A 57,671-nucleotide genomic window follows, 5' to 3' on the forward strand; every position below is an offset into this window, starting at 1 on the left:
GTGGCGAGCCTGCTTTTCTCAGCCAGTTGGATTACCGACACAACTGGGCCGAAGGCGGGCCAACCCACCCGAAGAACCTGGTTTTCGCCTGTCGATCATGGTGGTGATGGTGCACAGAATTATGAACGCAAGGGCCCACCAACTACCTGCTCGCGAAGACTGTTCTTGTCCACCGGGAACTGTCTTATTTCCGTCTTCCCGTAGGGGACTATTTTTACTTTGGCTCAAAATGCACCAAAGGTATTATCTTCAACCGCCAAAATGTTACTTCCAGGTAAGAAATAGTCCCTATTTATAGATAGCTCCTGGCGGTTAATCCTGTCATCCTGGCTCTCGTCGAGCTGCAACTCTCGCATAGCGTGGTTGCTAAGGAGGTGTGCCCAATTGGATTACAAGTACCTACACACTTGATCGGTGCTGCACGTTTCAGGGTCCGGGTGTGCGGCGTCCTGTCTGAGGTCCGCGATAGTGTCGCGCAGCACGGAGAGCTGCGCGATCTGCTGCTCGATCTCAGCGAGGCGCACGTCAAGCAGGTCGCGCACGTGCTCGCAGGGCGCCTGGCCGCCGTCGCGGATGTCGAGGATCTGGCGGATCTGGGCGAGGGTCAGCCCGGCGGCCTGGCCCCGGTGGATGAACCCGACCCGACCCACGGCATCCTCGGCGTAGTCCCGATAGCCGGAGGCCAATCGCTCGGCCGGAGGGAGCAGCCCCGACTCCTCGTAGAACCGCAGGGTCTTGGTCGTGGTTCCGGTTGCTTCCGCAAGCTGTCCGATCCTCATGTTCGCCGATTCCCCTTCCAATGGCCACCACACTTGACCTTCCATTGTACTGGAAGGTTCACAATGGTTCCATAGGAACTTTTGAACCACAGGGAAGAGACATCTGGAATGACAAACGAAAAGTTCGATCTGGCGATTATTGGTTCCGGCGGCGGAGCGTTTGCGGCCGCGATCCGGGCCACCGGACTGGGCAAGCGCGTCGTGATGGTGGAGCGCGGCACCGTGGGCGGGACATGTGTGAACACGGGCTGCGTCCCGTCGAAGGCGCTCCTGGCTGCCGCGGAGGCCCGCCACGTGGCGTTGGATTCGGCCCGCTTCCCTGGGGTGGCGGCCTCGGCGGGCCCGGTGGACATGCCGGCCCTGATTCAGGGCAAGGCCGCGCTGGTTGAAAGCATGCGCACGGAGAAGTACGTCGATCTGGCCGCGGACTACGGGTGGACGATGATCTCGGGGGACGCGTCGTTCACCGGAACCCAGGACGCACCGCTGCTCCGGGTGATCTCCCCGGATGGTGCAGTGAGAACGATCGAGGCCGGGCACTACCTCGTGGCCACTGGCTCCGCACCCTACGTGCCGCCCGTTCCCGGACTGGCCGAGGCCGGGTACCTGACCTCGACGACGGCGATGGAACTGGACGAGGTGCCCGAATCAATGCTGATCCTGGGCGGAGGCTATGTTGCCCTGGAGATGGCACAGCTTTTCTCCCGGCTGGGCTCCCGGGTGACCATGCTGGTCCGTTCCCGGTTGGCCTCGCAGGAGGAACCGGAGGCATCCAAGGCGTTGGCGGGGGTGTTCGCCGACGAGGGGATCCGGGTGGTCCGGCGGGCCATGGCCGACTCCGTGGCCTCCGGCCCGGACGGGGTCTCGGTGACGGCAAACGTGGCCGGGGGCGAGGAGGTGTTCCGCGCTTCCCGCATCCTCGTGGCACTGGGCCGCCGCCCGGTGACCGAGGGACTGGACCTTGACGCCGTCGGGGTGAAGACCGGCGCATCCGGCGAGATCGTGGTCGATTCCCGCCTGGCCACGTCCAACCCGCGGGTTTGGGCCGCCGGGGACGCGACCGGCCATCGGGAGTTCGTTTACGTCGCAGCGGCCCACGGCGCCTTGGCCGTGGACAATGCGTTCACCGATGCCCTGGCCGAGGTCGACTACCGGCACCTGCCCCGGGTCACCTTCACCAGTCCCGCCATCGGGGCGGTCGGGATGACGGAAAAGGAAGCTGTCGCCGCCGGGATCAGCTGCGAGTGCCGGGTCCTCCCCCTGGAGTACGTGCCGCGAGCCGTGGTCAACCGCGACACCCGCGGCTTCATCAAGGTTGTCGCGGACCGCGACACCGGACGGATCCTGGGCCTCTCCGCGGTGGCCAAGGACGCCGGGGAAATCGCCGCCGCCGGCGTCTACATCCTCGAAGCGGGCATGACCACCGCGCAGGTCGCCGCCGCCTGGAGCCCCTACCTGACGATGACCGAGGGCATCAGGATCGCCGCCAAGGGCTTCACCACCGACGTCTCCGAGCTCTCCTGCTGCGCCTGAGCTCCAGCCCCCACTACCGAAGCAAAGGAATGCCCTGACCGCCACCGACCAGGCCCTCACCTATCTGTTGTCCCCGAGCACCACCGCACCGACCACGGCACCGCCTGAGTCCCCATCCCCATTCCTGGAAGGAACCACCAGACACCATGACATACCCGAGATCCCGCCGTTCTCTGTCCGTTCCCCGGCCCAGGCACCTCGCCTCCGCCCTGTTTCTGGCAGCGTCATGGCACTGACAACCGCCTGCGCCAGCTCACCGAGCGGCCCGTCGGCCGCGCCAGGCGGTTCGTCGCCCGACGCGGCCGGTGCCGTTGCTGTTACGGTCTCCGACATTGACGGCACTACCCGGACCATCCCGGACGGTAAGCCCGCAGCACTGTTCTTCTTCTCTGCCGGATGCGGTGAGTGTGCGGAAGGGGCCGATTCCCTGAACAAGGCCTCCACGGCCCTGGGAAGCTCGGCCGACTACCTCCTGGTGGACGTGGACCCCCGAGAACCGAAGGAGACCATCAACGGATTCCGCGATTACATCAAGGCCCCTGAGCTCCCTGCCGTCATCGACACCGAGGCCACACTGACCACCCAGTACAAGGTCACCTCCATAAGCACCCTGGTGGTGGTCGACGCGAAGGGCGACGTTACCTTCCGGGCCACCGACCCGTCTGCGGAAAAGATCCAAGAAGAACTCACCAAGGCCGGTGCCCAATGACAGCCCTGCTTGCCCTGGCCTTCGCCGCTGGAATGATTGCCCCGGTCAATCCCTGAGGTTTCGCCCTCCTGCCCGCCTGGATAGCCCAGACCATCGGGGACGCCCGGACGCGCCCGCTCGCGCTGCGTCTGGCCCACGGGCTCCGGGCCGGGCTCGCGCTCAGCCTCGGCTTCGCCGGGACCCTGGCAGCCTTCGGGCTGATCGTCAGCGCGGGCGCCAGGACCCTGATCAGCGCAGCGCCCTGGCTGGGAATGGCCACCGGGGTGATCCTTCTCCTGCTGGGCCTGGCCATGCTCACCGGACTCACACCACGGCTCCGTCTGCCGGCCTGGGCCAAGAAACCCCGCACACAAGAAGCCGCAGGGGCAGGTCACAAAACCGGGCGCATGGTGGCCTTCGGGATCGGATACGCCGCAGCATCCCTCGGCTGCACCCTCGGGGTGCTCCTGGCCGTGATCGCCCAAGCCCAGGCCGTCGCCAGCTACGCCGGGCTGCTCGCGGTCTTCGCCGCCTACGCCGCAGGCTCGGCCACTGTCCTGATGCTCGTTTCGGCAGGCACGGCCATCGCCGGGGCCGCCCTCGGGCGAAGAATCACCGGCCTGGCCAAGCACAGCAACCGCATCGCCGCCTTCATCCTCACCATAACCGGCGCCTACCTCAGCTGGTATTGGTATCCCGCCGCCACCGGCGGAACCGCACAGGCCAACAGCCTCGCCGTATGGTCAGCCGCCGCCAGCGCCTGGATCAGCGACAACAGCACCCTGATCGCAGCCCTCGCCGCAGCCGTGGTGCTCGCATCGGCATTGGCCGCCCTCAACCGGCGCAGGAGACTGCGCATCAGACAGGGAACGCCGCCCACAGGCGAGGGCCCCGGGCAAAGCGGGGAACCCGACTGCTGCACACCAACTCCGGACAACAACTCGACCGAGGACCGGCCAGGCACGATCCCGTAGCTGGCCGAGGACTCCCAAAAAGCAAGGGGGAGAGGGAACCTTGCCCATCTTCTGGCAAACGAGGCGCCCGCCTATCAGGACAGGTTGGTACAGCGGCATCAGGCCGGAAGTCAATTCGTGCGGCCCTGCTCGTCGTCTGAAACGACAATTCGGATCGCTAGCGGTCGGGCGATTGACGCTGCCTGAAGCTCAAGTGTGGGTCGTTGATGGAAGTTACTACCAGGAGGGGGAGAGTGAGGCGGTGGGTTAGATCTCTTTTAGGCGATTCCGCTTGGAGGCGAAGAGAACGCCTCCGCCGGTGATAATCGCAGCGGCAACAAGGTAATACGCCGGGGCGAGTTGGTTGTCGGTTTTGTCAATGAGCCAAGTGGCGATCATGGGCGCTGTGCCGCCGAAGACAGCGTTTGCCGTGTTGAAGGTGAGAGCAAAGCCGGAAAGGCGAACATGGGTGGGGAACTGTTCGGAGAGGAAGGAGGGGAGGACGCCGTCGTTAAGCGCAAGTACGCCGCCGAGGCACACCTGGATGATGATGACCAGGAGGATCCCAGCGCCGTCCAGGAGCATGAAGGCAGGAACAATGAAGAGTCCCATGAAAAGTGCAGCACACAGCATGGTCGTGCGGCGACCCAGGCGGTCCGATAGCAGGCCGGTGAGAAGTGCGAAGCCGACATAGAAAGCGGAAGCGACCGACGACGCAATGAAGGCAGGTGTCTCCGCCATGCCCAGCTCCTGGGAGAGATAGGTCGGCAGGTAAGTCAGGATGACATAGAAACCGATGGCGTTGAGAACTGCGCCCGAGAAGGCGATTGCCAGGGCCTTGGGGTATTTGATGACCTCGCGAAGAGGGGATTCTTCCGTGTCATCTTGATTCTCAAAGCGGGAAGACTCATCGGCGTTGCGGCGAATCCACAGGCCGTAAAGGCCCAGAGGTAGTGCGATGAGGAAGGGGACGCGCCAACCCCAAGAAATGAGAGCATCGTCGTCGAGTACGCCGGTGAGTAAAGCCGCAATGAGGGAGCCCAATAGCAGGCCGGATGCTGTGGCGGAAGGAACGATTGCGGCGTAAATGCCCCGCTTATGCGTCGGGGCGATTTCTGCGAGGTGCGTGGCTGCACCGGCATATTCGCCAGCCGCGGAGAAACCTTGGACCATGCGCGAAAGTAGAAGCAGCAGGGTGGCGGCGAATCCGATGGTTTCGTAGCTGGGGAGGAAGCCGATCACGGCTGTCGCTAGTGACATCATCGTGATCGATACCGTCAGGGTTTGAATTCGTCCGTGTTTGTCACCAAAGTGTCCCCACACTATTCCGCCGAGCGGGCGGACGAGGAAAGAAAGCGCAAAGAGTGCGAATGTCATGATGAGCGCGCGGCGCCCTTCCATCTCCGGGAAGAAGACTCGGGAGATAATGGCCGACATATAAATGTAGGCCGCATAGTCAAACCATTCGATGAAGGTTCCTATGAAGGACGCTTTGATAGCGCTGTGGTGTTGTGTGGAATCGGGGCCTGGTGGTGCTTGGGTTGACGTGGACATAGCTTCCACCGTACAGAAACTATGTGTGCTCCACGTCACTTAATTCCTAAACGTTCACGCTGTCCCGTTCGTTCTCATCAGCGTTCATGATGCCATTGACGCCACCCTCGGCAGCATCCCAGGTTGCTTGGTCTTGGATGCCGGCGCGCTTGGCTACGATCGTGGCACACAGTGCCTGACCGGTGACATTGACGGCGGTGCGGCCCATATCAATGATGGGCTCGATGGCGAGCAAGAGGCCGACGCCTGCCAGCGGGAGGCCCAGCGTGGAGAGCGTCAGTGTCAACATGACGGTGGCGCCTGTCGTGCCGGCAGTAGCTGCGGAGCCAATGACGGAAACGAAGATGATGAGAAGGTATTGGGTCGGAGAAAGGTCAATTCCGTAGAACTGAGCGATGAAGATGGCGGCGATAGCCGGGTAAACGGAGGCGCAGCCGTCCATCTTCGTGGTAGCGCCGAGCGGGATGGCGAAGGAGGCGTATTCGCGAGGCACACCCATGGCCCTCTCCGTAAAGCGCTGGGTAACCGGCATGACTCCCATGGAGGAACGGGTGACGAAGCCGAGGGAGAATACTGGCCATACGCGCTTGTAGAAGCCGATGATTGGAATGCGGTTGAAAGCAAGGACGGCAGGGTAGACCACAACAATGACAAGGGCGAGCCCGACATACATCGCGAGGACGAACTTGCCCAAGGAGCTCAGCGCATCCCAGCCATAGGTGGACACGGCTTTGCCGATGAGGGCGGCGGTGCCAATCGGGGCGAGGCGAATGATCCACCAGAGAACCACCTGGATGACCTTGAGGAAGGACTCGGTAAAGCGCAGGAAGGGATCGGCTGCCTTGCCAGCCTTGACCGCTGCGATGCCCAGAGCCAAAGAAATGACAAGGAGCTGAAGGGCGCCGAAGCTGAGGGAGACTTCGCCATCACTCAGGGAAGCCTTGAGTCCAAAGAAGTTGGCGGGGACGAGTTGCTGGAGGAAGGCGGTCCAGGACCCAACGTTGGAAGGATCGGCGGCGGTGGAGGCGTCGACAGTTGTGCCCACTCCGGGCTTCATCACGAGGGCAACGAGAATGCCAGCCAAGACGGAGAAGAAGGCCGTAATGGCGAACCATACGAGGGTGGAGATTGCCAGCGAGGCGGCGTTAGCCACCTTGCGCAGGTTGGCAACCGAGGTGACGACGGCCGCGAAGATGAGCGGCGGGACCATTACTTTGAGCAATTGGACGTACGCGCCGCCGACGCCGGACAAGGTATCGGAGAGCCACGAGGACTCCATGCCGGAGGCGATGAAGCCGAGAATGAGGCCGATAATGAGGCCGGCGATGACTTGGGCGCCAAAGCCGGTGGCCCACGAGGGCAGCGTGCGCGAGGATGCGCGGGAGGAAGTGTCGGACACGAGATTTTCCTTCTAGACAGTGTTGTATAGAAATGGACCATTTAGTTCGGTAAAGTTATACCGATCGGTTCACTAGAACGTGTAACACCGTACGCTGCCCAGAAATTCCCCTGCAAATTATGGGATGCGCTTGGTCCATTCATCGTTGAGGAACTTGGTGTCGACGAGGTGGCGGGCGGCGGCTAGGGAGTCGTCGGAAAGCTCGGCGTCGACGGCGCCGTAGCGGGTAGCGAACTCGCGTGCCATGGTCTCGATGATTTCCTCGCGGGGCACGCCGGTTTGGCGGCGCAGCGGGTCCACGCGCTTCTTTGCGCTGGCTAGACCCTTGGAAGACACCTTGACCTTGCCGATGCGCAAGACCTCCATCATCTTGTCCGCGTCGATGTCATAGCTCATCGTGGTGTGGTGGAGCACCGCGCCCTTCCGGCGCTTTTGGGCGGCACCGCCAATCTTTCCGCCGTCCGACGTGATGTCATTAATCGGCACGTACCAGGCATTGACGCCAAGCTTGCCAAGTGCCGCGAGTACCCATTGGTCCAGGTACTCGTAGCTAGCCTCGTAGGAATAACCGGCCACGAGCGAGTCTGGGGCGTACAGGGAATAAGTCACGCAATTGCCGCCCTCCATGAACATTGCGCCACCACCGGAGATTCGGCGTACTGGAATGATGCCGTGCTTGTCGACGCCCTCCTGGTCCAACTCATTGGCATAGGACTGGTAGGAACCGAACACGACGGCACGGTCTTCCCATTCCCAGAAGCGCAGAGTGGGGCCACGCTTTCCTTCAGCGACTTCGTTGAGGAGGACTTCGTCAAGGGCAACGTTGACTGGGGTGGGCAGAACCCCTGGGCGCAAGATTTCCCAGTTGTGATCCGTGAAGTCGGTACCGCCTGACAGCGCACGTTTGACCGTGACAGCTAGGTGATGGGTATCAAAGCCGTGGAGAGCTACGGGTGAATCGATTCGCGCAAGCGCGGCATCGAGGCGGGACTGGATGTCCTCGGTGCTTGTGGCAGTAGTGATGCCGACCAGCGCTGGGGCTAGTGCCTCGTAGGCCTCTTCCGGTTCGAGGAAGAAATCGCCAGAGACCTTGGCTGCGGTAACGGTGCTGTCGGCGTCAATATCGAGATCGACGACGAGTAGTTTGCCGCCGGGGACTTTGAGCTCGAAGTGTTCAGTTTGGTTCATGGTGTTCAGGGTACTCAGGTATGGCGGTGTGACGATTGGGGGAGTAGACCATTTAATGAATCCGAAAGTTGGGATGGGGGTAGCTAATGTTTGTTGGTTGTGTCTATGGAAGTAGTAAGGGGTCACGTAGAGGGTTGCTGTTGGGTGCTACGTTGCGGGCGCAAGTTAGTGCGTTAATGTTTCGTTCTAGAATATGGGGAGGAAATGTAGGGCTAGGCTGGCAGGCGTTTGAAGTGCTCAAAAAGGCTGTAATCTAATCGTTATAGCTAATATGACCTGCGGCTACGCGCGATTTTGACAAAAGAAGGGGATGCGGCGGTGGCGCATTGTTGTGTCGTCCGTATGGTGGGGGTCAACGCAAACGAAATAGCAAATCGTTCCCCAATCCCCTGGGATTTATGGGGGTAAAGATGAAAGCTATCGTTTGCTGTCGAGATATAGACCAAATGTAGAAAGGTTTAGAGAAACAATGGGTAAGAACATCAAGGATCTGTTTAACGCAACCGCATACGACAAGGCCGGCGAGAAGCTGGGCTCCGTCAAGGAGGTCTTCGTCGACGAGCAGTCCGGTCAGCCGACTTTCGTTGAGGTCAACCACGGTCTGTTCGGTATGAGCTCCAGCTTGGTTCCGCTCCGTGGTCACGATTTCACCGGTGATGAGCTCAAGCTGGCTTTCTCTAAGGACCGCATCGAGAACGCGCCGGATTTTGACTCCGATAAGCCGCTGACTCCTGAGGCGCAGGCGGACATCTTCAAGCACTACGACCTCGAGAACGCACAGGACGTAACCACCTACCGTGACGAGCGTGATGAGCGCGCTGGCGTTGCCGGTGCTGGCGTAGCTGGCGCTGGTGTTGCCGGTGCTGGTGCAGGTGCACACGCTAAGGATGAGACTGCTGCTACCAGCAGCAACCTCACCAACAATGAGGGCGAGGTTATCCGCTCCGAGGAGCGCTTGGACGTCAACAAGGAGCGCGTGGCCACCGGCGAGGCGCGCCTGCGCAAGTACGTCGTGACCGATACCGAGACTGTCGAGGTTCCGGTTGAGCGCGAAGAGGTTCGCGTCGAGCGCACCCCGATTTCCGAGGCTGACGCTGCCAACTACACCGGCACCATCGGTGATAACGGCGCGGAGGAAGCCTCCGTCACCCTGCACGAAGAGCGCGTGAATGTAGAGAAGAAGACCGTCCCGGTGGAGAAGGTTAACCTTTCCAAGGAGACCATCAAGGACACCGAGACCCACACCGAGGATCTGCGCAAGGAGCAAATCGATACCGACGGCATCACCGAGACCCGCAAGTAATCTCGGTTAAGGGCTAAGAGGCTGGAGCTGCAAAGCTCCAGCTTTTCGCGTTTTGGGTTTGTTCAGTATTTTCTGGTCTTGAACAGGGTGGAAAACGCAAGGCCAAGCCAGTAGGTTTGAATCATGTCACGTTTTAGCCCACTGAATTGGCCCGTTGTGCGCCAAATCCGGAACAAGGATGCCTTCGGCCGCGACGTGTCCACGCAGTCGGCTAAGAGTGAAGACCTGCGCGGACGCACCGTTGACGCGGACCGCGTCGTCCAGTCGGTCTGCCCCTACTGCGCAGTGGGTTGTTCTCAGCGCGTTTATGTCAAGGATGACCGCGTCATCCAAATCGAGGGCGACCCAGATTCCCCGATTTCCCGCGGCCGCCTGTGTCCCAAGGGCTCTGCTTCTGAGCAGCTTATTAATTCCTCGACACGCATCACCACGATCAAGTACCGAGCGCCCTATGCCACCGAATGGCAGGAGCTCGACGAAGAAACCGCGATGGATATGATCGCGGACCGTTTCGTGGAGGCGCGCGCGAGGCACTGGGAGGACGTCGATAAGCACGGGCGTCGTCTCAACCGCACCATGGGCATTGCGGGCCTGGGTGGTGCGACGCTAGATAATGAGGAGAACTACCTCATTAAGAAACTGTTTACCGCCACCGGCGCGATCCAGGTGGAAAACCAGGCGCGCATATGACACTCCGCCACTGTTCCTAGTCTAGGAACGTCGTTTGGCCGCGGCGGCGCAACCCAACCGCTGCAGGATATGGCGAATGCGGACTGCATCGTCATCGAGGGTTCTAATATGGCGGAATGCCACCCCGTGGGATTCCAATGGGTCGTGGAAGCCAAGAAGCGTGGTGCGCGCATTATCCACGTGGATCCGCGCTACACACGTACGTCTGCCTTTGCGAACCGCCACATCGGCATTCGCGGAGGCACGGACGTGGTGCTGCTCGGCGCGATTATCAAGTACGTGCTGGATAATGACCTGTATTTCCACGATTACGTGGTGAATTACACGAACGCGGCGTCGATCATCTCGCCGGATTTCCAGGACACCGAGGATTTGGAGGGCTTGTTCTCCGGGTACGACGCAGAGAAGGGCAAGTATGTCACGGACTCGTGGCAGTACGTGCGAAAGCCTGAGGGCTCCTCGTGGAACGTGGAGAAGGACATGACGCTGGAGGATCCGAATACGGTCTTCCAGATTCTCAAGCGCCACTACTCGCGCTACACCCCGGAGATGGTGGAAGAGACCTGTGGCATTTCGCCGGAGGACTTCTACTACTTGGCGGACTCGATTGCGCAGAACTCCACCCCGGAGCGCACTACGTGCTTCGCCTACGCGCTGGGCTTTACCCAGCACACCCTGGGTGCACAGTTCATCCGTACCGCGGCGATCCTGCAGCTGCTCATGGGCAACGTGGGCCGACCTGGCTCGGGGATCATGGCTTTGCGCGGGCACGCCTCGATTCAGGGATCGACCGATATTCCGACCCTCTTTAACTCGCTGCCGGGCTACCTGCCCATGCCGCACGCGGATCAGGAGACCTGGGAAGATTACCTGGATTCCTTCCGGCAGGAAGACCAGAAGGGTTTCTGGCAGCTGGGTGAGAACTACGCGGTCTCGCTCATGAAGTCCTACTGGGGCGACGCCGCAACCAAGGAAAATAACTGGGGTTTTGACCTCATGCCGCGCCTGTCCGGTGCGCACTCGACGTATGAGACCTTGTTGGCCATGCTGCGCAAGGAGGTGGAAGGCTACTTTGTCTTTGGCCAGAACCCTGCGGTGGCGCAGTCCAACGGCGGCATGCAGCGCCGCGGGCTCGCCTCGCTGAAGTGGCTGGTTGTCCGCGATTTCCAGGAGATTGAAACGGCAAGTTTCTGGAAGGATTCGCCGGAAGTCAAGAACGGCGAGCTCAAGACCGAGGAGATTGCCACCGAGGTCTTCCTCATGCCGGCGGCAACGCACGTGGAGAAGTCCGGAACCTTTACCCAGACTCAGCGCATGGTGCAGTGGCGCTTCCAGGCGACTCCGCCGCCGGGCCAGGCCCGCAGTGAGGCCTGGTTCTTCTACCAGCTGGGCAAGAAGATTCGGGCGCGCCTCGCGGATTCAACTGATCCGCGCGATCTGCCGATCAAGTCTGTCACCTGGGACTACACCGAGGATGAGCACGGCGATCCAAGCTCGGATGAGATTCTGCGTGAGATCAACGGCTACTACCTTGATGGGCCTAAGAAGGGCCAGCTTTTGCCGGCCTTTACGGAGATGCGGGCCGACGGTTCCACCTCCGGCGGCTGCTGGATCTACACCGGCGTGTACAAGGACGGTATCAACCATGCCGCGAAGAAGGTTCCGGGTTCGGAGCAGAATGAAGTAGCACTCGACTGGGGTTGGGTCTGGCCGGCCAACCGCCGCATTCTGTATAACCGCGCCTCCGCCAAGCCGGATGGCACTCCGTGGTCGGAGCGCAAGAAGTACATTTGGTGGGACGAGGACCAGGGCAAGTGGGTCGGCGATGATGTCCCGGACTTCCCGGTGACCAAGCGCCCGGACTACGTCGCGCCTGTCGACGCCGTCGGCCCCGACGCCCTGGACGGTGATGATCCCTTCATTATGCAGCCGGATGGCTTGGGTTGGCTGTTCGCGCCGAAGGGGCTGTCCGACGGACCGCTGCCGACTCACTACGAGCCGCAAGAATCACCGGTGCACAACGCGCTGTACAAGCAGCAGCAGTCACCGACGCGCCTGACTATCAAACGCGCGGACAACCTTTCCCGCCCCGAGCCAGGGGAGCGGGGCGAGGACGTGTTCCCGTTTGTCTTCTCCACCTACCGTCTGACGGAGATGTACACCTCGGGCGCGATGTCACGCCGCCTGCCTTACTTGGCGGAGTTGCAGCCGGGGCTCTTCTGCGAGGTGGACAAGGAACTGGCCGCCAAGCGTGGATTGGTCAACGGCGAGTGGGCCACCATCGTGTCCCCGCGCGGCGTCATCGAGGCTCAGGTTTTGGTGACGGACCGCATGGAGATGCTCACCATCAATGGTGAGGACTTCCACCAGATCGGCTTGCCGTATCACTACGGAGAATCGGAGACCACCGAGGTGGCCGGCGATGGCGCCAACGACTTGTTGGGCCTGACCCTAGAGCCGAACGTGTTCATCCAGAACTCCAAGGTGGGGGCATGCGATATCCAGCCGGGCCGCCGTCCGCGTGGCGAAGCACGCGTCAAGCTGTTGCGCGAATACCAAGAGCGGGCGCACCTCACTGTAGATTCGGGTAACCGGATCCTCGATGTCTCAGACGCTTTCAGCACGGAAGAGAACACTGCTTCTGCAGAAAACACTGGTGATGATTCCACAGCTGGCAACGAAGCAGACTATGAAGGCAAAGAAAGCTAAGGAGGACTAATGGCTAATCTTTTCACCGAAAAGGCTGATCGGCATGGCTATGGGTCCTATCAGCGCATGGCGTTCTTTACCGATACCTCGGTATGTATCGGCTGCAAGGCCTGCGAGGTGGCGTGCAAGGAATGGAATCGCAACCCGGTGGAGGGTTATGCGGTCACCGGTAATTCCTATGACAACACCGGTGGGCTAGGCGCGAATACGTGGCGCCACGTGGCTTTCATCGAGCAAAACAACGAGCGTATTGAGCAGGCACGCGAGGACGGGCGCAAACTTGTCTCGCTGGGCCTGCCCACGGTGTCCGCACCGAGCGTCACCCCAGATACCGATGATTTTCGCTGGCTCATGTCCTCCGACGTGTGCAAGCACTGCACCAATGCTGGATGCTTGGACGTGTGCCCGACGGGCGCGCTCTTTCGCTCCGAGTTCGGCACCGTCGTGGTGCAGGACGACGTGTGCAATGGCTGTGGTACGTGCGTGGCCGGTTGCCCCTTCGGCGTCATTGAGCGCCGCGATGACGGCGGCGTGACGCTGAAGGCGGACAAGACCGCCACCGTGGATTATGAGGTCCCTGACCACGCGGGTGTGAACGTGCTGGCAAAGCTGAAGCAGCTGAAACCCCAAGGGCCTGACCATATTCCGGGGCAGGCGATGCCGATCAAGAATTTGGGCGTGGCTCAGAAGTGCACCATGTGTTATGACCGCCTCAAGATCGGCGAGCAGCCCGCGTGCGCCAAGACGTGTCCGACGGATTCCATCCAGTTTGGCCCTTACGAGGAGATGCTCGCTGCCGCGAAGGAGCGCGTCCGCGTCCTCCACGAGCAGGGCCTGACGGAGGCTCGTCTCTATGGCGCTAATTCCCAGGATGGGGTCGGCGGAACCGGGTCCATCTTCCTGTTGCTCGATTCCCCAGAGGTCTACGGGCTGCCGCCGGATCCGCGCGTGCCCACGGCGGATTTGCCGCAGATGTACAAGACCGCAGCGAAAGCTATCGGAGGAATGGCGCTGGCCGTGGCCGGGGCATTCATGTTGGGAGGCCGCAAATGAGCGAATTTGATGAGTATCGCCCGCCCCAGGAGCCGCGGCGCCGGCGCGGCGGCAAGAAGCGCCGGCGTGGACGAGTCGGCGCTGGGGCACAGGATGGTTCCAAAGAAGAGCGTATGGCGGAGGACTTCGAGTTCTCCTCGTATTACGGCAAGCCCGTAGTCAAGGCCCCGCCGTGGGAGTGGCCCATCGGCGGCTATCTCTTCCTCGGCGGCGTGGCCGGCGGTTCTGCGATGTTGGCCGCCGGTGCCCAGGCCACGGGGAACGCACCGCTGAAACGCTCGACGCGGCTGACGGCTTTCTCCGCGGCGTCGGTAGGCTCGGTCTTTTTGGTGCTCGACCTCGGCCGCCCAGAGCGCCTGCTCAACATGTTCCGCGTCTTCAAGGTGACCTCGCCGATGTCCATCGGCTCGTGGATCCTGGGCAGCTTCGCTTCCGCCGCGGCCCTGCCGGCGGTCGTGGAAGCGGACGCACTGGTCGGCGGTGTGCTGCCGAAGCCGCTTCGCCGCCTCCTCGATAAGGCGGCGGGTCCAGCAGGCGCTGTCGCCGGCGTGCTTGGTGGCCCGCTGGCGGGCTACACGGCGGTGCTGTTGGCCAACACGTCAAACCCGACGTGGAATGACGCGAAGAAGCATCTGCCTTATGTGTTCGTGTCCTCGGCTTCGGCGGCGGCGTCGGGCGCCGCCATGGTCTTTACACCGGTGGAGAATGCTGGCGCGGCACGAGTACTCGGTATCACTGCCGCGGCGACCGATCTGGCCGCGACCCGTGTCATGGAAGCGAACATGGAGCCCGAGCCTCTGCGTCCGCTGCACGAAGGCACGCCCGGGAAACTCATGAAGGCCTCCGAGGCGCTCATTGCCGCGGGCGGGGTGGGAACCGCAATCGCGTCGGTCACAAAGTCGCGCGCGGTGTCGGTGGTCTCCGGCCTGGCACTTCTGGCGGGTTCTGCCTGCACGCGTTTCGGCGTGCTCAATGCGGGGCTGGAGGCGGTGAAGGACCCCGCGACAAGCACCGGCCCGCAGAAGCGCCGTGCTGAGGCCCGCCGCCAGACAGAAGGCCTCACGCACTCGACGGTGACTAGCGGATAGTAATGCGCGCCTCACCCGTCACGGTGCGCCCAATGACCGGATAGCCAGGAACCTCGCCGATGACCAGCAGGCCACCCGAGGTTTGGGCATCGGCGAGGAAGACCAAGTCCTCTTCGCTCAAGTCTGAGTCGAGGTGGGGGCGGACCCAATCCAGGTTGCGGCGCGAGCCGCCCGGGATGAAGCCCTCCGCCAGGGCCTCCATGGCGCCGTCCACCGCAGGAACAGCGGAAAAATCCAGCTCCGCGCCGACACCGGAGGCGCGGCACATCTTGTAGAGGTGGCCCAGAAGCCCGAAGCCGGTGACGTCCGTGGCCGCGCGCACGCCCGCGGCTACGGCGGCCGCGGCAGCGTCGCGGTTGAGCGTGGTCATGGAATCCACCGCGGCCTGGGAGACTTCACCGGTGGCCTTGTGCTTGTTATTGAGGATGCCCACACCGATTGGTTTGGTCAGCGTGATGGGCAGGCCCGCCTCGGCGGCGTCGTTGCGCATAATCTTGTCGGGGTGGACGATGCCCGTGGCAGCCAAACCATACGTGGGCTCCGGGGCAGTGATGGAGTGTCCACCAGTAATGGAGATCCCTGCCTCGCTGGCCACATCCATGCCACCGCGCAGGACCTCGCGCAATACATCAAGACCGAGCTTCTCGCGCGGCCAGCCCACGAGGTTGATGGCGGTGATGGGAGTGCCGCCCATGGCGTAGACGTCGGAAAGCGCATTGGCTGCCGCCACCCGGCCCCAGTCATAGGGGTCGTTGAGCATCGGGGTGAAGAAGTCCGCGGTGGAGATGACCGCGAGGCCGTTTGGGATGCGCACGGCGGCGGCATCGTCACCGTCGTCAAGCCCGACCAGCACGTTGGGGTCCGCGGTGCCCACGAGGCCCGCGACGGCCGATTCGAGCTCTCCCGGAGGAATCTTGCAGGCGCAGCCGCCACCGGCGGCAAAGGAGGTAAGTGTGATGTCAGACATGGGGGTCATTCTAGCCGCGTGTATGGTGAGCAGACGGAGGCGTACGTGTCCTGGTGGGCGCCCCGGTCTTCAAAACCGGTGAGGCCGAGCATCTCGGTCTGGCAGGTTCGATTCCTGTCCGTCTCCGCCATTAGCGCAGCTAGGAGGAACTTTGATGACTGACCCCCGCCGCTTCATCCCGAAGATGGATGAAATCCTCCAGTACCCAGCGGTGCAGGACGCCCACCAACGATTGGCACCGCATTCGGTCCGGGCGATCATCGACGCCGTGCTTGCCGACGCCCGCTCCGGCTCCCTTGACCCCACCCGCATTCAAGAGGAGCTGGCCGACAGGCTGGAAGTAGCACAGCCCTATTCCTTGCGCCGCGTCATCAATGCCACGGGCGTGATCATCCACACGAACCTGGGCCGCGCCCCTTTGCCGCCGGCAGCGGTGGATGCGCTCGTGGCAGCAGCTGGCTATACGGACGTTGAGATGGACTTGGACAGCGGCCTGCGCTCACGGGATAGAGGGCGCGCGGCAGTCGACGCTGTCTTGGCTGCCTGCCCCGGCGCGGAGGATGCGCTGGTGGTCAACAACGGGGCCTCTGCGCTGTTGCTGGCGACCGCTGCCTTGGCCCCGTGCAAGGAGGTCATCATTTCCCGCGGCGAACTTATTGAGATTGGTGCGGGCTTCCGTCTGCCGGAGCTCATCGAGTCCACGGCCACCCGCTTGCGGGAGGTGGGCGCGACGAACCGCACCCACGTGGCGGACTACGAGCGGGCGCTCGGGGAGAACACCGGGGCGATTCTCAAGGTGCATCCCTCGAACTTCTTGATCAGTGGGTTTACGTCTTCTGTGCCGGTTGCAGACCTGCGCAGACTCACAGATCTGCCGCTCATCGTGGATATCGGCTCAGGGTTGCTCGCACCCGATGAGGTGCTTCCTGAGGAACCCTCCGCCAGCGAGGCTCTTCGGGATGGCGCGGACGTAGTGCTCTTCTCGGGGGATAAACTCCTCGGCGGACCGCAAGCCGGCGTGCTTGTGGGAAAGAAGGAAGCGATCGCCGCGTGTAAGAAACATCCGCTGGCGAGGGCGGTGCGCATCGATAAGCTGCGGCTTAACGCCCTTGAGGCCTCCCTTGCCGCTCCCTCTAACGCCGTGCGGGATGCGCTGCACATTGACGCTAAACGTCATCGCGAGCGTACCGAGAAGGTCGCCGCGGCGGTGGGCGGCGAGGTTGTCGAGCATGCCGGGCGTGTGGGCGGCGGCGGGGCGCCCGAGGTACCGCTGCCGGGCTGGGCCGTGGCGTTGCCAGAAGAGCTGGCACGTCCACTGCGGTTGGGCGAGCCTCCCGTGGTGGCACGCGTGAACCAGGGACGCTGCCTGGTGGATGTGCGCTGCGTGCCGGAGGCGCAGGATGCGGAGCTTATTGCTGCGATTCAGGCGGTGATGTAGGTGTACGTTGTGGCGACCGCCGGGCATGTGGATCACGGAAAGTCGAGCCTGGTCAAAGCCCTGACGGGAATGGAACCGGACCGCTGGGAGGAAGAGAAGCGGCGCGGTTTGACCATCGACTTGGGGTTCGTGTGGACGAAGCTCGACTCCGGCGCCGACGTGGCTTTTGTCGATGTGCCGGGACACGAGAAGTTCCTGGGCAACATGCTGGCCGGGGTGGGGCCCGCGCCGGTGGTGCTCTTTGTCGTGGCGGCCGATGAAGGCTGGCAAGCGCAGTCCGCTGACCACCGCGATGCATTGCGCGCTCTGGGAATCGAGCACGGTGTGGTCGCGCTGACCCGCGCGGATAGGGCTGACTCGGCCCGCCGCGCTGAGGTCACCGCGCAGGTCAAGGCAGAGCTGGCGAAAACAGCGCTTGCCGACGCTCCCGTGGTCGAAGTCTCCGCAAAGACCGGCGAGGGCGTCGAAAAGCTTCGCGCCGAGTTAGACCAGGTGCTCGCCGCTATGCCCGCGCCGGATTGCCAAGCACGCGTGCGGTTGTGGGTCGATCGCGCCTTCAGCGTGAAGGGTGCTGGCACCGTGGTGACGGGAACGCTGGCGGCGGGGACTGTCTCGGTGGGGGATGAGCTGCAGCTTGGCGGGCAACTCGTGACGGTGCGCGGAGTGCACAGTGAAAACACGTCGGTGGACAGCGCTGGCCCGGTGACACGCGTGGCGCTTAACCTCCGCGGGGTGGCCGCCGACCAGGTTCATCGTGGGGATGCACTGCTGAGCCCAGGGCGTTGGCGGGTGCTCGATACCGTGGATATTCGCCGTACTTTTGGGACCGTGATGACCGAGCTTCCCCAGAACCTCGTGGTGCACATTGGCACGGTGGGGGTGGGCGCGCGTCTGCGGCCTTTAGGCGGTGAATTCGCGCGGTTGACACTGGAAAGCCCGCTACCTCTCACGCTGCTCGATAGATTCGTGGTGCGCAGCCCCGGCGGGCGGCACGTGGCGGCGGGCTTCGAAGTCGTGGACATGCACCCGGCTGAGCTGCGCAGACGTGGTGATGCGAAGAAGCGCGCAGCTGAGCTAGAAGTTCTAGAGCCGACCAACCCGTCCGAGTGGCTCAAACGCTGCGGCTACGCTGCACACGAAGAACTCGTGCGCGATGGCTTCTCGGTGGAGGAAAAGCCTGCCGGAGTCATCGAGTTCGCTCAGTGGTGGATTGCCGCACGACAGGTGACCGCGTGGAAGAATGCTCTCGTTTCGGCTGTGGAAGCACATGCCGCAGCGAACCCACTTTCCCCAGGACTGACGAAAGCAGCGGCCATGGACGCGCTGAACCTGTCAGAGCCGGCCCTGCTGGGCCTAGCAGTAGCGGCAGCCAAGCTCGAATCGGTCGATGGCGTGCTGCGCGTGCCCGGTCAGTCCGTCGACCTGGGCCCCGCGGAGAGGGGAGTAGCTGAGCTCGAGCAACGCCTGCACGCCGAGCCTTTCGCTGCCCCGGAGGCAGAAGAACTCAAGGAACTAGGACTGGGCCCCAAAGAGCTCGCCGCTGCCGAGCGCGCCGGGCGCGTGCTCCGGTTAGACAAAGGCGTTGTGCTTTTGCCTTCCGCTCCGCGCGAGGCGCTCGAAGTTGTCTCTACGTTGGAACAGCCCTTCACCCTCTCGGAGGCGCGCCAAGCCCTGGGGACGACGCGCCGGGTTGCCATCCCGCTCTTCGAGCACCTCGATGCCACCGGCGCGACCCGCCTAGTCGACGGCAAGCGCTTCGCATTCGGGCCAGGGGCAAAGGAACCAAAGTAAAGGCACCATTTGTCGCCGGTTTTCGGATAAACCCCAGGTCAATGAATTAGCGTAAGTGCATAAGGTGCCAGTTAAAAGGTGCCTTTGGTGGCCATTGAGAAAACTTTGAAGGCGCAAGTATCTTCATTGGCTTAGCGGTGACCGTCATTGACGGTCTCCGTTATGTTTTGTAGGGTGAACCCATGATCCAGTCTTTCGGTAACCGTGATACCGAGCTTGTCTGGTTACGCGAAGCGTCGCCGCGGATTGATTCGAGAATCCACAAAACTGCTAATAGAAAACTCCATCAGCTCGATGCTGCTGTTTCGCTGAACTCCTTACGTATTCCACCGGGCAACCGCCTCGAAGCTTTGAAAGGTGACCGGAAAGGAACATTCAGTATCCGAGTCAATCAGCAGTGGAGGATCACCTTCCGCTGGACCGAGGCCGGCCCAGCGGACGTTGTTATCGAGGACTATCACTAAGGACGGTTATGAGTACTAAGCTTTATCCGCCGATTCACCCCGGCGAAGTGCTTAATGAAGATTTCATCGAAGCTTTTGGGATTACCCAACACCAACTGGCTGTAGAAATTGGCGTCCCGCTGCGGAAGATTAATGAGATTGTTCACGGCAAGCGTGGAATCACCGCAGATACCGCTCTTCGGCTAGGAAAGTACTTCGGAATCGAACCGCAGTATTGGCTCAACCTGCAAAGCCGTTATGAATTGGAGGTGGCTGAGGATGCCGTCGCTGATGAAATCGATGGCATCCGGCCCCTCGGGGCGGCTTAAATTCAGCGGTTAATAGCGAGAGCGATTGGACTGGGGGCGTCCGCCAGAAGCAGAGCGGACTGAATGGCGGCTGCCTAGGTCAGGATCATCGCTTCCCCAGGAGTCTTCGGCCCAGATCGCAAAATCGCGATCGGCATAGCGCTCTTGTCGGGTGGCAAGGTGCTCCATCCTCTGCGCATAGCGTTTCTTCGAAGCATTAACTTCGTCAGCTTTAGAGCCTGTAGAGGATCGATTTCTGCGATTGTTGTGTTGTTTGCTGGGCATGATGAGTTCCTGAGCTTCTGAAACGGTGAGCTAGCGTAAATAAGACCCTACGCGAGAGGTGGGTTTAGCAGCCAGGTCGCGGCCGACCAACAGGGGCAAAGGAACCAAAGTAAAGGCACCATTTGCGGGCGGTTTTCGGAGAAATTCCAGGTCAATGAATTAGCGTAAGTGCATAAGGTGCCAGTCAAAAGGTGCCTTTGGGGGACGTGAAGGCGCGCGAGCCGGTGGGCAGCGGCGAAGCGAGGGGATCTGCAGGTGTGGTGAACTCCCAGTCTGCGTCGGGGTCGAGCGCTGGCGGGATGGCGGGCTTGTCCGAGTCGAGTGGCAGCGGTGGGACCGCGGGGGCGAAGAGCTCGGCAGGGTCAGCGGGGTCGAGGGGAAGGTCCACGGCGATGCGGCCCCCTGCAGCATAAGCCCGGGCGGCCAGGGAAACACCGGACTGAGAGGCAGCTGCGAACGCGGCGGCCAGCGCTGGGACGTCGGAGAGCTCCGCGCACGGTCCGAGGACGAGGTTGTCGTGGGTGGCGAGGATGGTGTCGTCGAGAAGCGCAAGCGTCACGATAAGCTGCTCGGTTCCCATCTCGCGCACCTGGTGCGCGGTGAGCTCACCTTCCGCGACACGAACGAGGGCGCCGTACCCACCGCTGAGCAGGGCAGTACCCGCCGGCTGATTGTTTGCGGGAATCATCCACGGGTCGAGTCCCAGGGCAACGGCGACCTCCACCTCGCCATCAACAATCTCGACGGTGGCTTGCGTCGTTGGAGTCATCGCCGCAGTGCGCAGACGATTGAGCGCCTGATACCCGGAGGACTCCTCGCCATCGAGCGCGCCCAGAAAACCGAAATCCGAGCGCACACGCCAGCCTCCCGTGGTGGGGTCGGGGAGCAAGGACACGTCGACGAGCGCAGGCTGCTGCGCCAACCCCGGGATGCTCAGCGCGGTGCCGAGGCTAAGATGCTCGAGAATCGCGACGTGCTCAACACCAAAGTAAGACGGAGCCAGCGGATATAGCGCCATGGTTGCGACAGTCACCTCAAGAGTCAGATGGGATGCGATGGACTTCTTTCAAGCTTACGCAGAGGCCGGGTTAGACACGCTATAGTTTGCCACTATGGACTTAGCCACCATCGCGTTCGCTTTCAGCCTTGTGTTGCTGTCTGGCTTGTCGACGTCCATCGGAGGCGCCCTCGCCGTAGGCAAGAGAGAACCTGGCCCGAAGTTCATGGCCGCTGCCCTGGGCCTGTCCGCGGGCGTGATGCTCTACGTCTCCTTCATGGAAATCTTGCCGGAGGCCCTGAAGAAACTAGAAAGCACCCTCGGGGACGAAGCGCGCGCCACCTGGACGATGATGGCGGCATTCTTCGCGGGCATTGCGATTATCGCGATCATTGACCGCTTGGTGCCCGAGGAGATCAACCCGCACGAGCCGGCCACGACCGAAGAAGAGGCGGCGCAAAAGGCTGATGAAGACCGGCATGTTCACCGCCTTCGCGCTGGCCATTCACAGTTTCCCGGAGGGCTTCGCCACGTTCCTCTCGGGCCTGGAAGCCCCGGAGATCGCCATCCCCGTTGCCGTGGCTATCGCCATTCACAACATCCCCGAGGGCATTGCGGTGGCGGTACCCCTGCGCAGCGCGACGGGCTCGCGGAAGAGGGCCTTCTGGTGGGCCACGCTATCTGGCTTGGCCGAGCCCTCGGCGCTCTCATTGGCTTCGCGCTGCTGATGCCATTTATCGGCCCGATGACGTTCGGCATCAGCTTTGCCGTCATCGCCGGCATCATGGTGTTCATCTCCTTGGATGAGCTTCTGCCCACGGCAGAGGAGACCGGCGAACACCACTGCGCCATCTACGGGCTGATAGCCGGTATGGCGGTGATGGCTGTTTCGCTCGCGATGTTTATCTAAGGTTTATTTCACGCGCTCGGCGGTGGCCTTGACCGCCATGACAATGCTGACGATGACGGCGCCCAGAATAAAGCCGCACAGCATGGACAAGCCGGTGTCCGCCAACCAGGCGAGGGCGCCGTTGTTGATGCTCTCTGTCACGTGGTGGATAAAGCCATATGGCTGCTCGGCGCCGAATTCACTCAGGCCCTTGACCACGATGTGGCCGCCGACCCACAGCATGGCGGCGGTGCCGATGATGCCGATGATGTTGAGCACGATGGGCATGCCCTTCACCAACGCGGTACCCAGGGCGGAGTCACCATCGTGGCGCTTGAGCAGGGCGACGCCGATGTCATCCATCTTGACTAGCAGCCCGACGGCGCCATAGACACCCAAGGTGAGGAGGACACCGACGGTGACTAGGGTGCCGAGGCGCAGCCAGAAGGGTTGGTCCATGACCTCGTTGAGGGAGATGACCATGATCTCGGCGGAGAGGATGAGGTCCGTGGTGATAGCGGACTTGACCAGGGAGTCTTCGGCCTCAGGGCCTCTTTCTTCCGCTGGCTTTTCCTCCTTTTCGCCGCGGTGGAAAACTGAGTGGAAGATCTTCTCCGCGCCCTCGAAGCACAGGTAAGTACCGCCGCACATGAGGATGGGAGTCAGGGCCCAAGGCGCGATCCACGACAGGATGAGCGCGATGGGCAGGATGATGACGAGCTTGTTGATGAGCGAGCCCTTGGTGATGCGCCAGATCATTGGCAGCTCGCGCTGCGGCTTGACGCCCTGGACATATTGGGGTGTGACGGCGGCATCATCGACGACGACTCCGGCGGCTTTCATCGACGTCTTTCCGGCTAGCGCTGCCACGTCGTCGACGCTGGAGGCAGCGGAGCGGGCGATCAGGGCGACGTCGTCAAGCAGGGCAAAGAGACCACCGGCCATGGCTCACATCCTTAGGGGTAGGGGAGAAGTGTCTCCCCAACTTTACTCGGCAGGAACGAGCTCTACATCTTCTGCCCATGTGAGGTCCATGCCCAGCGTGCGCAGCCAATTCATGGCGTCATCGCCGTAACGCGTGATGCCCTCGACGGCGGCCAGCGTGCGCTCCATGGCGCGCTCGGCCTCCTCGGCACTGATGAGGCCGTTGGAGGTGGCCGCGGCTAGCTCGTCGATGTCGAGCACGTCGACCGGCTCGCCGGAGGTAGAAACCAAGTCGACGTAGAGATCGCGGGTGGTCCACACGTCCCCGTCAACGTCGATGTCGGCGATGTCGATGTAGAAGTCCTGGTGCACGTCCACGCCCTCGCGGAAGTGGAAGATATTGGCGCGCAGGCCGAGCTCCGGCAGCAGCCAAGACTCGAGGTAGCCGAAGCGCGGGTGGTTGGCGCCGCGGGCCATGTACAGGCCAAAATCGGTGACCCGGTAGGTGTCTACCTCGCGCTGGAAACCTTTCGGGTCGACATTGATGTTGTCGGCCGTATTGAAGGTCTCTTGCTTGACTGGGTGCAGATCTGTGCTCATTAGTTCACCTCGAGGAAAGCCGCGGTAGGTGGGAAGGAACACGAGGATTCAGCAGTGTTGACCGCACCGGAGAGGACCGCCACGACGGTACCCTTGCCGGTCGTTGCGCGGCCCGAGACCGTGGTTGGCCCATCGGTGTTGATGCCGTTGTTGAAGAGGGGAGTGGTGCCGAACTGGAAGGTGTCCAGGTTGAACCACTGGACGCGCATGGCGCCCTGTTCTTCAGCGGCGGTCGGGGTACCCAGGGCGGTGAAGAGGAAGACGGCTTCGCCTTCACCGGCGCCTGGGGCCGGCATATCGGTTGGGCCCGGTACGGCGATGGCGGAACCCACCGAATCGCCCTGCCCGCCGATGCACTGCGCGGAGACCGTGGGCCAGTAGAACTGGCGGAAGCCGGGGTTATTTCCCTCCGGCATCGCGACGCCGCCCTCACCGCCGTCACCAGCGGTGAAGTTGAGTGCGGTGAGGATGGCGCTACGGGCCTCCTGCGGGATCCATGGCTGTGCCGCGAAAGCACGAACGCGCTCCTGCGTCTCCGGGGTGGGACGGCCGAGGCTGTCCAGCGGGTTGCTGCTCTGAGGAACGCTCACCAGCGAGGAGAGATCAGGGGCGCCGGCATGCGCGGGCGTGATGCTGAGCAGGCCCACCATCAGGGCAGCAGTGAGTCCGGCTACGCCGCGACGGGCGGAACCGGTGGAGTGCTGTTCAGAAAAGGCCATGGAGAATCCTTGCGTGTGGGTGGGGGAAGTGACGTCACAGAAACTACACAGTGATCACATCAGCCACAATAGTATCTGCTGTCACAATATTCACTTTTTCGGCGTAGTCAACTCTTTTTAGAGCCCTACTGTGCGGTATGTCGGTGCTTGATACCAATCTGTTACATCCCGCAGCGCTCTGCGGGATGATGCGCGCGATGCTGCACATCAAAGGGCTAGAGAGTATATTTAAGGGCCGTTCACATCGCTAACGCACCATGCTTTGAAGGAGCACCCCACACGTGAGTAATACTGAATTCCGTAACGTAGCCATCGTCGCGCACGTTGACCACGGTAAAACCACCCTTGTCAACGGCATGCTGGAGCAGTCCGGCGCTTTCGGCGACCATGGCGAACACTCGGATCGCGTCATGGACTCCAACGATCAGGAGCGCGAGCGCGGCATCACCATTCTGGCGAAGAATACCGCCATCCACCGCAAGGGCCTAGGCAAGGATGGCGGAGATCTCATCATCAACGTCATCGATACCCCGGGCCACGCTGACTTCGGCGGCGAGGTCGAGCGCGGCATTTCCATGGTGGACGGCGTCGTGCTGCTTGTCGACGCCTCCGAAGGCCCCCTCCCGCAGACCCGCTTCGTCCTCACCAAGGCACTGGAGGCGAAGCTGCCGGTCATCATTTGCGTGAATAAGACCGACCGCCCCGACGCCCGCATCGACGAGGTCGTCACCGAGGCCCAGGACCTGCTGCTGGAAATCGCCGCCGGCCTCGAGGACGAGGAAGCAGCCGCTGCCGCCGAGGAGCTGCTGGGCCTGCCGGTCCTCTACACCTCCGGCCGCGAGGGCAAGGCTTCCACTGAGAACCCAGGCAATGGCAACGTTCCGAACGCCGATGATCTGCAGGCGCTTTTCGACGTTATTTATGACGTCCTCCCCGAGCCCTCCGCCAAGGTCGACGCCCCTCTGCAGGCACACGTGACCAACCTGGACTCCGATGACTTCCTTGGTCGTATCGCCCTGCTTCGTATCTACTCGGGCACCCTCAAGAAGGGCCAGCAGGTGGCCTGGATGCACTACGACGAGGAAGGGGAGATGCACACCAAGACCGTCAAGGTGGCGGAGCTCCTGCGTACCGTCGGTTTCCAGCGCCAGCCGGATACCGAGGCCATCGCCGGTGACATCGTGGCGATCTCCGGTATCTCCGACATCATGATCGGTGACACCATCGCGGACGTGGAGAACCCGCAGCCGCTGCCGCGCATCAAGGTCGACGAGCCGGCCATCTCCATGACCATTGGCGTGAACACCTCCCCGATGGCAGGCCAGGGCGGCGGCGATAAGCTCACCGCCCGCTTGGTCAAGGCCCGCCTGGACCAGGAGCTCATCGGTAACGTCTCCATCAAGGTGCTGCCGACCGAGCGTCCCGACGCTTGGGAAGTCCAGGGCCGCGGCGAGATGGCGCTTTCCGTACTCATCGAGAACATGCGCCGCGAGGGCTTCGAGTTGACCGTCGGTAAGCCGCAGGTAGTCACCCAGGTCATCGACGGAAAGACGATGGAGCCCTATGAGATGCTCACCATCGATTCCCCCTCCGAGCACCAGGGCGCTATTACCCAGCTGCTGGCCACCCGCAAGGGGCAGATGCAGTCCATGGACGTGCGCGAGGGCGACTGGGTCCGCATGGTCTTCCGCGTTCCCGCCCGCGGTCTCATCGGTTTCCGCACCCAGTTCATGACGGAGACCCGCGGCGCTGGCATCGCCAACTCCATCTCCGATGGCCTCGACGTCTGGGCCGGTGACATCAAGGCCCGGCCGACCGGCTCGCTGGTGGCCGACCGTTCCGGACAGATCACCGCCTACGCCCTCCAGCAGTTGGCGGACCGCGGTGACTTCTTCGTGGAGCCGGGCATGGAGGCCTACGAGGGCATGGTTGTCGGCGCCAATAACCGTGATGAGGATATGGATATCAACATCACCAAGGAAAAGAAGCTGACCAACATGCGCTCCGCCACCGCGGATGCCACCGTCACCCTCGCCAAGGCCCGGACCCTGTCCCTGGAAGAGGCGCTGGAGTTCTGTGGCACCGACGAGTGCGTCGAGGTCGGCCCGAACGTTCTGCGCGTGCGCAAGGTCGAGCTGTCCGCCACCGACCGCAAGCGCGCGGCCGCCCGCGCCAAGCAGCTCAACAAGTAGTTCGCTCAGCGCCGCCCCCGGGTAACTACAGTGGTAGGGAAAGTTTTCGGAATGTAAAGGTTGTGTGGAGTGGACCGTTTCCTGCCTCGGCTTGGCGTTATCCTCGCAGCCGCCCTGCTTACCGCCTGCCAGGCCAACCCCGGTCCGCCGCCGGTGGTAGATGAGAACGATCGCAGCACCACGCCAACGAATTCCAGCACCACGGCCCCGCCACCTGAGGTAGCACCCGAAGAGGACCTTCTGCCGGAGCGCAGCACCGTGGCGATTGGGGTGGACCCGCTGCGCGGTGGGCTCAACCCACATCTGGTGGCGAACAACTCCGAGCTGGTCAACCAGATTGCGGAGCTGGTCCTTCCCTCAGCTTTCCACGGCTCTGAGATGGATACGGATGTCCTGGAATCCGCAGAGGAGATCGAAGCCCCCGGCAGCATTGCCATGCGGGTACGCTATACCATCGCCGGGCCGGCGCAATGGTCGGATGGCACGCCGATCAGCGGCTCCGATTTTAACTACCTGTGGTCACAGATAATGCGCACGCCGGGCGCGAAGGACGTGGCTGGCTACCGGGCAATTACAGCCGTGCGGACCTCCGGGAATGGGCGCGTGGTCACCGTTGACTTCGGGCATCGCGTGGAGGATTGGCACAAGCTCTTTGCCAACCTCGTGCCCTCCCACCTTCTGGAGGACCGCGATTTCGCCTCGGCCCTGGCGGACGGGATCCCCGCCTCGGCCGGGCGCTACCTCGTCGCCGGAATGGATCGCGGCCGAGGAATCATTACCCTCAACCGCAATGATCGGTTCTGGGGAGAAGATCCCGCGAATATCGACGTCATTCAGCTGCGCGCTGTGCGTGATACCGCGCAGGCGGTGAACATGCTGCGCTCGCACCAGATCGGTTTTGCTGATATCACCCCGCAGCAGACCACCTTGGAGAACTTGAGCCTGCTCAGCAACGTCAATACCGGTGTGGTGACCCGGCAACGCCAGCTGCGGCTGAACATGTCGGCGGTTGAAGGAGCGCTCGATGAGCAGGCGCAACGCCGTGCGTTGGCCTCGCTTCTCGACACCGACCAACTAGCCCGCCTCGCCACCGGCCGCGCCTCGGAGCTCAAGCCTGGGAACAATCCCTTCGATAGCCACGCGGAGCTCGCCCCATTGCGCGAGCGTGCGGGCCGCAAGCCGGTGCGGATTGCCGTGGATCCTCAGTACCCCACCGCCTTGGCGGCGGCCACCACCATCGTGGACGTGCTTCAAGCCAAGGCCATCGACGCGGAGGTCGTCACCGAACGCTTGACCACGATTACCTCCGACCTGCTCCCGGCGGGCAAGGTGGATGCTGTGGTGGCGTGGGATGAGAACGGCGCGGACGCACTCAGCCTGGCCAACTATTTCGTGTGCGCGACACCCACGCGCCCGGCGGCAACGCTGTCCGGGTACTGCCCGGAAAACTCCGCCGACACTGCCCTGGGCATTCTCTCTGGCGAGGTGGTTTCCGCGACCGCGCAGGAGCGCGTAGAGCATCTCAACAGGGAGGAAGCGCTCTTCGTCCCGCTGCTCAACGAGGTGCGTATCCACGCTTTGGGCAAGGGTATTGTTGGCCCCGGACAAAGCATTGAGGACTGGGACTCCGGCCTCATCAGCGCACCGCAGTGGAGGAAAGATGATGACTAAGGATCTCACCGGCTACCGTGTCGTGGCCGTTCATGCCCACCCAGATGACGAGGTGCTTTTTACCGGCGGAACGTTGGCGGACCTGTCCGCGCGCGGTGCACAGGTCACGGTGATTACCGCGACGCTGGGAGAGGAAGGCGAGATCATCGGCGAGCCCTACCAGGGCCTCGCGGAGACCGACCAGCTGGGAGGGTTCCGCGCCTGGGAGCTTAAGCACGCGCTCGACGCTTTAGGCGTCGACGGTATTCAGCTGGGTGGTTTCGGGCACTTCCGCGATTCCGGCATGGAAGGCTCGCCCGCTCACGAGAATCCGCGGGCCCTGGTCAACCGCGTGGAAGAGGCCGCCGACCTGATGCGGGGCCACCTTGTCGCGCTGCGTCCACATGCAGTGCTGACCTATGGCCCGGACGGCGGTTACGGGCACCCCGACCATATCGCTGTGCACAAGGCCGTGCATGCGGCTGCCTCGCCTGAGCAGCGCATCTGGTGGGCCGTCTTTGAGCGCGCCGCGCACTACCGCGGCCTCGATGCTGTTACCCCTCCGGAGGGCTGGAGCCTGCCCGATAAGGAGTACCTGGATAACTTCACCAATGCTGGCTGCGATGTGGCCTACGAGCTCACTGACGCGGCTCTCAGCGCCAAGCGCGCAGCGATGCTGGCCCACGCCACGCAGATCTGGCTTGCCGACGGCTCCCTCACTACCATCAACCCTCACGCCGCCCAGGCGGGCTTGAAGGATCCCGCGGAGGTTCCCGCTGCCTATGCCTTGTCCAACCTGCTCACCATGCCGCTGCTGCGCCACGAGTTCTACCAGCTGGGCCAAGGTGAGCTGCAGGATTCATTGCTGGGGGAGAAATGAGCGAGCGCGCAATCCGCACCGACTTCTCCCGCGGCGAGCAAGTAGGGGGCCTAGTGTGGCTCGTCTTAGGCGCACTCTGCTCGCTGACCTTAGAGGTGGTCTATCTCACCGCCCGCGTGCCATGGTTCGACGGGGCCAGCGTGGCCTTTCCGATCACCATCCTCATCGCCTTTTGGTTCAACGGGGTGCTGACCCGCACAGCGCGGCTGTGGAGTGAGAATCCCTACATCGCGGGCTTGCCCGGTTTAGCTTGGGTGGCGGGTTTCCTCGCGTTCATGCTGGGTGCCGCTATCGGGGACGGTAGCTTGCTGGCCAATAATATTCTCAGCCTGCTGCTGTTCGCCGCGGGAATCGCGGGTAGCGTTTGGCCATTTTTCGCCTCGGAGTAGCATACTGTTAGTCGTAGAAAACCCGTGACACACAGGAGTTTAAACACCTTATGACTTACACCATCGCGCAGCCTTGCGTCGACGTGATGGACCGCGGCTGCGTTGAAGAGTGCCCGGTCGACTGCATCTACGAGGGCAAGCGCATGCTCTACATCCACCCGGACGAGTGCGTGGACTGCGGCGCCTGTGAGCCGGCTTGCCCGGTGGAGGCCATCTTCTACGAGGATGATGTCCCGGATGAGTGGCTGGACTACAACGATGCCAACGCCGCCTTCTTCGATGATCTCGGCTCCCCGGGTGGCGCAGCAGCTCTCGGCCCGCAGGACTTTGACGTCCCGATGATCGCTGCACTCCCGCCTCAGAACCAGGAGTAGACCATGAGCCGCACGCCGCTGGGAGACACGCTCCCGGATTTCCCGTGGAACTCGCTCGCCGGTGCCAAGAAGAAGGCCCAGGCGCACCCGGACGGAATCGTGGATCTGTCGGTGGGCAACCCCGTCGATCCGGTCGCCCCGGGCGTGCAGTTAGCACTGTCCGCCGCGGCTGAGGCTCCCGGTTATCCGCAGACTCAGGGCACCCCGGAGCTGCGGGAGGCCATCGCGAAGGCGCTGCAGCGCCGCTACAACATGAATGTGGATGCGGTGCTGCCGGTCATCGGCACCAAGGAGGCCATCGCCTGGCTGCCCACTTTGCTGGGCATGCGTGGCGAGACCGTGGCTTTCCCGACGGTGGCTTATCCCACCTATGAAGTCGGTGCGCTCTTGGCCGGTGCTAAGCCCCTGCGTGCGGACGATGACTTCGAAGACGCCTCGCTGGTGTTCATCAACTCGCCGTCGAACCCGACGGGCAAGGTGTTGGGCGTCGAGAAGCTGCGTGAGATCGTCGCTTGGGCGCGCGCGAACAATGCCATCGTGGCCTCAGATGAGTGCTACATGGGCTTGGGCTGGGATGATGAGAACCCGCCGGTGTCCATCCTGGATCCGCGCGTGACCGATGGGGACAATACGGGGCTTATCGCCATGCATTCGCTGTCCAAGAGCGCGAACATGGCGTCCTACCGCGCCGGTTTCTTCGCCGGTGATGCCCAGCTCATCGCGGAGCTGCTGGAGCTGCGCAAGCACGCAGGGCTCATCGTTCCGGGTCCCATCCAGGCGGCCATGGTTGCCGCGCTTGACGACGACCCCTCCGAAGCCCTCCAGCGCCAACGCTACGCCGCGCGCCGTGTGGATCTCATGCGCGCACTGACCGGCGCGGGCTTTAGGATCGAGCATTCTGAAGCCGGGCTCTACCTGTGGGCTACGCGCGGTGAAAACTGCCGCGAGACCGTGGACTGGCTGGCCGAGCACGGCATCCTCGTTGCCCCCGGTGATTTCTACGGTCCGGCGGGCGAGCAGTACGTGCGCATCGGCCTGAACGGCACCGATGAGCGGATTGCCGCAGCCGTCTCGCGCTTGGCTGAGTAGGTGGTCTTTCGCCCGCCGGCGCGGGAAGGGATTAGCCCGCGCAAAGTGATGCTGAGCGGCACCGTGCCCGCCACTCCTACCTACTGGGCAGGTGAGGCGGGCGATTCCGCGTTTTCGCCTGGTACCCGCTTAGAGCCCGGCACTGTGCTTCCCGGCCCAACGCTGGCCTGGTATCACCCTTCGGTGCCTTCCGAAGAGCCTATTCCGTTTGATTACCGCGTGGTGTTTGAGGACGGGGACCTGATAGTCGCGGACAAGCCGCACTTTCTGCCCACGACGTCGAACGGGCGCATCGTGCGCGAGACCCTCCAAACCCGCCTGCGCGTGGACTACGGGGAGGACTCTATTGTGCCGCTGCACCGGCTGGACCGGTTGACGTCGGGGTTGGTGCTGTGCTCGCGTAATCCGCGCACGCGCGCTGCGTACCAGCAGCTTTTTCAGGAGCGTGCGGTGGTGAAGCGCTACCGTGCTCGGGTGGCCGCGCCCTTCTCCTTCGACGGCACGGTGCGGCTGGGCATGCGGCGAGTGCGGGGTGAGCGCCAGGTCCGCGTGGATCCTATCGGCACGCCTACGGTGACTCGGGTGCGCGCTCGGGGAGCGGTGGCCGATGTCTGGCCACTGACCGGCCATACCCACCAGATTCGCGTGGTGCTTAACCACCTGGGGCATCCGATTGTGGGGGACGATACTTATCCGGTGGATCGCGGGTTGTCCCTCTACGATTTTTCCACGCCCCTGCGGCTTACTCACGTAGCTTTGAGCTTTAAGGATCCGCTTTCTGGTGAGAAGCGTGAGTTTCAGCTGTGAGATTCGGCGCTCTTGCGGCGCGCGTTTTAGTTTGCGCTGAATGAGGGACTAAACTCAAACGAAGTTTTATTCATCATAATTGAGCATTTTGTACGAAGGGCGTGTCCATGGCGGATCTGAGCTTTGCTCGCTTTGCCTCGAATCTTGGCCAGTTCATTAAGTTCGGTCTGGTCGGTGGTTCGGGCACGTTGGTCAACATTGCGACTTCGATTGTGGCTGCAAAGTGCGGTTTGGCGTGGTTTGGTGCCACACCGCACGACGCAATGTTCAACCTCTTCGGTACGCAGTTTCACGTGCGTTGGTTCATGCTCTTTTCTACCATTGCCTTCCTCGTGGCGAATACCTGGAATTACCAGCTCAACCGCATGTGGACGTTCAAATCCGTCAACAAAGTGTCCTGGCTACGCGGCTTTTTCCCATTCCTCATTACGGGCATCGGTGCATACTTGGTGACCCTCGCGGTGCAGTACCTGCTGATGAATCCGACCTCGCCGCTGCAGCTGCCTCCCCATATCTTCGATGACTCCACCGGTTTCCGCACGATGTATTACTGGGCCAACGCCATTTCCATCGTGGTAGCTATGCCCATCAATTTCATCTTCAATAAGCTGTGGACGTTCCGCTCGAAGCCAAAGACGCCGATCTTGGTTCACGAGACCGAACCGGCTTAATACCAGCCCTTCGCCCCCCGTCTTCTTTCTGTCCGTCCTTCCGTCGCGCGGCTCTTCCTCCGCCCCGCCTGCCCTTCGCGCTCACCAGCGATGGCCGGTGGGGTCTTTTCGATGCTGCGGTGAGCGGGAAGGGAGGCGTCGGCACGCACCGCTTCCTTCGCGCTCACTGGAGACACGGCGTGGAAGCGCTCCATCGTGCTGGTGAGCGCTTAGGGACGAAAATCGGAAACCCGCCCTTTGCGCTCACCGGCATCTAATAGATTCGCTAGTTCCCGTTTACAGTGAGCGGGAAGGGGCGGCGGCAGCGGTTTAGCGGGGCAGGGCAAGGCTGCATTCTTTGCGGGGGCCGGCAGTATCGGCTTGAACTACCCTTGGCGCTCACCGGCGCCTGTAAAAAGCAAGACCCGCCGTCCGCGGTGAGCGCGAAGGGCGGGATGGATGGGGATTGGCCGGGCAGTGCGGTCTAGTCGTCGAGCTCGGAGTCGAGGCGGGCCTGGTCGCGTTGATGCTGGCGGCGGCGAAGGAATGGCGTGAAGATGATGGCGGCGGTCACGCCAGCCCCAGCGCCAAGCAAGTAGGAGGTGGAGTCCGGTGCGTAAGCGTTGTGGGCAATTCCAACGAACATCACAATGAGCGGGATGAGGTAGACGGTCATCGCAGGCCAAATGCGGCCAACAGGCGGGGTGGCGACGCGCTTGCGCAGCCACGCCGTGCCGAAGAGATTGCCGATGATAGACGGTGCGATGGCGAGGAAGCACAGCATGCTCATCTGACCAGGAAGGACCCAGGCGAGGATGGCTGCGGCGACGAGCTCGAGGAAGCGGGTCGGGGTAGCGCTGATGGTGTTGGCCTTGTAGAAAGTCTCGCGCACGAATTCGTCGCGAGAGGCGCGGTCGATCTCGCGGAGCGTGTAGTTGGCCAGGGCGTTAATCATGTTGTTCATCTCCAAAGACTTCTTCGATGGTTTTCCCCAGTTCGCGGCAGATGTCTAGCGCTAGGTAGACGGAGGGGGAGTAGTTGCCGCGTTCGATATTGGCGATAGTTTGGCGGGAAACGCCGGCCCGTTCAGCAAGGTCGGCTTGAGACATCTCGAGCCAGCGCCGCCATTTGCGAACCATGTTCTGATGCTCGGCCATCTGGCCTCCTTTACGGTGTGTAACTCTTACATGCCTAAGTGTAAAGAAAACTTGTCACGATGGCAATGTTTGCATGCATAAGTGCCAAGTCCAATAAGGCTGGGTCGCCGCAGAAGGGAGCTTGGGATTTCGTCCTTTGAGCAGCTCAAGAGTCGCTTTGATAAGCAAGAAGGCGTCGTTGAGGTGGTAGCGGATATCGTCGGCAGTAAAGCGCAAAACCGTATACCCATGGGCTACGGCCGCGTTCTGCTTCGAGCGGTCCGCTTGAAACGCCCGATCATTTTTGTGGTACTCCCAGCCGTCGACCTCGATGATGAGCTTGCCAATCTTCAGGTCAAAGCGGTACCCCGCAATGAGCGCGTTGTGCTCAGGAAAGATCCCGTCCGCGCTAAGCCTTCGGCTGAGCTGGCGCTCCGGTACGCTATCGGCCCCAATCGGCGTGCGGCGGATAGTCTCTTTCAAGCGCCGGGGAACCCGACGCATCCTTCGCCGGTCATCTTCGAGGCGGGCTGGTCCTGTTTTGCCGCGGTAGTGCGCTTCCAGCAGCTGCCCGCACGCCGCGGCTATACGACGGGCTGCCCACAGCACCTGAACAACAGGCAGGCCATTCACCTTGGCAGTAGCCGACAGGCGTGAATGCGTCACGCGAAAATTTTTGCCCTTAAGCGTGCGCGGGCCCTCGGCTTCCAGCGGAAACGTCAGCTTCCTCCCCAGGTGAATCTCCTGCGCGGTCTTGCCCGTGAAATGTATTCGACTGAGCCCGTGTGCCAGAGCCCGCGCCACGGCAAGCGGCGACCACTCGTCGCTATAAATCCCTCGGTGCACGCGAAAGAGCGTCCCCGCGCGAAGCTTCCGCCTGATTGCCTCCTTGCTCAAGCCCTGCTCGCGAAGCTCCGCGGTCGTCCATGCCTTCATGAAGCTCAAGGTATGCAGTGCTTAACGACGCGTCGAGGGTCAATTCCCCGCCTGTGGATAACTTGGCCCTGCGGCGTCGATTTTGCGCTAAAAAGCTGTCGCGTCCGCAATTTTTGCACCTCTTGCCCGTCCCGAAACTCCCTTCGCGCCCACGGGCAGCCTTGAAAAGGCGACACCCCGGTCGCCGGTGAGCGCGAAGGGTGGTCAGTGATAGGCGTGGCGGGAAAGCGGCCCCGTTTGGTTCCGCCTTCCCCTTTGCGCTCACGGAGCACGTGCCTGGCGCTCTTCAGCTCATCGATGGTGAGCGCGAAGGGAGTGATTGAGTGGGTAAGCTCCTGCGCCTGACCCTTGGCGGCCACCAAGAGCGGACAAACTGTACAACGCTGGTCGGCCGGTGAGCGCGAAAGGTGGGGCGGCGATGGAAACGAGGGGGTGGGGCGGCGAGATGGCGAGGGCCGGCTAGCGGGCCTCGAGCTCCTCGGCCGTCGGTAGGGGCAGGCGCGAGGTCGGGGCAATGCCGCGGGCCTTCGCGTTGATGACACCTGCAACTGCGAGTACCGCGAACATGGCGGCGGCGGAGAAGAGTTGGATGCGGGCGGAGGCGTCGGTAAGCATGAGCACCGCAATGGCCGCAAAGAGCGCCAGCGCGAACCACGTGAGGTAGGGGTAGGCCCACATGCGTACCGGCAGCGGGTGGATGGCCTCGAGCTGCGGGCGCAGGCGCAACTGGCTCACTGCGATGAAGACCCACACGATGAGCAGCGAGGCGCCAGCGGCGTTGAGCATGAAGGACAGCAGCCACCCGTTATCTGCATAGTTGAGAACAACCATCACCGCGGAAAGAATGACAGACAGCGCGATGGCCGCCGTCGGGACGCCGCGATGGTCGGTGTCGGCGAAGAGCTTGGGGGCTTCACCGCGGCTAGCCAGCGAGTGCATCATGCGGGAGGAAGCGTAGATCTGCGCGTTAAAAGCAGAGAGCAGTGCGAGAACGATGACCACTTCCATGATGGCAGCAGCACCTGGAATTCCCGCGCGGTCCAAGACCATGGTGAAGGGCGACTCGGCAGCAGACTTCGCGGAGCCGAGCGAGGAATAGGGCAGGAGGAAGGTGATGACGAGGACAGAACCCAGGTAGAACACCGAAATGCGCGTAATGGTGGTGCGCACTGCGTTGACGAGGGACTTCTCAGGGTCCTCGGATTCCGCCGCGGCGATGGCGACGACCTCGATGCCGCCGAAGGCGAAGGCCACGGCAAGCAAGCCGGCGGCTACACCGCCGAGGCCGTTGGGCATGAAGCCGTCTTCGAGGAAGACAGACGTGCCGATGAAGGTGTGGCCGGGGAGAAGGCCGAAGATGAGCAGCGCGCCGATAACGAGGAAAGCAATAATGACGGCGACCTTGATGAAGGCGAACCAGTACTCAAACTCACCAAACAAGCGCACCCGCAGCAGGTTGATGGTGCCGAAGAGAGCCACACAGATGGCTGCGGGGATCCAGGGCGGGCAGTTAAACCACGCGCCGATGAATCCGGCCGCGCCGGTGATTTCCGCGCCCAGAACCGCGACGGTGGCGAGCCAATAAATCCAGCCCTGTGTAAATCCTGCCCAGCGGCCGATGCCGTGTTCCGCGTATTCGGAGAAGGAGCCGGATGCGGGGATGACCGTGCCCATCTCACCGAGCATCTGCATGACCAGGATGGCAAGGAAACCCGCGATGAGGTAGGCCAAGAGGACCGCGGGGCCGGCAGCAGAAATGCCAACGCCGGTGCCTAAGAAAAGGCCGGCACCAATGGTGGAACCCAGCCCCATCATGGTTAGGTGGCGGACTTTCAAACCGCTGCCGAGTGAGCGAGGAGAGGAATCGTTTTGAGCAGTCACCTTTAGCATTCTAGGCAGCCGCTCGCGGTAAGTGGGCATAAAGGGCCCGGGATCAAGAAAAGCCCCCGCAAGAACGGGGGCCTCAAGCAACAGCGTTTAGTTCTTGTGCAGGTCCTCGTTGAGGGCCACAGCCTCAGACTTCCACTCCACGGCCTCGACGGCGCCGGTGACGGAGTTGCGGCGCAGCAGTACGCCGGAAATGCCAGAGAGCTTAGAGCCCTTGATGGTGTCGCCCTCAGACAGGCCCAAAGCCTGCGCGATCTTGCCGAAGACCGCAATCTTGGTACCGGCGGTGACGTAGAGGCCGGCTTCGACGACGGCGTCGTCGCCAAGCGAAATGCCCACGCCGGAGTTCGCGCCGAGCAGGCAGCGCTCACCGATGGAGATGACCTCCTTGCCGCCGCCGGACAGGGTGCCCATGATGGAGGCGCCGCCGCCGATATCGGAGCCATCGCCCACGACGACGCCTGCGGAAATACGGCCCTCGACCATGGAGGCGCCCAGGGTGCCGGCGTTGAAGTTAACGAAGCCCTCGTGCATCACGGTCGTGCCCTCAGCGAGGTGGGCGCCCAGGCGAACGCGGTCGGCGTCACCGATGCGCACGCCGGACGGGACAACGTAGTCCACCATGCGCGGGAACTTATCGACGGAGTAGACCACGACCGGGCCGCGGGAAGCGAGGCGGCCGCGGACCATCTGGAAATCGGCAACCGCGCAGGGGCCGTAGTTGGTCCACACGACGTTGGCCAGCTTGCCGAAGATACCGTCTACGTTCAGGCCGTGAGGCTTGACTGCGCGGTGGGAGAGCAGGTGCAGGCGCAGGTAAGCGTCGTAGGTGTCGGCGGGAGCCTCGTCCAGATCCTTGATGGACGTCTCCACCGCGATGCGGGCGACGCCGCGCTCCTCGTCGGGGCCAACGAGGTCAGCGAACTGCTGCGGAACCTCCTCCAAGCGCTCGGTGCCGCTGGCTTCTACAGAGATATCGGTGTGAACTGCGGGGAACCAGACGTCCAGGACGGTGCCGTCGTGGGTAATGGTTGCCAGGCCGCGTGCGGATGCTGAAGTCATAGGGTCACACCCTAGCAGCTACGCGTTCGACGCGCGCCTTTTGTTACCCGGGAGTAGGTGGAAGATCACAACCAGGGAAACGGTCAGGATGAGGACGGCGAGGACTTGGTTGCGGGCGGAGGCGTCGAAAAGCATGAGAATCGTAAGACCCACCAGTGCTAGGGCAGTCAGCCACGGCAGCCAGGGGAAGCCCGGCACGCGCAGCGTCGTGAGCTCGCCATTGGCCTTCATCTGAGGGTGCAGCTTGATGTAGGAGGCCACGATGAAACACCAGATGACCAGCAGGCAGCCGCCCACCGCGTTGAAGAGGAAGGCCAGAAGCCCCGGCGGGTTCCAGTACTGCAGCACCACCGATGCGAAGGCAAAGATGATGGAGAGCACGACCGCATAAATGGGGGAGCCGGAGACGTTGGTCTTCAAGAAGACGTGGTGCGCGCTGTGGTCCTTGGCCATGTCGTAGACCAAGCGGGAGGTGGCGTAAATCTGCGCATTGAAGGCAGACAGCAGCGCCAAGGCGATGATGGCTTCCATGAATCCCGCGGCGAAGGGGATTTTCGCGGCGGCGAGGACCAGGGTGAAGGGCGAGTCCGCGGCCACATCGGCGTCCTGGATGGAGCTGAAAGGCAAGGCCATGGTGATGACCAGGATGGAGCCGATGTAGAAGACCATGATGCGCACGATGATGGCGCGCACGGCAGTAGCGACGTTGTGGGCCGGGTCCTCAGATTCCGCCGCGGCAATGGTGACCAGTTCGATGCCACCGAAAGCGAAAGCCACGGCGAGCAAGCCGGCGGCAAAACCGGGGCCGCCGTTGGGGAGGAAGTTCTCCGTGAAGTTATGTCCCGCCATGGACAGGTCCATACCCGGCAGGATACCCAGTGCCATGAGCACACCGACGCCCAGGAAGGCCACGATCGTGGCCACCTTGATGATGGCGAACCAGAACTCGAATTCGCCGAAGCCACCCACGGCGGCAAAGTTAACGATGGCGAAGAAGACCACGGCCACCAATGCCGGAATCCAAGGGTCCACCCCGAACCAGTTGGAGACAATCGCCGCGGCACCGGTAATCTCCGCGCCCATCACCATGACCAGCATGAACCAGTAAATCCAGCCCAACGTAAACCTGGCCCATGGCCCGAAGGCCTGGCCCGCATAGGTAGAGAAAGCGCCCAACGAAGGACGCGCGGCGGCCATCTCGCCGAGCATCCACATCACCAAGGCGATGAGCGCACCAGCCACCGCATAGGAAATAAGGACGGAGGTGCCGGATACCTGGATGCCTAGGCCGACGCCCAGGAAGAGGCCTGCGCCCACCGCGGAGCCGAGGCCCATCATGGTGAGGTGGCGGGTTTTGAGTTGAGTGGCCGCAGCCATAGGGAAATCACCTTCAACGCTGTTGATTGTTTGCAACGGGAAGTACTTTACGCAATGCACTAAGCAACCGGGGGCGCTAGCATGGCGGGTTGTGACTTTAAATCTCTTCTCCGATCCCATCGAGCTGACCAAGGCGCTGGTGGATATCCCTAGCCCTTCGCACCACGAGCAAGCGATCGCTGATGCCGTCGAGGAAGCCCTGCGTGGTCTGGACCAGAGCACAGTAGAGGTGGAACGCTACGGCAACACCGTCTGCGCCCGGACGAACCGGGGCTTTGAAAGCCGCGTGGTCCTCGCCGGTCACATCGATACCGTGCCCTTGGCCGATAACGTCCCCCACACCATGTCGGAGGACGGCGCCACCATGTATGGCTGCGGCACCGTGGACATGAAGTCCGGCATGGCGGTCTACCTTAACGCCTTTGCGCAGCTGTACAACTCCGATGAGCTCAAGCACGACCTCACGGTCATCGCCTATGAGGGCGAGGAGGTCGCCACCGAATTCAACGGCTTGGGCCACTTGCAGAAGGATCACCCGGAGTGGCTGCAGGGGGATCTGGCGCTGCTGGGCGAGCCCTCCGGCGCCATGATCGAGGCCGGCTGCCAGGGCACCATCCGCGTGCGCGTTACCGCCCACGGCACTCGCGCGCACTCGGCCCGCGCCTGGCTGGGCTCCAACGCGGCGCACACCTTGGCGCCGGTGATGCTCAACGTGGCCAACTACCAGCCGCGCGACGTCGAGATTGACGGCTGCACCTACAAGGAAGGCCTCAACATCGTTCACCTCGAATCCGGCGTGGCTACCAATACCATTCCGGATGAGGCCTGGATGTTCGTCAACTTCCGCTTCGCTCCCGACCGCAATTCCGAGGAGGCGCTGGCGCACCTAATGGAGGTCCTCGGCGAACACGAAAACATCACCGTGGAGGTCGATGACATCGCTGGGGCCGCCCTGCCCGGTTTGGGGCAGCCAGCGGCGCGCGCGCTTGTCGACGCCGTCGGCGGCAACGTCCGCGCCAAGTACGGGTGGACCGACGTGGCCCGTTTCTCCGAGATGGGTACCCCAGCCGTTAACTTCGGCCCCGGCGATCCGGGTTTTGCTCACAAGAAGGACGAGCAGGTGCCCATCGCCCAGATCACCGAAGTCTCGACCGCACTCTTGAATTACCTGAAGGGATAACACCACCATGACTCCTGAGCAACTGCGCACCCTGCGCGGACCTCTTCTCGTGCGCACCGCCGGAGAGCAGTCCTCCACCTTTGATCAGCGCCTGCTGCAGTCTGGTGCGGATCACGAGTGGCAGCACGCCGATCCCTGGCGCGTCCTGCGCATCCAGGGCGAGTTCGTGGACGGCTTCGACGCCCTGGCCAAGCTGCCCAAGGCCGTAACCGTCTTCGGCTCTGCCCGCACCCCGGAGGATGACCCGAATTACCAGCTGGGCGTAGCTTTGGGACGCCGCCTCGTGGAAGCCAAGTACGCCGTTATCACCGGCGGCGGCCCCGGCATCATGGAGGCGGCCAACCGCGGCGCGCACGAGGCTGGCGGGCTGTCTGTGGGCCTCGGCATCGAGCTGCCGCACGAACAGGGCCTGAACCCCTACGTGGATCTGGGCTTGAACTTCCGCTACTTCTTCGCCCGCAAGACCATGTTCCTCAAGTACTCCCAGGCCTTCATCTGCCTGCCCGGCGGCATGGGCACCATGGATGAGTTCTTCGAGGTCATGTGCATGGTCCAAACCGGCAAGGTGACCAACTATCCCATCGTGCTCATGGGCACCGACTACTGGGCCGGCCTGGTGGAGTGGATGAAGAAGACCCTGGCCGAGGGTGGGTTCATCAACCCCGAGGACCTCGATCTCTTCCTCGTCACCGACGATATCGATGAAGCCGTCGCCCACATCCTGGCCGCGCACAAGGTCATGTCGGACAAGCGCCTGCGGGAGCAAGAAGACAAGTGACCTCTGCCCCCAACCTCGCGCGGGTCATGGCGATTGTGAACCGCACGCCGGACTCCTTCTACGACAAGGGCGCCACCTTCGAGCTCGACCCCGCAATCCAGCGTGCTGAGCAGGCGCTTGACGACGGCGCCTCCATCATCGACATCGGCGGCGTCAAGGCCGGCCCGGGTGAGCACGTCGACGCGGCCGAGGAAATCGAGCGCGTCGTGCCCACCATCGCGGAGCTGCACCGTCGCCGCCCTGAGGCGCTGATCTCCGTGGACACGTGGCGCGCCGAGGTCGCAGAGGAAGCTATCGCCGCGGGCGCCGGGTTGGTCAACGACACGTGGGCCGGCTGGGACCCTGAGCTCATCGAAGTCGCCGGCCACCACAAGGTGGGCTACGTGTGCTCGCACACCGGCGGCGTGACCCCGCGCACCCGCCCGCATCGGGTGCACTTCGACGACGTGGTCGCTGACGTCATCGCCGAGACTACGCGACTGGCGGAGCGCGCCGCCGACCTCGGCTGCCCGGAGGAGCTGACGTTCATCGACCCTACGCACGACTTCGGCAAGAACACCTTCCACGGTTTGGAGTTGCTGCGGCGCATCGATGAGATCGTGGCAACGGGCTGGCCGGTGCTCATGGCGTTATCGAATAAGGACTTTGTGGGCGAGACCCTCGACCGAGCCGTCGACCAGCGCGTCGCGGGCACGTTGGCGGCGACGGCATGGTCGGCAGCGCGCGGCGTGGCGGCGTTTCGGGTGCATGAGGTGGGCCCGACGCTCGATGTCATCCGCATGACCGCTGCCATTCAGGGGCACATGGCGCCGCTCGCGACGACGCGGGGGCTGGCCTAAGGCATGTTTCCGAGCATTTCTGTGGTCATCCCTGCGCTGAATGAGGAGCGCACCGTCGCGCACGTCGTGCGCGCCTGTCTGGCGGATGAGCCTTTAGAGGTCATCGTCATCGACGCCGATTCCACCGACGAGACCGCCGCCCGGGCCGCCGCGGCCGGGGCGCGGGTGTGCAACTGGCGCGAGGTGCTGGACGAGGAACCGCGTCCAGGAAAGGGTGAGTCCCTGTGGCGCGGGGTGGCCGCGGCCCGTGGTGAGGTGGTCGTGTTCATCGACGCGGATTTAGAGTCTGCTGCGCCCGGCATGGTTACCGCGCTGACCGAGCCTTTCGTGGATCCCCACGTACAGCTGGTCAAGGTGCGCTACGCGCGCAGCCTGAACGGCCAGCCCACCGGTGGCGGGCGAGTTACGGAGCTGAGCGCCAAGCCGCTGCTGCGCATGTTCTTCCCCGAGCTCGCGCACATCGATCAACCTCTGGGCGGGGAGTACGCGATTCGCCGCGAGACAGCCCTGGGCCTGCCTTTTGTGGCGGGCTACGGGGTGGAGGCGGGGTTGCTGATAGACGTCGCCAAGCGCTATGGCCCCCACGCCATCGCCGAGGTGGACCTGGGCACCCGCGCCCACCGCAACCGCCCGCTCGAGGAGCTAGCCCCGATGGCCGATGTTGTCGCGCGCACCATCCTCTCCCGCGCGGGCGTGGTTGGCCCCGTTGCCCAACGTCCGCCGCTGCTGGGTAAGATTTAGCGCATGATGTCCTGGATTCTTCTTATCGTTGTCCTTATTGCCCTCGTCATCATTGGCACATGGGCGTGGGGAACCATCGTGGGTCGGGGGACCGTGATGGAGGCTCCTGATACGGCCGTGGATACCAACGAGGAGAATCTCCGCGCCCTTGAGGAGGGGCGCTTCGACGACCTGCGTTTCGACGTCGTGACACGCGGCTACCGCCAGGACCAAGTGGACGCCCTGCTGGCCGCCGTGGAGCGTCGCCTGGGCGCTGAGTCGGTGGCTTCTGACGGTTCTGCAGATGATTCTGCGGAACCTTCCGCCGCGGGTGAGGCAACGAGCCTGCCGCTGTCGGCCGAAAAAGAGCTAGACTAGAAGGACGTTCTAAAAATAGTCGAAGGAGACTCAATATGGCAGCGATGAAGCCCCGTACCACTGGTGGAGAGATGGAAGCGGTAGAGGAGTCCCGCAAGATCGTGATGCGCATTCCTTCTGACGGGGGTGGGCGCATTGTCATTGAGCTCAGTAAAGAAGAAGCAGCGGAGCTGGGTTCACTCCTCGTAGCAGTTTCTAGCTAGTCTAGGAGCATGCTTTCACATATCGTCGATATTCTGGCCGATCCCGCCGATGGCAGCGCCCTGCAGGGCGCGGATGATTTTTCTCGCCTCGTGTCGGAGACCGGCCATTCTTATGACGTGGCCAAGCAGGGCTACGTCACGCTGGCAGCCGGCGCGGGCCTGAAACATCAGGGCGACGATGCCGCGATGGTTACCGCCCGCGAGACCTACCTGGCCATGGGGCACTTCGCGCCCTTCGTGGAGGCAGTGACCGGCGCGGTCCAGGACTCTTTGGAAACCCAGGATGCGGCTGAGCACGCGGCTGGCCTGGATGTGGACACCGCCCCCGCGCTCCTTGAGGTGGGCGCGGGCACGGGTTACTACCTTGCCCACACTCTCGATTCGATTGAGGGCGCTCGTGGCGTGGGCCTGGATATCTCTACGCATGCGGCCAAGCACCTGGCCAAGTCGCACGAGCGCGTCGGTGCTGTGGTCGCGGATGTGTGGGAGCGTCTGCCGCTGAAGGATGATTCGATTCACGCCATCTCGGTCGTCTTCGCCCCGCGCAACCCGGCGGAATTCCAGCGCGTGCTCGCCCCCGGCGGGGAGGTTATTGTGCTGACTCCGCAGGCTGGCCACCTCGATGAGCTGCGGGAGCCTTTGGGCATCCTCGGCGTCGAGGAAGGAAAGGTGGAACGCCTTTACGCGCAGGCGGAAGGTTTCCTTGAGCAGGCGGCCGACCCGGTCGATATTTCCTTCCCCATCGTCCTCGACAAGGCATCCATCGCTGCGCAGGTGGGAATGAGCCCTTCTGCGCGCCACATCAGCCCGGAAGAGCTGGCCGAGCGTATGGCCTCTCTGCCGCAAACCCTGACCGTGACGGCGCACGCTCGTCTGGACCGTCTGCGCTCTGCTTAATAGGCGGCTTTATTCTCGGCCGCATGCTGGTTGCATTTCTGGCCTAAACGCTTCAAAGCTGCAGCTGTGGCCCATCCTCAGCATTTCATGGCTACATCCCCGGTCCGGCCTTGACGCCGCGCGGCTACCAAAACTTCCCTTCGCGCTCACCGGCAGTGCACGCGACGGTTGTCTGAAGCCCACGGTGAGCGCGAAGGGCGGAGTGAGGCCCGGCCTGGCTGAGTGACGCGCGTCAGCTGCGTGGTCCCGCTGGCGCTCGAGGGCATCCTCGCTAATCTCCCTTCGCGCTCACCGGCAGCGCCCGCGGCGGCTGTTTGGGGTCCACGGTGAGCGCGAAGGGTAGGGGAGCGCATTAAAAAGAGGACCGAGTCATCCCGGTCCTCCTTCTTATGGTTCAGCACACGCGCGATGCGATTAGGAGCGCTTGGTGCCCTTTCGGCTCCACGACTGCTCAATGACAGCCTCGCCCTCCGTGCTGACCTCGATGGCAGAGCATCCGCCCTCGAAGTAGACACGAGAGCTCATAGCCACCAAGCCGCCATCCACAAACACCTCAACGCTAGCGCCGTCTTGGATGACGGTGAGAGTGTCCGAATCGCCCTCCGCCAGTTGGGTCACCGCAGGAGCAGAGTCCTTGAAGTAGTGATCAAAGGCCTTCGACATGGAGCGATCCAGGCTGATCTCGGAGCCGGTGTGGCGGATGACCGCGGCGGCATCACCGTTACCGTCCTTCAGCGTCACGGTCACGGCGGAGCCTTCCGGAACCTCCAAAACACCGGTCCAGGATTGGGCATAGTCGGAGAGTTTCACCGCATCCGGCAGACCCTCCGCCGGGGTCTGGTACAGCACACCGCCCTGCAGCGTGACCGCACGCGGCAGCGACAGGCTATTAGCCCAGCCCTCCGCCTCCCAGGATGGGTGCTTGGTGGCGTCGTCACCGCGGCCGTTGCCGTTAAGCAGACCGAGGATGACCGCGCGGTCGTAGCGGCGCTCTTGCGGAATCGTTCCGGTCGTGGTGTTGGTGTTGCGCGGACGAGAGAAGTCGTGGCCAAAGTCCACGCGCTGGAAACCCTTCGCCACGGTGAACACCGTGCCATCAAGACGGCCCACGATATAGCCGGAAACATCGCGGCCCTCGCGCTCTAAGGTCACGAAGAGCACATCGTAGATTTCCCTATCGACCTCGTCGCGCAGGCGCACCAAGCGCGGCGAGACCACCGGCGGGATGGGGGAGGTAGCCGGAACCTCGCCCTCTTCGAAACCAGGGTCGCCGTCGAAACTCAACGGCCCGAGGAGTGTCCAGGATTCGCCATCGGGGCTATCCAGGATCACCGGCACCGGCGCGTCCGAGTGCCCGGTCAGCGCAAGCATGAGCCAGCCATCGTGGCCTTCCTCGCGGTCCTCCTTGGCCCAATCTGGGACCACAGAGGGAGAGCGGAAGCGGTCGTGATTGGTGCTGGCACCGACAGCTTCGCCGAAGCGGACGACATCCGGGTCGAGCGCCGTAGGGTCATCGGAGACGACGCATTCATCGGCGTAGTCGGTGTAGCGCGCTAGGCGCACGCTCGTACCCACCGAGGTCACCGAGGTGAAATACAAGTTGATCGCGTCCTTACCCTCCGCGACGGAGCCAGCACGCAGCGACAGCTCTCCGCCCACGGGGGCGAGGACATCGTCGCAGTCGAGCCACTCAAAAGCTGTTTCTTCCGACGTGGAATGGCCCCAGCGTGCGGGCTGGTCAGCCGCGGGCCGGTACTGGTGGAACAGGTGCCACGTGTTACCGTCGCGGACGATTCCCGCGGGGGCTTCGAGGACCCCGGTGTCGGGAACGAAATGTAGTTCTGGGCGATGAGGCGGTTCGTTAAGAGTCACGGCAGTCCTTCCTACATCAACGAACGGTAAATGTCCACGGTCTGCTGCGCGATGGTAGCCCACGAGAAGTCATCAATCGCGCGCTGGCGACCGGCGCTGCCAAAGCGCTGCGTCAGTTCCTTGTCCGCTGCCACTCGATTCACGGCGGCGGCGAGATCAGCCTCAAAGGTGGCTTCATCAGCGGCATCGTAATTGACCAAAACGCCGGTCTCACCATCCACGACGACCTCTGGGATGCCACCCACATTGGAGGCTACGACCGCGGTGCCGCAAGCCATGGCTTCGAGGTTAACAATGCCCAGCGGCTCATAGATCGACGGGCAGACGAACACATCGGCACCGGAATAGACTTGCTTAATCTCCTCGCGGGACAGCATGTCCTTAACCCAGAACACACCATCGCGCTTGGAGCGCAACTCCTCCACGAGGGCTTCGGTCTCCGCCGCAATCTCCGGCGTATCCGGCGCGCCCGCACACAGCACGAGCTGGATATCCTCGTCAAAGCTCTGGGCCGCCTTGAGCAGGTGCTTCACGCCCTTCTGTCGGGTAATCCGGCCCACGAAGGCAACGACGGGACGCTGCTTGTCGACGCCCAACTTATCCAGCACCGCCGACTCACCCGGCTGCCACACCTGCGTATCGATGCCATTGAGGACCACATGCACCTTATCGGCGTCGATACGGGGGTAGGCATCCAAGATGGAATCTTTCATGCCGGCAGATACGGCGATGACGGCGTCGGCGTATTCCATCGCGTTCTTCTCCGACCAAGAGGAGACCTCATAACCGCCGCCCAGCTGCTCGCGCTTCCACGGGCGGTGCGGCTCGAGGGAGTGCGCGGTAACCACGTGGGGGATACCGTACAACCGGCTGGCGAGGTGCCCACCAAGGCCCGTGTACCACGTGTGCGAGTGAGCCACATCGATGTCGGAGGCGGCGTTGGCCATGCGTAGACCCGTAGACAGTGTCTGCAGCGCAGCGTTGGCATCCTTCAATGCGGGGTCAACGCCATGGACAAAAACGTCTTTCTCGTCGCGCTCAGACCCCATGCAGTGGACGGAGACATCGATGATCTCGCGCATGAAACGGGTGAGCTCTGCAACATGGACGCCAGCTCCACCGTAAATCTCAGGCGGATACTCCTTAGAAAAAATTCCGGCTCTCATACTCGCCAGAATACGGACATTCCGCAGCGCGCGCTAAACCTTCCTATCGCGCGCCTCGGGCGCGGCGCGCAGCGGCTTTGGGACGCAAACACGAAGGAAGCACGCAAGAGGGGTGAGGGAGGTTAAAGGGGGTAAAAACACGCAAACTTCTACTGCACGATGCGGAAAATGTCTATAAGTTGGGTGGTGTGAGAAGCCTTCCTAATGTCCTTGCCATTGTCCTTGCCGGCGGCGAGGGAAAGCGCCTCTTTCCGCTGACGGAAGACCGCGCTAAGCCCGCCGTTCCTTTCGGCGGCTCCTACCGCCTGATCGACTTCGTGCTGTCGAACCTCGTCAACGCCGGATTCCTCAAGATTGCGGTGCTGACCCAGTACAAATCCCACTCTTTGGACCGCCACATTTCCCAGGCGTGGAACCTGTCTGGCCCGACTCCGCAGTACATCGCCTCCGTACCCGCCCAGCAGCGCCGCGGTAAGCGTTGGTACAACGGTTCGGCCGATGCCATCTTGCAGTCGCTGAACCTGATTTATGACGAGAAGCCGGATTACGTCATCGTCTTCGGTGCCGACCACGTCTACCGCATGGACCCGGCCCAGATGGTGGAGGAGCACATCGCGACTGGCCTGGACTGTTCGGTGGCAGGCATCCGCGTCCCGCGTTCGGAGGCTTCTGCCTTTGGCTGCATCCAGGCTGATGGGATGGGCACGATTACGGAGTTCGTCGAGAAGCCTGCGAATCCCCCGGCCACCCCGGATGATCCGAACATGACCTACGCCTCCATGGGCAACTACGTCTTCACCACGCAGGCGCTTATTGACGCTTTGCTGGAAGACGAAAAGAATGAGGACTCCGCGCATGATATGGGCGGAAACATCATTCCTTATTTCGTGAAGCGCGAGCAGGCACACGTCTACGACTTCATGGCAAATGAGGTGCCCGGCTCCACGGAGCGTGACCATGGCTATTGGCGCGATGTCGGTACCATCGACTCCTTCTATGAGGCGCACATGGACATGATTTCTGTGCACCCCATTTTCAACTTGTACAACCGTTCGTGGCCGATTCACTCCACGGATGACTCGAACTTCCCGCCGGCGAAGTTCGTGCAGAACGGTATCGCGCAGTCCTCGATGGTGGCTCCGGGCTGCATTGTCTCCGGCGGTACGGTGCGCAACTCTGTGCTCTCCTCGGACGTGCACGTGGCCGATGGCGCGACGGTGGAAGGCTCCGTCATCCTGCCGGGCGTGCGCATTGGACGCGGCGCGGTGGTCCGCCACGCCATCCTGGACAAGAACGTGGTGGTCAGCGATGGTGCGATCATCGGCGTGGACCGCGAGCGCGATGAGGAGCGCTTCAAGGTTTCCGAAGGCGGCGTGGTCGTCGTGGGTAAGAACGTAAAGGTCTAAGCCGCGAGACAGCACAGTAGTTTAAGCGGGCGTGCGGGTGGATTGAAGTCCACTCCACGCCCGTTTCCGTGGCTTTGATGGCGCCGACGAGTTCCGGGTTGCCTCAGGAGCCTGCGCGGCAACACTCCCAGCAACAGCACCCCCTGCAACATCACGCGCGGCACAACCACACCCTGCACCAACACACCCCTGCAACACCACAATCCTGCAACACCACACCCTTCGCGCTCACCGAAAGTGCGCGGCCCGCCTCGTGAAGCCCCATGGTGAGCGCGAAGGGCGGGGGTGGGAACGGAGAAGGAGTAAAAGTGGGCGCAAAGAAGGACACCGGCGCCACAGGGCGGGGTTTAGCTCGGAGACGTATCAGTGGCTAAACCAACGGTGTCCTAAATGACGAAAGTCTCCGAGCCGATCGAAAAACAGGCGATGGTTTTGGCAGATCGGGCAGTTTCAGAAGGCGGCTACAGCTTGGTAATGAGCGTCAGGCCCGCGCCGTAGGGCAGGCGCGTCACGGCCGCGCCCTCGAGGGAGCGGGCAACCTCGTCGGCCTCGCGGGCAGCGGCGGTGTCGCGGTCGGTGCGGGAGGGGTCGGCCACGGTGCCGTCGAGAAGCGCATTGGCCAGCACCAAAGTGCCGTGCTGGTGCAGCAGCGGCCAGGCGGCCTTGAGCAGCGCAGGCATGTCGAGCGCGGGGACCTCGGCGTAGATCACCTGGTAGGTGTCATTAGCCAGACGGCCCATGATGTCGAGGGGGCGCGAGGGTAAGAAACGGCCGCGGCTGGGGGAGTAGCCGGCCTCGCGGAAGGTTCGCTTGGCGCTGGCCTGGTGTTCTGCCTCCGGGTCAATACAGGTGAGGATTCCGTTCTCCGGCATGCCGGCAAGCAGGTAGAGGACTACGACGGATGCTGCGGGAGTAATCGCCACCGCCTGCGGCCGCGAGGTAGTGCCGGATGAAACCGCCGCGAGCGTGGTGAGCAACTGGCCGGTTGCCTCATCCGGTGCTGGCAGGCCATACTCCTCCGCGTGGGCGCGGGCGCCGGCGAGAACCTCGGAGACCTCGCTGGTGGATTCGATGTAGGTTCGCATTGCGTCATAAGCCGTAGTAGTCACAAAAGAAAACCATAGTGAAATCGCCACAGCTGCGTGCCGAGAATCGCCCGCAACTCTCCTCAGCTGTGACGCAAGAAGCGCATGTAAGCGGTGTGACGGATTCACAGGTTGCTCACAGGGCCGTGGCTGGAGTTTCGCCGCGCACTATAGAAAGATATTCGGCATGACCACACAGCAGCGCGAGTTTGAGCCCGCTCACCGTTCCACCGATTCCTCCGCCACTGGCAGCCATGATGCCAGCGCTGAAACTGAGAAGTTGACCGGAACCGCTGCGTTCGACGCCGGCCAGGCCGATATGCCTTCCTGGGGTGAACTCGTGGCCGAGCACGCCGATGATGTCTATCGCTTGGCTTACCGCCTCTCCGGCAACCAGCACGATGCTGAAGACCTCACCCAAGAGACCTTTATGCGCGTCTTCCGTTCTTTGGATAAGTACCAAGCGGGAACCTTTGGGGGCTGGCTGCACCGCATCACCACCAACCTCTTCCTGGACATGGTCCGCCACCGCTCCAAGATCCGCATGGAGGCCCTGCCGGAGGATTATGAGCGCGTCCCCGGAACCGACATGACCCCGGAGCAGGCCTATTCGGTAGCTAACCTGGATCCGGCGCTGCAGTCCGCGCTCGATAACCTCGCACCGGATTTCCGCGTGGCCGTGGTTCTCTGTGATGTCGTGGGCATGAGCTACGACGAAATCGCCGAAACCCTCGGCGTCAAGATGGGCACCGTGCGCTCCCGCATCCACCGCGGCCGCTCCCAGCTGCGTGCCGCACTGGAGAAGGAAGCCGAGAGCAACGCAGACACCCGCAGCCTGCTGCGTACGCGCTAGACTGGGCAGCGTTTAAATCTGAGACCGCGAGAATTCTGCCGCCTAGGGCAGAGGAGCGCGCACTGAGGTGAGGTGACGTTGAGGTGAAAGCAGAAGGACATAGCAGCGACGGCCAGTCCCTGAGTCTGTCCGGGTTCTTCACCGAGGCCCAAGCCAAAGTCCGCGATAAGGCAAAGGCCCGCGCTCAGCGGGCAGATACTATCGGCCATTTGGGGCCCGAGGCGGTCGTCGCTTTCGTCGACGGCGAGATGCCCGCCAAATATGCCCACCGCGTACGCATCCACCTCGTGCACTGCCCGGAATGCCGGGCAGAAATCCACCACCAGCGCAACGCCGCCGAGTGGGTCCGTGAATGCAGCGTGGAATCCCATGTCAAGGCTCCTGATTCCCTGATGGCGAAGCTTGCTGGCATCGCCCATCAGGGCGTAGGGCCCGGGCCGGATGCGGAAGCGCCTGCGCACCAGCCACGTCAGGATTTCCTGGACAAGGTGGAGATGGTTGTGCGCGCCATCCGGCACAACCAGCGGGGCTAACAAGAGACCGAAGCCTTCCGCGCGCCCGTCGCCCTGTCATCACTAGCGAAGTAGTTAAGATAGTTTCGTGTTTTCCTCAATTGGATGGGTAGAGATCCTCGTCATCGTGCTGCTGGGTCTGGTGATCATCGGCCCCGAGCGCCTGCCCGGCGTGATCATGGACGTCCGCGCGGCTATCTACGCCGCGCGCAAGGCCATTGCGAATGCCAAGGCGGAGCTCAACGGTGAGATGAGCGGTCTCGGCGCGGAGTTCGATGATCTTCGCGTACCGCTGAGTCAGGCGGCGGAGTGGACGCGCATGGGGCCGCGCGGGGTGATCACCAAGGCGCTTTTCGACGGCGACGATTCCGCCTGGGACGACTTCAACCCGAAGAAGATGGCAGAGGACATCAAGAAGAGCACCAGCCCGTATGAGCATGACGCGGAAGTAAACAACCAACCCGCGCATAACCAGCAGGGACCGGCACAGCCAGCGCCGGAGCAGAACACTGGCCGGCCGACCTTCGATTATTCGCAGGTCTATCCGGACCTTGGCGCCCAGCAGCCAGCGGGGGAGAAGGCGGCTAAAACGACACAGCCCCCGCGCGGCGGAAATGCATCCACCGGCGAGGGCAGCTCCTCCTGGGAGGACGTCACCTAAGGGCTTTTAGCTCTTGCGGGTAACACCCAAGCCGAGCTTCTTGCCCACGAGGGAATCGGAGCGCACGGCAATGGAATCGGCCACCTTGTTAATGGCTTGGGCAGCGGGGGAGTCGGGCGCGGAAATAACGATGGGCGTTCCGGCATCGCCAGCCGCGCGCAGGCTCGGATCGAGCGGGATGCTGGAGAGCAAAGGAACCTCGTGGCCCAGCAGCACGCTGAGGCGCTCGGCCACCACGCTGCCGCCGCCGGAGCCGAAGATATCCATGGTGGAGCCATCCGGCATGACCATCGCACCCATGTTCTCAATCACGCCGGCCACGCGCTGGCGCGTTTGCTGCGAGATGGAACCGGCGCGCTCGGCCACCTCGGCCGCAGCCGCCTGCGGGGTGGTCACAATCAGCAGCTCCGCATTGGGGATGAGCTGGGCCACCGACAGGGCAACGTCGCCGGTACCCGGCGGCAGGTCCAGCAGGAGCACGTCGAGGTCGCCCCAGAAGACGTCCGCGAGGAATTGCTGGAGGGCGCGGTGGAGCATCGGCCCGCGCCAGACCACCGGCGCGTTGCCCTCCACGAATTGGCCAATAGAAATGTGCTTGATGCCGTGGGAGATGGGGGGAAGCAGCATTTCGTCGTCAAGCACTGTGGGGCCCGCCGTGGAACCCAGCAGGCTGGGCACGGAGTGGCCGTAAATATCGGCGTCCACGATGCCCACCTTGAGCCCCTTGTTGACCAAGGCAGCGGCCAGGTTCACCGTGACGGAGGACTTGCCCACGCCACCCTTCCCGGAGGCCACCGCGAACACGCGGGTGGTGGACTCGGGCTTGGCAAAGGGGATCTCCGGCTCGGCCTGCCCGCCGCGCAGCTTCTGCTTGAGCTCTTTACGCTGCTCATCGCTCATCGGTGTCATCGAGATGTTGATGTTGCCGACACCGTCGAGCTCCTCCACGGCCGCGCGGGTATTGGACTCGATGGTGCCCTTCATCGGGCAGCCGGCGATGGTGAGATAAAGCTCGATGTCCACGTCCGGACCGTTAACGGCCACGGACTTCACCATGCCCAGCTCCGTGATGGGGCGTCCGATTTCTGGGTCATCGACGCGGGTGAGCGCGTCGCGAACGGAAGATTCAGTAATAGCGCTAGTCATAACGCGCATTAGTCTAGTCACTTGCTATCGGGGAGAGCCACACCGCCGTCTGGCCAGTGGGGTGTGTAAGATTCAGCCAGATGCTGCGGCCCAGCGCTGCGGACTGAGGACTCTGAAGAACAGTGACATGTGTGCTGCATGTCCGGTTGAATAGAAAGAATGCGCCTGATTCTGATGCCCCGCCTTATTGCACGTTCCCGCACCTTCGCCCGCGTTGTTGGGGTGGCCTTGGTGGGGGTTGCGGGGGCGTCGTTAAGCGCCTGCTCTGGGTATGAACCCAAGCCGGATCCGAACCCAGTGAACTCGGCACCGATCACCATCATGATTGATCCGACTTCTCATGAGCAGAGCGTGCTGGCGGAGATCTACCGCCAGACCCTGCGCGATGAGGGGCGCGCGGCCACCGTTTCTCAGAAGCCTATGCTGGTGCGCCAGGGAGGGGAGCACGTCAGCGGGGTCAGCACTAACGGCAACTTCTTCGTGGGCTGCACGGGTGAATTCTTAAGCGTCTACAACCCGGAGGAAGCCCGCGCGATTTCCAAGGACTACGTGGCTGCCAAGGAAGAGGGCACCAAGGACGTGGACTTTTTGGAGCGCACCCACGTCGCCCTCATGGCCTCGCTGCCCCCGGAGGTCTCCGTCGTGGAGCCCGCCGGTGCCGAAGGCTGCCCTAATTCAAAGCCGGAGCTTCCACAGAATTACGTCGTGGTCTACCAAGACGGGCTATTCAACCGCGATGAAAAGCTCGAAGTTGCCTCCTTTACCAAGTTCCTCACCGCGCAGGACCTTGATGAAGTGGTGAAGGAAGTAGACGACTCCGAGGACTTTGAGGAGACCGTGCGCGCCTGGATGGAGGCCAACCTCATGCAGAACCTCAATGAAGAAGGTGACTCCAATTCCTCCGGTGGCTCGGATTTGGTCCACGAGGAGTCCTAGAAAATTCACATTCAGAGATTCAGTTCTAGTTGCCCGCGCGTGGCGGGGTGGGGCTGTTGAAACGGCCTTGCTTGGCGCCGACTCCCTGCACCGCTAACGCCCAGAAATGGGAGGAAAATTTCTAAGACTCAGCAAACCGGAAGATTCTGTGAAGTTCATCCTTCACATGAAACGTGCACTGGCTTTCTTAAACTGCAGGTTAAACAAGTTTTTCCTTGCTTATGTCTGAAGAGAGAGGTATCGTTTATAGAGATCGTCTGCTTGTTCCCTGTCTATTCTCTGGGGCAGTCGTGGGGAAATAACTTGATAATCCACAGGGGTTTTGGGTTTTCCGCGCTCAGAGGGCGAGGCAGAGTGCTGCATTTGAAAGGACATTTAATAATGAATGCACCAAAAAATCGCTCCAACCGGCTGCGCTCCTCTCGCAAAGGGGTGGCAGCTCTTTCTGCTATTACACTCGCACTGAGCGGCCTCAGTATCACCTCTTTTAATACGGTGGTCCCTGACGCCACTGCTGCGGAGTTCTCTGGGGGTATCCGCGACAAGTCGGGAGCGGTGGAGCCCGATGCCCAGCAGGCCTCGGATCTGCCGGCCGGTTCGTGTACTGTCTCGGAGAGCACTGAGAGTGGCAGCCAGGCTGGTTTCAGCTGGAATACCTCTGAGCCGTCTGCGACCAGCCCCAACAAGAAAGCCTGGGGCTTGAGCGTCTCCTTTGATAGCTCGAAGGACCGCACGTTCGCCGATTGGAGTTTTACCAACTCAGGCCTTATGGGTGCGTACCTCGATGCAGGACAGGTTCCCTCTATGGGCGCCGGTCAGACCTTTCTTGGTAACAATGTCACTGACAAGGCTGACGAAGCCCTCGTCATTGATGGCTCTAAGCAACAGCGAAACCTGAACCTTGTCGCAGAACTGACCGATGCTAAAGTCAAGCAGTTCGCTGAAGCCACTGCCGCTAACCCGGTGCGTTACGCCTGGCAGGGCAACTATAAGGCTGACCGTACCTCCGGCCCGTTTGCCACCCAGGGGGGCAGTGCATCCTTTACGGCCATCGTGAACCCGTGGCCGAGCGAGAACATCGAATGTAATCCGATCTCGGTATCCTGGGAGAACCGAGAAAAGCTGGTGATCAGGCCGGGCGAAGAGCTCAAGGTCGGCAAGATTAACGTTCCAGCGATTAAAGACGGGGGCGTGGATGATTCCCTGTCCCGCATGGTTGTGGAGGCCTACGACGCCCAGGGTAGCTTCATCGGAACGAGCGACACCGCTGCTTCCGGTGGCGGTACGTTGAGCCTGCGTATCGATCAGACTACCGGCGATATCTTCTACACCATGCCGGAGTACAAGGGTACGAAGCTGAGTCAACAGCAGGGCATGCGGTTTAGCGTGTTGGCAAAGCCGCGTTCTGTGGAGCAGCTTCAAGCTGCTGCTAAGAAAAATAACGACGACGGCGAAGGCAGTGCTTTTGATAGCTCTAATTCGCTTTCTCGCTACAATAAGGCCAACGTAGTGAGCAACAATCAGTGGAGCTTCGATGACACCCAGTTCCACGAGCCGGAGTATTCTCCGGTCCAGCAATCAGTGACCTCTGGCGTTGATAAGACTTCGAATACAGTTGTCACTGGGCCCCAAACTCTTACCTATAAGCAGGTTGGTGACAAGATCGCTGATTTGGTGAGGAGGCGTGAGGACGGCGGCGTCGAAGCCGAGGTGAAGCTTGATAAGCGCTACGTTTACCGAGGCTGGGACGCTAAGTTAGATCCAAACACCTATGACGTCACCGTCACGACACCTGCCAACCCGCTCCCGGGTACCTTTGCGCAGCCCCGCGTCATTGTCACCTATTCCAATGGTTCGCAGGATATTATCCCGCTGCTCGCAGTTATTGATCCGAACAATACCCAGGTGACGGAACTTGCTGTCAGAGGAACCGTCGAGGGCCCAGCTGGTAAAGTACTTGTTTCCGAGCTTGATTTAAAACCCAGCTTTGAGGGATACGACCCAGTCCGGCCCAAGTCTTTTGATGTTGACCCTGCGTCCGTTCCGGACGGATGGATCGTAAAGGTCGATGATGACGGAACTGTGAAGGTCAAGGCGACGTCGCCGGAAGCTGCTGCGAACAACACCAAGATTTTGCCGAGGGTTATCGCTACCTACCCAGATGGGACGACCGATACCGTTGAGGTTCCCTTCCAGATCGTCAATGCGATCAAGGTTCCGGACTACACCGCGGAATCCGGCCACATAAATGAAACGGTTACGCTTCAGCCAACCTTGCCAGAGCTTGGCTTGGGCGGTCGCGCCGATGACGAGAAGCCCAATCGCTATACCTTCCCCGACGGTTCTTTGGAGTACAAGTATGGTGACTGGACAGTCACTATCGACGAGAATACTGGTGAGCTGACTTCGACGATTCCGGAAACAGCTATACCTGGCGCGCGACTAACCATCCCAGTGAAGGCTTACTACGCTACGGGCGCTACCCCACAGGTGGTGACCGGCACCATCAACGTTATTGGTGATGGCACCGGCAAGGACTTCGCTTCCTACCCTGCGCAGGTGACTAAGGCAGGGGAGAAGGTGACTTCGGATATCGATACGATGTTGTCCGATCCGAAGCTCGCTAAGTACAAGTTGCCTGATAACTTGCCGCAGGACTGGAAATTCGACATTGATGAGAAGGGTACGGTTACCGCAACCCCGAATGTGACAGTGGAGAATGGTACGACTGTCACCGTCAATGTAGAAGTAACCTACCCGGATGGTTCTACCGCTACTGTTCCGGCAGAGTTTACGGTCATCGATGCCTACGCGCGTACGAATGACCCCTTGTATCCGACGGTTAGTGGTCAACCCGGTACATTAGTGGTTAGCCAGGTGGATCGTACTAACCTGTACGATGCTGCTGAACCGAAGTTTTCCATTATTACGGATCCGAATGACCCGGATTATATTGATCCACCCCGCAACCTGAAATGGGAAGATGTAAAGATTGACCCGGTTACGGGTGTCATCACCACTCCGATCAGCAAGTTTGCTCTGCCTGGAACCTCTGCGGATATCCCTGTTCGTGTCACATACAAAGACGGTTCGACTGATAAGACGATTGCCACAGTCGTCGTTAAGGCGGAAGTACGGCAGGTCTATGAGGCACAGTACTTGCTGCAAAACACCACGCCTGGTGGAACAGTTAAGTCCGGAATTACGGAAGCAACGAGGATTCCTGAACGCGACCTCGCTAAGGATCCTTCGAAGCGTTTCCAGGTGCCTTCAGACTTCAATGGATGGAAGGTCAGCGTCGACGAAAACGGTGTCGTCACCGCCACCGCACCGAAGGACGCTCGACCTGGTGACGGTGTGGATATCCCTGTTACCGTCACGTACTATGACGGCTCCACCGACACCGTCTTCGCACCGTTCAATGTGAAGGAGAACCAGAAGGACATCAGCGAGCCTACCTACCCGGTTCAATCCACCAAGCCAGGCACCGAAGTGAAGCGTTCCGTTAACCGGGACGGTGCGCCGAACGGTACGGCCTTCTCCTTCGGCTTGGACGGCGACAAGCCGAAAACTGAGGACACCGTTGACGGGTGGACCTACAAGATCGATCCGAAGACCGGTGAGGTTTCCGTAACCCCGCCCGCTGACTCTAAGCCGGGTGACAAGCACGTACACAACGTCACGGTGACGTACCCCGATGGTTCGACCGACGAGACTCCAGTTACCACTGTGGTGAACTTGACTCAGAACTTCGAGGTCGATCCGTCCTACCCGCCAGAGACTACGTTCCCTGGCGAGACGGTTACCGCACCGCTTACGATTGAGTTTCCAGAGGGCATCACTGTGGCCGAGAAGGATCCATACAAGATCACTCCGGCTGATGGCTACACTGCAACCGGGGATAAAAACGAGTTTGGTAATCCGACGTACACGGTCGCGACGGCCAACGGCAATTGGCTGGTCGGCCTGGATGACAAGGGCAACGTAATTGCTACTGCACCTAAGACCGCGAAGCCGGGTGACTCTATCAAGGTTCCGGTCACGGTTACCTACTCCGATGGTTCCACCGATCGGATTTATGCACCGATCAACATCCAGGATGCCCCGACGCGCGAGGTGCCGTTCGATGTTGAGTACAAGTTCGATGACACCGTCCCGCAGGGCACCTACAAGGTCGAAACCGAAGGTGTTCCAGGCACAGAGGTACAGGACCGAAAGGGCAAGTGGTCGCAGACCAAGGCTCCGGTCAATGAGGTCGTCGTCATTGGTACCAAGCCTGCAAAGGCTACCGATGAAATGACCTGGACCATGG

The 57,671-nt window shown here is 62.1% G+C and carries 50 protein-coding genes, 1 tRNA gene and 2 pseudogenes (1 of these 53 running past the window's edge); 34 read left to right on the forward strand and 19 right to left on the reverse strand.

What is annotated here, in order from left to right:
* Positions 1–389 precede the first annotated feature (389 nt).
* Entirely contained in the window at positions 390–779 is a 390-nt protein-coding gene (locus HMPREF2807_RS00465; RefSeq protein WP_004601215.1) for a heavy metal-responsive transcriptional regulator, read from the reverse strand.
* A 108-nt stretch (positions 780–887) separates the two neighbouring features.
* Between HMPREF2807_RS00465 and merA the strand changes: the two genes are divergently transcribed.
* The 3 genes and pseudogenes from merA (at position 888) to HMPREF2807_RS00480 (ending at position 3,974) form a co-directional block, all read left to right on the forward strand.
* A complete protein-coding gene (merA, locus tag HMPREF2807_RS00470; protein WP_070509592.1) occupies positions 888–2,312 on the forward strand; it encodes a mercury(II) reductase in 1,425 nt (474 codons plus the stop codon).
* Between the two features lie 226 nt (positions 2,313–2,538).
* Positions 2,539–3,021, forward strand: coding sequence for a TlpA family protein disulfide reductase (locus HMPREF2807_RS00475; protein ID WP_070509594.1), 483 nt, complete (start codon positions 2,539–2,541; stop codon positions 3,019–3,021).
* A pseudogene (locus HMPREF2807_RS00480) lies at positions 3,018–3,974 on the forward strand (cytochrome c biogenesis CcdA family protein). The gene HMPREF2807_RS00475 and the pseudogene HMPREF2807_RS00480 overlap by 4 nt, the downstream one beginning before the upstream one ends.
* A gap of 246 nt (positions 3,975–4,220) precedes the next feature.
* Here HMPREF2807_RS00480 and HMPREF2807_RS00485 read toward each other — a convergent pair.
* From HMPREF2807_RS00485 to HMPREF2807_RS00495, 3 genes are all read right to left on the reverse strand, one after another.
* Complete coding sequence (locus HMPREF2807_RS00485; RefSeq protein WP_070509652.1) at positions 4,221–5,507, reverse strand: MFS transporter; 1,287 nt, start codon at positions 5,505–5,507, stop codon at positions 4,221–4,223.
* Between the two features lie 46 nt (positions 5,508–5,553).
* The gene (locus HMPREF2807_RS00490) at positions 5,554–6,906 is read right to left on the reverse strand and encodes a dicarboxylate/amino acid:cation symporter (RefSeq protein ID WP_070509596.1); all 1,353 of its coding nucleotides are present in this window, start codon (positions 6,904–6,906) and stop codon (positions 5,554–5,556) included.
* Between the two features lie 117 nt (positions 6,907–7,023).
* Positions 7,024–8,094: a lipoate--protein ligase family protein gene (locus HMPREF2807_RS00495; protein WP_070509598.1), complete on the reverse strand. Its 1,071-nt coding sequence runs from the start codon at positions 8,092–8,094 to the stop codon at positions 7,024–7,026.
* A 469-nt stretch (positions 8,095–8,563) separates the two neighbouring features.
* Here HMPREF2807_RS00495 and HMPREF2807_RS00500 point away from each other — a divergent pair, with 469 nt between their 5' ends.
* The 4 genes from HMPREF2807_RS00500 (at position 8,564) to nrfD (ending at position 14,937) form a co-directional block, all read left to right on the forward strand.
* Positions 8,564–9,397, forward strand: coding sequence for a PRC and DUF2382 domain-containing protein (locus HMPREF2807_RS00500; RefSeq protein WP_046648257.1), 834 nt, complete (start codon positions 8,564–8,566; stop codon positions 9,395–9,397).
* 123 nt (positions 9,398–9,520) lie between these two features.
* Positions 9,521–12,796, forward strand: a complete 3,276-nt coding sequence (fdnG, locus tag HMPREF2807_RS00510) for a formate dehydrogenase-N subunit alpha (RefSeq protein ID WP_232745308.1) — start codon at positions 9,521–9,523, stop codon at positions 12,794–12,796.
* A gap of 9 nt (positions 12,797–12,805) precedes the next feature.
* Positions 12,806–13,849, forward strand: a complete 1,044-nt coding sequence (locus HMPREF2807_RS00515; RefSeq protein ID WP_070509603.1) for a 4Fe-4S dicluster domain-containing protein — start codon at positions 12,806–12,808, stop codon at positions 13,847–13,849.
* Positions 13,846–14,937 carry an NrfD/PsrC family molybdoenzyme membrane anchor subunit gene (nrfD, locus tag HMPREF2807_RS00520; RefSeq protein ID WP_070509605.1) on the forward strand — a complete coding sequence of 364 codons (1,092 nt, stop codon included), beginning with the start codon at positions 13,846–13,848 and terminating at the stop codon, positions 14,935–14,937. Before HMPREF2807_RS00515 ends, nrfD begins: the two co-directional genes overlap by 4 nt.
* On the opposite strand, the gene selD is transcribed toward nrfD, so the two are convergent.
* Complete coding sequence (gene selD, locus HMPREF2807_RS00525; protein ID WP_070509607.1) at positions 14,927–15,904, reverse strand: selenide, water dikinase SelD; 978 nt, start codon at positions 15,902–15,904, stop codon at positions 14,927–14,929. The two genes, nrfD and selD, sit on opposite strands and share 11 nt — an antisense overlap.
* 35 nt (positions 15,905–15,939) lie before the next feature.
* On the opposite strand from selD, the gene HMPREF2807_RS00530 reads away from it, so the two are divergent.
* From HMPREF2807_RS00530 to HMPREF2807_RS00550, 5 genes are all read left to right on the forward strand, one after another.
* Positions 15,940–16,034 (forward strand) — tRNA-Sec (locus tag HMPREF2807_RS00530).
* A 24-nt stretch (positions 16,035–16,058) separates the two neighbouring features.
* Entirely contained in the window at positions 16,059–17,342 is a 1,284-nt protein-coding gene (selA, locus tag HMPREF2807_RS00535; protein ID WP_198531354.1) for an L-seryl-tRNA(Sec) selenium transferase, read from the forward strand.
* Positions 17,343–19,133 (forward strand): selenocysteine-specific translation elongation factor, encoded by a 1,791-nt coding sequence (gene selB, locus HMPREF2807_RS00540; RefSeq protein ID WP_070509611.1) that lies wholly within the window; start codon positions 17,343–17,345, stop codon positions 19,131–19,133.
* A gap of 182 nt (positions 19,134–19,315) precedes the next feature.
* Positions 19,316–19,597: a type II toxin-antitoxin system RelE/ParE family toxin gene (locus HMPREF2807_RS00545; RefSeq protein ID WP_049156403.1), complete on the forward strand. Its 282-nt coding sequence runs from the start codon at positions 19,316–19,318 to the stop codon at positions 19,595–19,597.
* An 8-nt stretch (positions 19,598–19,605) separates the two neighbouring features.
* Entirely contained in the window at positions 19,606–19,905 is a 300-nt protein-coding gene (locus tag HMPREF2807_RS00550) for a HigA family addiction module antitoxin (protein ID WP_049156400.1), read from the forward strand.
* A 448-nt stretch (positions 19,906–20,353) separates the two neighbouring features.
* Here HMPREF2807_RS00550 and HMPREF2807_RS00555 read toward each other — a convergent pair whose 3' ends face one another.
* Positions 20,354–21,202, reverse strand: coding sequence for a hypothetical protein (locus HMPREF2807_RS00555; RefSeq protein WP_232751581.1), 849 nt, complete (start codon positions 21,200–21,202; stop codon positions 20,354–20,356).
* A gap of 79 nt (positions 21,203–21,281) precedes the next feature.
* Here HMPREF2807_RS00555 and zupT point away from each other — a divergent pair.
* Positions 21,282–22,076: pseudogene (gene zupT, locus HMPREF2807_RS00560) on the forward strand (zinc transporter ZupT).
* Between the two features lie 3 nt (positions 22,077–22,079).
* On the opposite strand, the gene HMPREF2807_RS00565 reads toward zupT, so the two are convergent.
* From HMPREF2807_RS00565 to HMPREF2807_RS00575, 3 genes are read right to left on the reverse strand one after another with little or no spacing between them, the layout of a single operon-like run.
* The gene (locus tag HMPREF2807_RS00565) at positions 22,080–23,000 is read right to left on the reverse strand and encodes a DUF808 domain-containing protein (protein ID WP_010187282.1); all 921 of its coding nucleotides are present in this window, start codon (positions 22,998–23,000) and stop codon (positions 22,080–22,082) included.
* A gap of 42 nt (positions 23,001–23,042) precedes the next feature.
* The gene (locus HMPREF2807_RS00570; protein WP_010187279.1) at positions 23,043–23,579 is read right to left on the reverse strand and encodes a ribonuclease FAU-1 family protein; all 537 of its coding nucleotides are present in this window, start codon (positions 23,577–23,579) and stop codon (positions 23,043–23,045) included.
* Positions 23,579–24,298 carry an Rv1157c family protein gene (locus HMPREF2807_RS00575; RefSeq protein ID WP_070509615.1) on the reverse strand — a complete coding sequence of 240 codons (720 nt, stop codon included), beginning with the start codon at positions 24,296–24,298 and terminating at the stop codon, positions 23,579–23,581. Before HMPREF2807_RS00575 ends, HMPREF2807_RS00570 begins: the two co-directional genes overlap by 1 nt.
* Positions 24,299–24,579: 281 nt before the next feature.
* Here HMPREF2807_RS00575 and typA point away from each other — a divergent pair, with 281 nt between their 5' ends.
* From typA to HMPREF2807_RS00615, 8 genes are all read left to right on the forward strand, one after another.
* Positions 24,580–26,490, forward strand: a complete 1,911-nt coding sequence (typA, locus tag HMPREF2807_RS00580; RefSeq protein WP_046648270.1) for a translational GTPase TypA — start codon at positions 24,580–24,582, stop codon at positions 26,488–26,490.
* Positions 26,491–26,559: 69 nt separating this feature from the next.
* Entirely contained in the window at positions 26,560–28,161 is a 1,602-nt protein-coding gene (locus HMPREF2807_RS00585) for an ABC transporter family substrate-binding protein (RefSeq protein ID WP_070509617.1), read from the forward strand.
* Positions 28,151–29,020: a PIG-L family deacetylase gene (locus HMPREF2807_RS00590; protein WP_070509618.1), complete on the forward strand. Its 870-nt coding sequence runs from the start codon at positions 28,151–28,153 to the stop codon at positions 29,018–29,020. The genes HMPREF2807_RS00585 and HMPREF2807_RS00590 overlap by 11 nt, the downstream gene beginning before the upstream one ends.
* Complete coding sequence (locus tag HMPREF2807_RS00595; protein WP_049154368.1) at positions 29,017–29,409, forward strand: hypothetical protein; 393 nt, start codon at positions 29,017–29,019, stop codon at positions 29,407–29,409. The genes HMPREF2807_RS00590 and HMPREF2807_RS00595 overlap by 4 nt, the downstream gene beginning before the upstream one ends.
* Before the next feature lie 50 nt (positions 29,410–29,459).
* Entirely contained in the window at positions 29,460–29,783 is a 324-nt protein-coding gene (fdxA, locus tag HMPREF2807_RS00600) for a ferredoxin (protein ID WP_005327491.1), read from the forward strand.
* 3 nt (positions 29,784–29,786) lie between these two features.
* On the forward strand, positions 29,787–30,872 hold the full coding sequence (gene dapC, locus HMPREF2807_RS00605; protein ID WP_070509620.1) for a succinyldiaminopimelate transaminase: 1,086 nt from the start codon (positions 29,787–29,789) through the stop codon (positions 30,870–30,872).
* Between the two features lie 48 nt (positions 30,873–30,920).
* Positions 30,921–31,679, forward strand: a complete 759-nt coding sequence (locus HMPREF2807_RS00610) for a pseudouridine synthase (protein WP_198531355.1) — start codon at positions 30,921–30,923, stop codon at positions 31,677–31,679.
* Positions 31,680–31,786: 107 nt separating this feature from the next.
* Positions 31,787–32,350: a GtrA family protein gene (locus tag HMPREF2807_RS00615; RefSeq protein ID WP_049154373.1), complete on the forward strand. Its 564-nt coding sequence runs from the start codon at positions 31,787–31,789 to the stop codon at positions 32,348–32,350.
* A gap of 463 nt (positions 32,351–32,813) precedes the next feature.
* Here the strand turns inward: HMPREF2807_RS00615 and HMPREF2807_RS00620 are convergent, their stop codons facing one another.
* From HMPREF2807_RS00620 to HMPREF2807_RS00645, 6 genes are all read right to left on the reverse strand, one after another.
* The gene (locus tag HMPREF2807_RS00620; protein ID WP_232751582.1) at positions 32,814–33,293 is read right to left on the reverse strand and encodes a transcriptional regulator; all 480 of its coding nucleotides are present in this window, start codon (positions 33,291–33,293) and stop codon (positions 32,814–32,816) included.
* Positions 33,277–33,486 carry a helix-turn-helix transcriptional regulator gene (locus HMPREF2807_RS13950; protein WP_046648286.1) on the reverse strand — a complete coding sequence of 70 codons (210 nt, stop codon included), beginning with the start codon at positions 33,484–33,486 and terminating at the stop codon, positions 33,277–33,279. The genes HMPREF2807_RS00620 and HMPREF2807_RS13950 overlap by 17 nt, the downstream gene beginning before the upstream one ends.
* Before the next feature lie 54 nt (positions 33,487–33,540).
* On the reverse strand, positions 33,541–34,401 hold the full coding sequence (locus HMPREF2807_RS00630) for a DUF559 domain-containing protein (RefSeq protein ID WP_049154375.1): 861 nt from the start codon (positions 34,399–34,401) through the stop codon (positions 33,541–33,543).
* Positions 34,402–34,860: 459 nt separating this feature from the next.
* Entirely contained in the window at positions 34,861–36,291 is a 1,431-nt protein-coding gene (locus HMPREF2807_RS00635; protein ID WP_046648289.1) for an amino acid permease, read from the reverse strand.
* Between the two features lie 87 nt (positions 36,292–36,378).
* Positions 36,379–37,350, reverse strand: a complete 972-nt coding sequence (gene dapD, locus HMPREF2807_RS00640) for a 2,3,4,5-tetrahydropyridine-2,6-dicarboxylate N-succinyltransferase (protein WP_046648290.1) — start codon at positions 37,348–37,350, stop codon at positions 36,379–36,381.
* An 18-nt stretch (positions 37,351–37,368) separates the two neighbouring features.
* The gene (locus HMPREF2807_RS00645; protein ID WP_070509627.1) at positions 37,369–38,727 is read right to left on the reverse strand and encodes an amino acid permease; all 1,359 of its coding nucleotides are present in this window, start codon (positions 38,725–38,727) and stop codon (positions 37,369–37,371) included.
* A 91-nt stretch (positions 38,728–38,818) separates the two neighbouring features.
* Between HMPREF2807_RS00645 and dapE the strand changes: the two genes are divergently transcribed.
* The 7 genes from dapE to HMPREF2807_RS00680 are packed head-to-tail and all read left to right on the forward strand — an operon-like array spanning position 38,819 to position 43,722.
* Positions 38,819–39,907, forward strand: a complete 1,089-nt coding sequence (gene dapE / locus HMPREF2807_RS00650; protein ID WP_070509628.1) for a succinyl-diaminopimelate desuccinylase — start codon at positions 38,819–38,821, stop codon at positions 39,905–39,907.
* A gap of 7 nt (positions 39,908–39,914) precedes the next feature.
* A complete protein-coding gene (locus HMPREF2807_RS00655; RefSeq protein ID WP_070509630.1) occupies positions 39,915–40,685 on the forward strand; it encodes an LOG family protein in 771 nt (256 codons plus the stop codon).
* 26 nt (positions 40,686–40,711) lie between these two features.
* Complete coding sequence (gene folP / locus HMPREF2807_RS00660) at positions 40,712–41,524, forward strand: dihydropteroate synthase (RefSeq protein ID WP_198531356.1); 813 nt, start codon at positions 40,712–40,714, stop codon at positions 41,522–41,524.
* Between the two features lie 3 nt (positions 41,525–41,527).
* A complete protein-coding gene (locus HMPREF2807_RS00665; RefSeq protein ID WP_070509635.1) occupies positions 41,528–42,265 on the forward strand; it encodes a glucosyl-3-phosphoglycerate synthase in 738 nt (245 codons plus the stop codon).
* 3 nt (positions 42,266–42,268) lie between these two features.
* Positions 42,269–42,622, forward strand: coding sequence for a DivIVA domain-containing protein (locus HMPREF2807_RS00670; protein WP_049154387.1), 354 nt, complete (start codon positions 42,269–42,271; stop codon positions 42,620–42,622).
* 35 nt (positions 42,623–42,657) lie between these two features.
* Entirely contained in the window at positions 42,658–42,825 is a 168-nt protein-coding gene (locus tag HMPREF2807_RS00675) for a DUF3117 domain-containing protein (protein WP_010187237.1), read from the forward strand.
* A 9-nt stretch (positions 42,826–42,834) separates the two neighbouring features.
* A complete protein-coding gene (locus tag HMPREF2807_RS00680) occupies positions 42,835–43,722 on the forward strand; it encodes a methyltransferase domain-containing protein (protein ID WP_046648297.1) in 888 nt (295 codons plus the stop codon).
* Positions 43,723–44,136: 414 nt separating this feature from the next.
* Here the strand turns inward: HMPREF2807_RS00680 and HMPREF2807_RS00685 are convergent, their stop codons facing one another.
* Complete coding sequence (locus HMPREF2807_RS00685; protein ID WP_070509636.1) at positions 44,137–45,594, reverse strand: GH32 C-terminal domain-containing protein; 1,458 nt, start codon at positions 45,592–45,594, stop codon at positions 44,137–44,139.
* Positions 45,595–45,605: 11 nt separating this feature from the next.
* Positions 45,606–46,760, reverse strand: a complete 1,155-nt coding sequence (glgA, locus tag HMPREF2807_RS00690; RefSeq protein WP_070509638.1) for a glycogen synthase — start codon at positions 46,758–46,760, stop codon at positions 45,606–45,608.
* Positions 46,761–46,948: 188 nt separating this feature from the next.
* Between glgA and glgC the strand changes: the two genes are divergently transcribed.
* Positions 46,949–48,166, forward strand: a complete 1,218-nt coding sequence (gene glgC / locus HMPREF2807_RS00695; RefSeq protein WP_070509640.1) for a glucose-1-phosphate adenylyltransferase — start codon at positions 46,949–46,951, stop codon at positions 48,164–48,166.
* Between the two features lie 461 nt (positions 48,167–48,627).
* On the opposite strand, the gene HMPREF2807_RS00700 is transcribed toward glgC, so the two are convergent.
* On the reverse strand, positions 48,628–49,275 hold the full coding sequence (locus HMPREF2807_RS00700) for an O-methyltransferase (protein ID WP_070509642.1): 648 nt from the start codon (positions 49,273–49,275) through the stop codon (positions 48,628–48,630).
* A gap of 163 nt (positions 49,276–49,438) precedes the next feature.
* On the opposite strand from HMPREF2807_RS00700, the gene sigE reads away from it, so the two are divergent.
* The 3 genes from sigE (at position 49,439) to HMPREF2807_RS00715 (ending at position 51,277) form a co-directional block, all read left to right on the forward strand.
* Positions 49,439–50,104, forward strand: a complete 666-nt coding sequence (sigE, locus tag HMPREF2807_RS00705) for an RNA polymerase sigma factor SigE (RefSeq protein WP_046648302.1) — start codon at positions 49,439–49,441, stop codon at positions 50,102–50,104.
* Positions 50,105–50,187: 83 nt separating this feature from the next.
* Positions 50,188–50,637 carry an anti-sigma factor family protein gene (locus HMPREF2807_RS00710; RefSeq protein WP_046648303.1) on the forward strand — a complete coding sequence of 150 codons (450 nt, stop codon included), beginning with the start codon at positions 50,188–50,190 and terminating at the stop codon, positions 50,635–50,637.
* Positions 50,638–50,704: 67 nt separating this feature from the next.
* The gene (locus HMPREF2807_RS00715; protein ID WP_070509644.1) at positions 50,705–51,277 is read left to right on the forward strand and encodes a twin-arginine translocase TatA/TatE family subunit; all 573 of its coding nucleotides are present in this window, start codon (positions 50,705–50,707) and stop codon (positions 51,275–51,277) included.
* Positions 51,278–51,283: 6 nt separating this feature from the next.
* Here the strand turns inward: HMPREF2807_RS00715 and HMPREF2807_RS00720 are convergent, their stop codons facing one another.
* On the reverse strand, positions 51,284–52,423 hold the full coding sequence (locus HMPREF2807_RS00720) for an Mrp/NBP35 family ATP-binding protein (RefSeq protein ID WP_198531112.1): 1,140 nt from the start codon (positions 52,421–52,423) through the stop codon (positions 51,284–51,286).
* A 159-nt stretch (positions 52,424–52,582) separates the two neighbouring features.
* Here HMPREF2807_RS00720 and HMPREF2807_RS00725 point away from each other — a divergent pair, with 159 nt between their 5' ends.
* Together HMPREF2807_RS00725 and HMPREF2807_RS00730 are read left to right on the forward strand one after the other, a co-directional pair.
* Complete coding sequence (locus tag HMPREF2807_RS00725) at positions 52,583–53,359, forward strand: hypothetical protein (protein ID WP_070509648.1); 777 nt, start codon at positions 52,583–52,585, stop codon at positions 53,357–53,359.
* A gap of 381 nt (positions 53,360–53,740) precedes the next feature.
* Positions 53,741–57,671: the 5' portion of a G5 domain-containing protein gene (locus tag HMPREF2807_RS00730; protein ID WP_070509650.1), read on the forward strand. It continues 3,665 nt past the right edge of the window; only the first 3,931 of its 7,596 coding nucleotides appear in the window; the start codon lies at positions 53,741–53,743; its stop codon lies beyond the right edge, outside the window.

The sequence above is a fragment of the Corynebacterium sp. HMSC074A09 genome, assembly GCF_001811545.1.
GTDB classification, from domain to species: Bacteria; Actinomycetota; Actinomycetes; order Mycobacteriales; family Mycobacteriaceae; genus Corynebacterium; species Corynebacterium hiratae.

Coding starts and splice junctions, on each gene's coding strand:
- dapC (WP_070509620.1), top strand. CDS start 29,787: ATGAGCCGCACGCCGCTGGGAGACACGCTCCCGGATTTCCCGTGGAAC.
- HMPREF2807_RS00550 (WP_049156400.1), top strand. CDS start 19,606: ATGAGTACTAAGCTTTATCCGCCGATTCACCCCGGCGAAGTGCTTAAT.
- dapD (WP_046648290.1), bottom strand. CDS start 37,350: ATGACTTCAGCATCCGCACGCGGCCTGGCAACCATTACCCACGACGGC.
- merA (WP_070509592.1), top strand. CDS start 888: ATGACAAACGAAAAGTTCGATCTGGCGATTATTGGTTCCGGCGGCGGA.
- HMPREF2807_RS00655 (WP_070509630.1), top strand. CDS start 39,915: ATGACTCCTGAGCAACTGCGCACCCTGCGCGGACCTCTTCTCGTGCGC.
- HMPREF2807_RS00615 (WP_049154373.1), top strand. CDS start 31,787: ATGGCGGATCTGAGCTTTGCTCGCTTTGCCTCGAATCTTGGCCAGTTC.
- HMPREF2807_RS00500 (WP_046648257.1), top strand. CDS start 8,564: ATGGGTAAGAACATCAAGGATCTGTTTAACGCAACCGCATACGACAAG.
- HMPREF2807_RS00565 (WP_010187282.1), bottom strand. CDS start 23,000: ATGGCCGGTGGTCTCTTTGCCCTGCTTGACGACGTCGCCCTGATCGCC.
- HMPREF2807_RS00545 (WP_049156403.1), top strand. CDS start 19,316: ATGATCCAGTCTTTCGGTAACCGTGATACCGAGCTTGTCTGGTTACGC.
- glgA (WP_070509638.1), bottom strand. CDS start 46,760: ATGAGAGCCGGAATTTTTTCTAAGGAGTATCCGCCTGAGATTTACGGT.
- HMPREF2807_RS00665 (WP_070509635.1), top strand. CDS start 41,528: ATGTTTCCGAGCATTTCTGTGGTCATCCCTGCGCTGAATGAGGAGCGC.
- selA (WP_198531354.1), top strand. CDS start 16,059: ATGACTGACCCCCGCCGCTTCATCCCGAAGATGGATGAAATCCTCCAG.
- HMPREF2807_RS00495 (WP_070509598.1), bottom strand. CDS start 8,094: ATGAACCAAACTGAACACTTCGAGCTCAAAGTCCCCGGCGGCAAACTA.
- HMPREF2807_RS00610 (WP_198531355.1), top strand. CDS start 30,921: ATGCTGAGCGGCACCGTGCCCGCCACTCCTACCTACTGGGCAGGTGAG.
- HMPREF2807_RS00630 (WP_049154375.1), bottom strand. CDS start 34,401: ATGAAGGCATGGACGACCGCGGAGCTTCGCGAGCAGGGCTTGAGCAAG.
- fdxA (WP_005327491.1), top strand. CDS start 29,460: ATGACTTACACCATCGCGCAGCCTTGCGTCGACGTGATGGACCGCGGC.
- HMPREF2807_RS00570 (WP_010187279.1), bottom strand. CDS start 23,579: ATGAGCACAGATCTGCACCCAGTCAAGCAAGAGACCTTCAATACGGCC.
- HMPREF2807_RS00515 (WP_070509603.1), top strand. CDS start 12,806: ATGGCTAATCTTTTCACCGAAAAGGCTGATCGGCATGGCTATGGGTCC.
- HMPREF2807_RS00670 (WP_049154387.1), top strand. CDS start 42,269: ATGATGTCCTGGATTCTTCTTATCGTTGTCCTTATTGCCCTCGTCATC.
- HMPREF2807_RS00725 (WP_070509648.1), top strand. CDS start 52,583: ATGCGCCTGATTCTGATGCCCCGCCTTATTGCACGTTCCCGCACCTTC.
- HMPREF2807_RS00680 (WP_046648297.1), top strand. CDS start 42,835: ATGCTTTCACATATCGTCGATATTCTGGCCGATCCCGCCGATGGCAGC.
- folP (WP_198531356.1), top strand. CDS start 40,712: ATGGCGATTGTGAACCGCACGCCGGACTCCTTCTACGACAAGGGCGCC.
- HMPREF2807_RS00595 (WP_049154368.1), top strand. CDS start 29,017: ATGAGCGAGCGCGCAATCCGCACCGACTTCTCCCGCGGCGAGCAAGTA.
- sigE (WP_046648302.1), top strand. CDS start 49,439: ATGACCACACAGCAGCGCGAGTTTGAGCCCGCTCACCGTTCCACCGAT.
- HMPREF2807_RS00675 (WP_010187237.1), top strand. CDS start 42,658: ATGGCAGCGATGAAGCCCCGTACCACTGGTGGAGAGATGGAAGCGGTA.
- HMPREF2807_RS00575 (WP_070509615.1), bottom strand. CDS start 24,298: ATGGCCTTTTCTGAACAGCACTCCACCGGTTCCGCCCGTCGCGGCGTA.
- HMPREF2807_RS00590 (WP_070509618.1), top strand. CDS start 28,151: ATGATGACTAAGGATCTCACCGGCTACCGTGTCGTGGCCGTTCATGCC.
- HMPREF2807_RS00645 (WP_070509627.1), bottom strand. CDS start 38,727: ATGGCTGCGGCCACTCAACTCAAAACCCGCCACCTCACCATGATGGGC.
- HMPREF2807_RS00620 (WP_232751582.1), bottom strand. CDS start 33,293: ATGAACAACATGATTAACGCCCTGGCCAACTACACGCTCCGCGAGATC.
- nrfD (WP_070509605.1), top strand. CDS start 13,846: ATGAGCGAATTTGATGAGTATCGCCCGCCCCAGGAGCCGCGGCGCCGG.
- HMPREF2807_RS00720 (WP_198531112.1), bottom strand. CDS start 52,423: ATGACTAGCGCTATTACTGAATCTTCCGTTCGCGACGCGCTCACCCGC.
- HMPREF2807_RS00485 (WP_070509652.1), bottom strand. CDS start 5,507: ATGTCCACGTCAACCCAAGCACCACCAGGCCCCGATTCCACACAACAC.
- HMPREF2807_RS13950 (WP_046648286.1), bottom strand. CDS start 33,486: ATGGCCGAGCATCAGAACATGGTTCGCAAATGGCGGCGCTGGCTCGAG.
- HMPREF2807_RS00475 (WP_070509594.1), top strand. CDS start 2,539: ATGGCACTGACAACCGCCTGCGCCAGCTCACCGAGCGGCCCGTCGGCC.
- HMPREF2807_RS00465 (WP_004601215.1), bottom strand. CDS start 779: ATGAGGATCGGACAGCTTGCGGAAGCAACCGGAACCACGACCAAGACC.
- selD (WP_070509607.1), bottom strand. CDS start 15,904: ATGTCTGACATCACACTTACCTCCTTTGCCGCCGGTGGCGGCTGCGCC.
- HMPREF2807_RS00635 (WP_046648289.1), bottom strand. CDS start 36,291: ATGCTAAAGGTGACTGCTCAAAACGATTCCTCTCCTCGCTCACTCGGC.